At 70.8% G+C, this 55,234-nt stretch carries 56 protein-coding genes and 4 pseudogenes; 29 read left to right on the plus strand and 31 right to left on the minus strand.

Going from position 1 to position 55,234, the window contains the following annotated elements; all coding sequences use genetic code 11:
* Nucleotides 1-192 (minus strand): annotated as a pseudogene (locus JNW91_RS05320) (hypothetical protein); the annotation flags it as partial.
* Nucleotides 193-295: 103 nt separating this feature from the next.
* On the opposite strand from JNW91_RS05320, the gene JNW91_RS05325 reads away from it, so the two are divergent.
* The 3 genes from JNW91_RS05325 (at nt 296) to JNW91_RS31895 (ending at nt 4,343) form a co-directional block, all read left to right on the plus strand.
* The gene (locus tag JNW91_RS05325; RefSeq protein ID WP_203173813.1) at nt 296-1,117 is read left to right on the plus strand and encodes a copper resistance CopC family protein; all 822 of its coding nucleotides are present in this window, start codon (nt 296-298) and stop codon (nt 1,115-1,117) included.
* Between the two features lie 392 nt (nt 1,118-1,509).
* A complete protein-coding gene (locus JNW91_RS31890) occupies nt 1,510-2,904 on the plus strand; it encodes a PA14 domain-containing protein (RefSeq protein ID WP_238424403.1) in 1,395 nt (464 codons plus the stop codon).
* Entirely contained in the window at nt 2,856-4,343 is a 1,488-nt protein-coding gene (locus tag JNW91_RS31895) for a discoidin domain-containing protein (RefSeq protein ID WP_238424404.1), read from the plus strand. The genes JNW91_RS31890 and JNW91_RS31895 overlap by 49 nt, the downstream gene beginning before the upstream one ends.
* Before the next feature lie 126 nt (nt 4,344-4,469).
* Here the strand turns inward: JNW91_RS31895 and JNW91_RS05335 are convergent, their stop codons facing one another.
* Nucleotides 4,470-4,856, minus strand: a complete 387-nt coding sequence (locus JNW91_RS05335; protein ID WP_203173814.1) for a DUF2267 domain-containing protein — start codon at nt 4,854-4,856, stop codon at nt 4,470-4,472.
* A 110-nt stretch (nt 4,857-4,966) separates the two neighbouring features.
* On the opposite strand from JNW91_RS05335, the gene JNW91_RS05340 reads away from it, so the two are divergent.
* The 4 genes from JNW91_RS05340 (at nt 4,967) to JNW91_RS05355 (ending at nt 7,111) form a co-directional block, all read left to right on the plus strand.
* Nucleotides 4,967-5,353 (plus strand): nuclear transport factor 2 family protein, encoded by a 387-nt coding sequence (locus JNW91_RS05340; RefSeq protein ID WP_203173815.1) that lies wholly within the window; start codon nt 4,967-4,969, stop codon nt 5,351-5,353.
* Nucleotides 5,354-5,387: 34 nt separating this feature from the next.
* Nucleotides 5,388-6,191 (plus strand): SDR family NAD(P)-dependent oxidoreductase, encoded by an 804-nt coding sequence (locus JNW91_RS05345; protein ID WP_309244245.1) that lies wholly within the window; start codon nt 5,388-5,390, stop codon nt 6,189-6,191.
* A 168-nt stretch (nt 6,192-6,359) separates the two neighbouring features.
* Nucleotides 6,360-6,692 carry an STAS domain-containing protein gene (locus JNW91_RS05350; protein ID WP_203173816.1) on the plus strand — a complete coding sequence of 111 codons (333 nt, stop codon included), beginning with the start codon at nt 6,360-6,362 and terminating at the stop codon, nt 6,690-6,692.
* Nucleotides 6,692-7,111, plus strand: coding sequence for an ATP-binding protein (locus tag JNW91_RS05355; protein WP_203173817.1), 420 nt, complete (start codon nt 6,692-6,694; stop codon nt 7,109-7,111). Before JNW91_RS05350 ends, JNW91_RS05355 begins: the two co-directional genes overlap by 1 nt.
* 15 nt (nt 7,112-7,126) lie before the next feature.
* Here JNW91_RS05355 and JNW91_RS05360 read toward each other — a convergent pair whose 3' ends face one another.
* The gene (locus JNW91_RS05360; protein ID WP_309244246.1) at nt 7,127-7,432 is read right to left on the minus strand and encodes a SpoIIE family protein phosphatase; all 306 of its coding nucleotides are present in this window, start codon (nt 7,430-7,432) and stop codon (nt 7,127-7,129) included.
* A 134-nt stretch (nt 7,433-7,566) separates the two neighbouring features.
* Between JNW91_RS05360 and JNW91_RS05365 the strand changes: the two genes are divergently transcribed.
* The gene (locus JNW91_RS05365) at nt 7,567-7,944 is read left to right on the plus strand and encodes a nuclear transport factor 2 family protein (protein WP_203173818.1); all 378 of its coding nucleotides are present in this window, start codon (nt 7,567-7,569) and stop codon (nt 7,942-7,944) included.
* Nucleotides 7,945-7,959: 15 nt separating this feature from the next.
* On the opposite strand, the gene JNW91_RS05370 is transcribed toward JNW91_RS05365, so the two are convergent.
* The 4 genes from JNW91_RS05370 to JNW91_RS05385 all read right to left on the minus strand — a co-directional run bounded on the left by JNW91_RS05370 (nt 7,960) and on the right by JNW91_RS05385 (nt 12,231).
* The gene (locus tag JNW91_RS05370) at nt 7,960-8,490 is read right to left on the minus strand and encodes an SUKH-4 family immunity protein (RefSeq protein WP_203173819.1); all 531 of its coding nucleotides are present in this window, start codon (nt 8,488-8,490) and stop codon (nt 7,960-7,962) included.
* A 41-nt stretch (nt 8,491-8,531) separates the two neighbouring features.
* Entirely contained in the window at nt 8,532-9,014 is a 483-nt protein-coding gene (locus JNW91_RS05375) for an MOSC domain-containing protein (protein ID WP_203173820.1), read from the minus strand.
* A 123-nt stretch (nt 9,015-9,137) separates the two neighbouring features.
* A complete protein-coding gene (locus tag JNW91_RS33465; RefSeq protein ID WP_309244247.1) occupies nt 9,138-11,327 on the minus strand; it encodes a PQQ-dependent sugar dehydrogenase in 2,190 nt (729 codons plus the stop codon).
* Nucleotides 11,275-12,231: a LamG-like jellyroll fold domain-containing protein gene (locus JNW91_RS05385; protein ID WP_203173821.1), complete on the minus strand. Its 957-nt coding sequence runs from the start codon at nt 12,229-12,231 to the stop codon at nt 11,275-11,277. The genes JNW91_RS33465 and JNW91_RS05385 overlap by 53 nt, the downstream gene beginning before the upstream one ends.
* 131 nt (nt 12,232-12,362) lie before the next feature.
* Between JNW91_RS05385 and JNW91_RS05390 the strand changes: the two genes are divergently transcribed.
* On the plus strand, nt 12,363-13,397 hold the full coding sequence (locus JNW91_RS05390; RefSeq protein WP_203173822.1) for a LacI family DNA-binding transcriptional regulator: 1,035 nt from the start codon (nt 12,363-12,365) through the stop codon (nt 13,395-13,397).
* Nucleotides 13,398-13,485: 88 nt separating this feature from the next.
* The gene (locus JNW91_RS05395) at nt 13,486-14,361 is read left to right on the plus strand and encodes an alpha/beta fold hydrolase (protein WP_238424405.1); all 876 of its coding nucleotides are present in this window, start codon (nt 13,486-13,488) and stop codon (nt 14,359-14,361) included.
* Between the two features lie 124 nt (nt 14,362-14,485).
* Here JNW91_RS05395 and JNW91_RS05400 read toward each other — a convergent pair whose 3' ends face one another.
* Entirely contained in the window at nt 14,486-14,860 is a 375-nt protein-coding gene (locus tag JNW91_RS05400; RefSeq protein WP_203173823.1) for a cupin domain-containing protein, read from the minus strand.
* 274 nt (nt 14,861-15,134) lie between these two features.
* Between JNW91_RS05400 and JNW91_RS33470 the strand changes: the two genes are divergently transcribed.
* The gene (locus tag JNW91_RS33470) at nt 15,135-16,106 is read left to right on the plus strand and encodes a response regulator transcription factor (RefSeq protein WP_309244248.1); all 972 of its coding nucleotides are present in this window, start codon (nt 15,135-15,137) and stop codon (nt 16,104-16,106) included.
* A 171-nt stretch (nt 16,107-16,277) separates the two neighbouring features.
* On the plus strand, nt 16,278-16,736 hold the full coding sequence (locus JNW91_RS05410) for a DUF2690 domain-containing protein (RefSeq protein WP_238424406.1): 459 nt from the start codon (nt 16,278-16,280) through the stop codon (nt 16,734-16,736).
* A gap of 600 nt (nt 16,737-17,336) precedes the next feature.
* Here JNW91_RS05410 and JNW91_RS05415 read toward each other — a convergent pair.
* Complete coding sequence (locus tag JNW91_RS05415) at nt 17,337-18,512, minus strand: LLM class flavin-dependent oxidoreductase (protein ID WP_203173825.1); 1,176 nt, start codon at nt 18,510-18,512, stop codon at nt 17,337-17,339.
* A 336-nt stretch (nt 18,513-18,848) separates the two neighbouring features.
* Between JNW91_RS05415 and JNW91_RS05420 the strand changes: the two genes are divergently transcribed.
* Genes JNW91_RS05420 through JNW91_RS05435 form a run of 4 tightly spaced genes read left to right on the plus strand, consistent with a single transcriptional unit; the run spans nt 18,849 to nt 22,452 of the window.
* Nucleotides 18,849-19,580 carry an ABC transporter ATP-binding protein gene (locus JNW91_RS05420; protein WP_203173826.1) on the plus strand — a complete coding sequence of 244 codons (732 nt, stop codon included), beginning with the start codon at nt 18,849-18,851 and terminating at the stop codon, nt 19,578-19,580.
* Entirely contained in the window at nt 19,577-20,950 is a 1,374-nt protein-coding gene (locus tag JNW91_RS05425; protein ID WP_203173862.1) for a selenium-binding protein SBP56-related protein, read from the plus strand. Before JNW91_RS05420 ends, JNW91_RS05425 begins: the two co-directional genes overlap by 4 nt.
* Nucleotides 20,947-21,393, plus strand: a complete 447-nt coding sequence (locus JNW91_RS05430; protein WP_238424407.1) for a hypothetical protein — start codon at nt 20,947-20,949, stop codon at nt 21,391-21,393. Before JNW91_RS05425 ends, JNW91_RS05430 begins: the two co-directional genes overlap by 4 nt.
* A 42-nt stretch (nt 21,394-21,435) precedes the next feature.
* The gene (locus JNW91_RS05435) at nt 21,436-22,452 is read left to right on the plus strand and encodes a methyltransferase (protein ID WP_203173827.1); all 1,017 of its coding nucleotides are present in this window, start codon (nt 21,436-21,438) and stop codon (nt 22,450-22,452) included.
* Between the two features lie 89 nt (nt 22,453-22,541).
* Here JNW91_RS05435 and JNW91_RS05440 read toward each other — a convergent pair whose 3' ends face one another.
* Complete coding sequence (locus JNW91_RS05440; protein WP_203173828.1) at nt 22,542-23,393, minus strand: alpha/beta fold hydrolase; 852 nt, start codon at nt 23,391-23,393, stop codon at nt 22,542-22,544.
* A gap of 189 nt (nt 23,394-23,582) precedes the next feature.
* Between JNW91_RS05440 and JNW91_RS05445 the strand changes: the two genes are divergently transcribed.
* From JNW91_RS05445 to JNW91_RS05455, 3 genes are all read left to right on the plus strand, one after another.
* The gene (locus JNW91_RS05445; protein WP_203173829.1) at nt 23,583-23,903 is read left to right on the plus strand and encodes a hypothetical protein; all 321 of its coding nucleotides are present in this window, start codon (nt 23,583-23,585) and stop codon (nt 23,901-23,903) included.
* Nucleotides 23,897-24,190 carry a hypothetical protein gene (locus tag JNW91_RS05450; protein WP_203173830.1) on the plus strand — a complete coding sequence of 98 codons (294 nt, stop codon included), beginning with the start codon at nt 23,897-23,899 and terminating at the stop codon, nt 24,188-24,190. The genes JNW91_RS05445 and JNW91_RS05450 overlap by 7 nt, the downstream gene beginning before the upstream one ends.
* Before the next feature lie 73 nt (nt 24,191-24,263).
* Nucleotides 24,264-25,130: a metallophosphoesterase family protein gene (locus tag JNW91_RS05455; RefSeq protein ID WP_203173831.1), complete on the plus strand. Its 867-nt coding sequence runs from the start codon at nt 24,264-24,266 to the stop codon at nt 25,128-25,130.
* Here the strand turns inward: JNW91_RS05455 and JNW91_RS05460 are convergent.
* From JNW91_RS05460 to JNW91_RS33480, 4 genes and pseudogenes are all read right to left on the minus strand, one after another.
* Nucleotides 25,120-26,382 carry a helix-turn-helix domain-containing protein gene (locus JNW91_RS05460; RefSeq protein ID WP_203173832.1) on the minus strand — a complete coding sequence of 421 codons (1,263 nt, stop codon included), beginning with the start codon at nt 26,380-26,382 and terminating at the stop codon, nt 25,120-25,122. The genes JNW91_RS05455 and JNW91_RS05460 overlap by 11 nt on opposite strands.
* A gap of 314 nt (nt 26,383-26,696) precedes the next feature.
* Nucleotides 26,697-28,007, minus strand: a complete 1,311-nt coding sequence (locus JNW91_RS05470; protein ID WP_203173834.1) for a helix-turn-helix domain-containing protein — start codon at nt 28,005-28,007, stop codon at nt 26,697-26,699.
* A gap of 1,268 nt (nt 28,008-29,275) precedes the next feature.
* A complete protein-coding gene (locus JNW91_RS33475) occupies nt 29,276-29,995 on the minus strand; it encodes a galactose-binding domain-containing protein (protein WP_309244249.1) in 720 nt (239 codons plus the stop codon).
* Nucleotides 29,996-30,070: 75 nt separating this feature from the next.
* Nucleotides 30,071-30,469: pseudogene (locus tag JNW91_RS33480) on the minus strand (discoidin domain-containing protein); the annotation flags it as partial.
* Between the two features lie 912 nt (nt 30,470-31,381).
* Here JNW91_RS33480 and JNW91_RS33085 point away from each other — a divergent pair.
* Complete coding sequence (locus tag JNW91_RS33085) at nt 31,382-31,516, plus strand: hypothetical protein (RefSeq protein ID WP_255544994.1); 135 nt, start codon at nt 31,382-31,384, stop codon at nt 31,514-31,516.
* Between the two features lie 69 nt (nt 31,517-31,585).
* Nucleotides 31,586-31,735, plus strand: coding sequence for a hypothetical protein (locus tag JNW91_RS31915; protein WP_238424408.1), 150 nt, complete (start codon nt 31,586-31,588; stop codon nt 31,733-31,735).
* An 81-nt stretch (nt 31,736-31,816) separates the two neighbouring features.
* On the opposite strand, the gene JNW91_RS05480 is transcribed toward JNW91_RS31915, so the two are convergent.
* From JNW91_RS05480 to JNW91_RS05500, 6 genes are all read right to left on the minus strand, one after another.
* Nucleotides 31,817-33,007 (minus strand): YeiH family protein, encoded by a 1,191-nt coding sequence (locus JNW91_RS05480; protein ID WP_203173835.1) that lies wholly within the window; start codon nt 33,005-33,007, stop codon nt 31,817-31,819.
* A complete protein-coding gene (locus tag JNW91_RS05485) occupies nt 33,007-33,153 on the minus strand; it encodes a hypothetical protein (protein ID WP_203173836.1) in 147 nt (48 codons plus the stop codon). Before JNW91_RS05485 ends, JNW91_RS05480 begins: the two co-directional genes overlap by 1 nt.
* A 145-nt stretch (nt 33,154-33,298) precedes the next feature.
* Nucleotides 33,299-35,173, minus strand: a complete 1,875-nt coding sequence (locus JNW91_RS05490; RefSeq protein ID WP_203173837.1) for an adenylyl cyclase — start codon at nt 35,171-35,173, stop codon at nt 33,299-33,301.
* A 262-nt stretch (nt 35,174-35,435) separates the two neighbouring features.
* The gene (locus JNW91_RS31920; protein ID WP_238424409.1) at nt 35,436-35,930 is read right to left on the minus strand and encodes a hypothetical protein; all 495 of its coding nucleotides are present in this window, start codon (nt 35,928-35,930) and stop codon (nt 35,436-35,438) included.
* A 233-nt stretch (nt 35,931-36,163) separates the two neighbouring features.
* Nucleotides 36,164-36,337 carry a hypothetical protein gene (locus tag JNW91_RS33845; protein WP_407664261.1) on the minus strand — a complete coding sequence of 58 codons (174 nt, stop codon included), beginning with the start codon at nt 36,335-36,337 and terminating at the stop codon, nt 36,164-36,166.
* Nucleotides 36,319-36,717, minus strand: a complete 399-nt coding sequence (locus JNW91_RS05500; protein WP_407664262.1) for a hypothetical protein — start codon at nt 36,715-36,717, stop codon at nt 36,319-36,321. Before JNW91_RS05500 ends, JNW91_RS33845 begins: the two co-directional genes overlap by 19 nt.
* Nucleotides 36,718-36,915: 198 nt before the next feature.
* Between JNW91_RS05500 and JNW91_RS05505 the strand changes: the two genes are divergently transcribed.
* Entirely contained in the window at nt 36,916-37,806 is an 891-nt protein-coding gene (locus JNW91_RS05505) for a helix-turn-helix domain-containing protein (RefSeq protein WP_203173838.1), read from the plus strand.
* Nucleotides 37,799-38,029, plus strand: a complete 231-nt coding sequence (locus JNW91_RS05510; RefSeq protein WP_203173839.1) for a DUF397 domain-containing protein — start codon at nt 37,799-37,801, stop codon at nt 38,027-38,029. Before JNW91_RS05505 ends, JNW91_RS05510 begins: the two co-directional genes overlap by 8 nt.
* Before the next feature lie 94 nt (nt 38,030-38,123).
* On the opposite strand, the gene JNW91_RS05515 is transcribed toward JNW91_RS05510, so the two are convergent.
* The 5 genes from JNW91_RS05515 to JNW91_RS05535 form a co-directional block, all read right to left on the minus strand.
* Nucleotides 38,124-39,488: a cellulase family glycosylhydrolase gene (locus tag JNW91_RS05515; RefSeq protein WP_203173840.1), complete on the minus strand. Its 1,365-nt coding sequence runs from the start codon at nt 39,486-39,488 to the stop codon at nt 38,124-38,126.
* Nucleotides 39,489-39,579: 91 nt separating this feature from the next.
* On the minus strand, nt 39,580-40,446 hold the full coding sequence (locus JNW91_RS05520) for a hypothetical protein (protein WP_203173841.1): 867 nt from the start codon (nt 40,444-40,446) through the stop codon (nt 39,580-39,582).
* 135 nt (nt 40,447-40,581) lie between these two features.
* The gene (locus JNW91_RS05525; RefSeq protein ID WP_203173842.1) at nt 40,582-41,184 is read right to left on the minus strand and encodes a dihydrofolate reductase family protein; all 603 of its coding nucleotides are present in this window, start codon (nt 41,182-41,184) and stop codon (nt 40,582-40,584) included.
* Nucleotides 41,185-41,323: 139 nt separating this feature from the next.
* Nucleotides 41,324-41,671, minus strand: coding sequence for a DUF1801 domain-containing protein (locus JNW91_RS05530; protein WP_203173843.1), 348 nt, complete (start codon nt 41,669-41,671; stop codon nt 41,324-41,326).
* A 28-nt stretch (nt 41,672-41,699) separates the two neighbouring features.
* Complete coding sequence (locus tag JNW91_RS05535; RefSeq protein WP_203173844.1) at nt 41,700-42,971, minus strand: SGNH/GDSL hydrolase family protein; 1,272 nt, start codon at nt 42,969-42,971, stop codon at nt 41,700-41,702.
* Nucleotides 42,972-43,092: 121 nt separating this feature from the next.
* Between JNW91_RS05535 and JNW91_RS05540 the strand changes: the two genes are divergently transcribed.
* Complete coding sequence (locus JNW91_RS05540) at nt 43,093-46,506, plus strand: BTAD domain-containing putative transcriptional regulator (RefSeq protein WP_238424410.1); 3,414 nt, start codon at nt 43,093-43,095, stop codon at nt 46,504-46,506.
* A gap of 219 nt (nt 46,507-46,725) precedes the next feature.
* Here JNW91_RS05540 and JNW91_RS31925 read toward each other — a convergent pair.
* The 3 genes and pseudogenes from JNW91_RS31925 to JNW91_RS05555 all read right to left on the minus strand — a co-directional run.
* Nucleotides 46,726-46,923, minus strand: a pseudogene (locus JNW91_RS31925) (helix-turn-helix domain-containing protein); the annotation flags it as partial.
* A 4-nt stretch (nt 46,924-46,927) separates the two neighbouring features.
* On the minus strand, nt 46,928-47,488 hold the full coding sequence (locus JNW91_RS05550; RefSeq protein ID WP_203173846.1) for a carboxymuconolactone decarboxylase family protein: 561 nt from the start codon (nt 47,486-47,488) through the stop codon (nt 46,928-46,930).
* 29 nt (nt 47,489-47,517) lie between these two features.
* Entirely contained in the window at nt 47,518-47,877 is a 360-nt protein-coding gene (locus tag JNW91_RS05555; RefSeq protein WP_203173847.1) for a hypothetical protein, read from the minus strand.
* Between the two features lie 168 nt (nt 47,878-48,045).
* Between JNW91_RS05555 and JNW91_RS05560 the strand changes: the two genes are divergently transcribed.
* A complete protein-coding gene (locus JNW91_RS05560; RefSeq protein WP_203173848.1) occupies nt 48,046-49,023 on the plus strand; it encodes an aldo/keto reductase in 978 nt (325 codons plus the stop codon).
* Here the strand turns inward: JNW91_RS05560 and JNW91_RS05565 are convergent.
* Nucleotides 49,017-49,781 (minus strand): YqjF family protein, encoded by a 765-nt coding sequence (locus tag JNW91_RS05565; RefSeq protein ID WP_203173849.1) that lies wholly within the window; start codon nt 49,779-49,781, stop codon nt 49,017-49,019. The two genes, JNW91_RS05560 and JNW91_RS05565, sit on opposite strands and share 7 nt — an antisense overlap.
* A gap of 202 nt (nt 49,782-49,983) precedes the next feature.
* On the opposite strand from JNW91_RS05565, the gene JNW91_RS05570 reads away from it, so the two are divergent.
* The 3 genes from JNW91_RS05570 to JNW91_RS05580 all read left to right on the plus strand — a co-directional run bounded on the left by JNW91_RS05570 (nt 49,984) and on the right by JNW91_RS05580 (nt 52,484).
* Nucleotides 49,984-51,018 (plus strand): RNA polymerase sigma factor, encoded by a 1,035-nt coding sequence (locus JNW91_RS05570; protein WP_203173850.1) that lies wholly within the window; start codon nt 49,984-49,986, stop codon nt 51,016-51,018.
* Nucleotides 51,019-51,021: 3 nt separating this feature from the next.
* Nucleotides 51,022-51,906: an alpha/beta fold hydrolase gene (locus JNW91_RS05575; RefSeq protein WP_203173851.1), complete on the plus strand. Its 885-nt coding sequence runs from the start codon at nt 51,022-51,024 to the stop codon at nt 51,904-51,906.
* 116 nt (nt 51,907-52,022) lie between these two features.
* Nucleotides 52,023-52,484, plus strand: a complete 462-nt coding sequence (locus JNW91_RS05580) for a DUF5709 domain-containing protein (protein ID WP_203173852.1) — start codon at nt 52,023-52,025, stop codon at nt 52,482-52,484.
* A gap of 53 nt (nt 52,485-52,537) precedes the next feature.
* Here JNW91_RS05580 and JNW91_RS05585 read toward each other — a convergent pair whose 3' ends face one another.
* Nucleotides 52,538-54,118, minus strand: a complete 1,581-nt coding sequence (locus JNW91_RS05585; protein WP_203173853.1) for a DHA2 family efflux MFS transporter permease subunit — start codon at nt 54,116-54,118, stop codon at nt 52,538-52,540.
* 314 nt (nt 54,119-54,432) lie between these two features.
* On the opposite strand from JNW91_RS05585, the gene JNW91_RS31930 reads away from it, so the two are divergent.
* The gene (locus JNW91_RS31930; protein ID WP_238424411.1) at nt 54,433-54,762 is read left to right on the plus strand and encodes an MmyB family transcriptional regulator; all 330 of its coding nucleotides are present in this window, start codon (nt 54,433-54,435) and stop codon (nt 54,760-54,762) included.
* 53 nt (nt 54,763-54,815) lie between these two features.
* Here the strand turns inward: JNW91_RS31930 and JNW91_RS05595 are convergent.
* Nucleotides 54,816-55,217: pseudogene (locus tag JNW91_RS05595) on the minus strand (alpha/beta fold hydrolase); the annotation flags it as partial.
* Nucleotides 55,218-55,234: the final 17 nt, after the last annotated feature.

The raw sequence follows: 55,234 nt of genomic DNA on the forward strand, positions 1-55,234 counted from the left end.
GATCAGGACAGCGTGCGTCGGTGGCCGCGCTCGCGCGGCGCTGGCGCTCGGCGGCGCGGCGGAGGTCGTCGACGTCGAGGTGGTGGCCACGGACGGGTCGTCGCCCTGCCCGCACCCGGCGGCGAGCAGGGCGGTGAGGAGACCGCCGACGAGGGCGGCGGAGGTGCGGGAAACGGGGGTACGGACGAGCACGGGCGGACTCCGAACGACGCGAGGGGGACGGGGGTCGGACTGATCGTCGGGGAGGAGAACTCTACGTCTTGTTCGTCGGCGGGGAAATGACCATGATGAACGAATGCGATCGAGGCTCGTCACTGTCCGTAACACCCTGACCCGAGTCGCGGCGGTGGTGGCCGCCACGGCGGCGGTGTCGTTGTTGCTGCCCGCCGTTCCGGCGTCCGCGCACGGCCAGCTGGCGACCTCCACCCCGCTGACCGGCACGGTGGTGCGCGAGCCGTTGACGCAGGTCGGGTTGTACTTCACCGAGAAGCCGGCCGCCAACGCCCACTTCACCATCACCGGACCGAACGGGTCGCGAGTGGACAACGGCTGGTCGTTCGGCGAGCCGAAGCGGCTGGACAAGCCGGTCCAGGAGTACTTCATGGTCAACGGCGTGTTCGAGCCGCGGCTGTACCACACCGGCTTCCCGGCCATGGTGTCCGTGGCGCACTGGCCGGCGAAGGGCCGCTACACCGCCACCTACCTCTCCGTCGCCTCCGACGGCGAGGCGGTGCGGGGCAACGTCACGTTCGACTACCAGGGCCCCGGCACGGCGGCGCCGGCCGGTTGGACGGCGCCCACGAACGAGCCGGAGCCAGCACTGCTCGCTCTGGCCGAGGGCACCCACTCGGCGTCCGCCGCACCGGCCACGACCGGCGCGCCGGTGGCGGGGCCGGCTGCGCCCCCGCGAGACCGTGGGCTTCCGCCCTGGGTGCTACCCGCCGCCATCGTGGTGGTCGTCGGCGCGATCATCGTGCTGGCATCCCGTCGTAAGCCCGCGCCGGGCCGGCCGACCGACGCCGCGCGTCGACCCACCGGCGCCGCACGTCAGTCCGGCGGCACCACACGTCGACGGGGCGGCACGAGCCGCAAGCCCGCGCGTCGTGGCCGACGCTAGGGCCGTTCGCCGCAGGGCCGTTCGGTAGCCATGCGATCGGTCGACGGGATCAGGGCGCTGGAGGCGCGACGGGACCCGGACCATCGGGAGACGGTGGACGCCCGTCAGGCACTCACCCTGTCCGAGAGCTGAGAACCACCTGGGCGACAGTTCGGGCGATGCACGGACCAATGCCGCGAACTTTCGCACGGACATCGGGAACTTTTGATGTATCGACGCGAAGCCATGGACACGCTGATCGAAACACCTTAATGTCTCGACCCATCAACCCGGTGTTTCCGGATCGTCACTCGTCGGCGTCGAGGACGTTTCGGAGCCGGGCCGGCGGCCACCGCCTCACACCACTGCTCGCACGCCGGCCGTCGGACACTCCGATCCCTCCTGGAGGAACGATGGGCACACGGCTGCTACGCCGACTCCGCAGTCCCCTCCTGGGTGCGCTGGCACTCGTCCTCGCCGGCGGCCTCTGGGCCGCCCCGGCCAGCGCCGCCCCCGAGCAGGAACCGGGCGTCACCCTGCGCGTCTTCGACGTGCAGGTGCCGCTCTCCGAGATCTGCACGCTCAAGCCCGCGCAGACCCCGAACGTGGACAAACTGATGTCCACGATCAACTGGACGTCGACGGCCGACTTCGGCTTCGACAACTACTTCGTCTCGCAGGTGCTCGGCAACATCACCATCACCCAGGCCGGCAGCTACACGTTCCGGCTCAGCAGCGACGACGGGTCCAAGCTGTCGATCGACAACACCGTGGTGATCAACCATGACGGCCTGCACGGCGCCACCCCACCCAAGGAGGGCACCGTCACCCTCGCCGCCGGTCTGCACCCGCTGCGCATCGACCACTTCGAGCGTGACGGCGGGCAGCAGATCACCCTGGAGTGGAGGACGCCCGGATCGTCGTCCTTCGTGGTCGTACCGAACTCGGTGTTGAGCACCGACGCCGGCGTGGTCCGGGTTACCGCGCCGGGGCGCAAGGAGTGCGAGGGGGTCACCGACTCCCCCGGCGACGGCCTGCCGCTGACCGGGGTGCACCCCGGCTACACGCTGACGAACCTGCGGCCCAGCGGCTTCCAGCCGAAGGTCACCGGGATGGACTGGCTGCCCGACGGCCGACTCGTCATCTCGACCTGGGGCGGCAGCGACCAGTCCGGCACCTCCCAGGACGGCGAGGTGTGGATCCTCGGCAACACCGGCGGGTCGACGACCCCGGGGGCGGTGACCACGAAGAAGATCGCCGGTGGGCTGAAGGAGCCGATGGGGCTCAAGGTCGTCGACGGGGTGGTCTACGTCTCGGAGAAGCAGCGGCTGACCCGGCTGGTGAACACCACCGGCGACGAGGCCGCCGAACGCCTGGACACCGTCGCCACCTGGCCGTACGGCGGGAACTTCCACGAGTTCGCGTTCGGCCTGCTCTACCAGGACGGGTTCTTCTACCTGAACCTGTCGGTTTCGATCAACTCGGGTGGCGCGACCACCAACCCGCAGCCGGCCGTGAACCGGGGCACCACCCTCAAGGTCAACAAGGACACCGGGGCGGTCAGCTACGTCGCCGGCGGCCTGCGCACCCCGCACGGCATCGGCTGGGGCCCGGAGGGCGGCATCTTCGTCACCGACAACCAGGGTGGCTGGCTGCCCTCGTCGAAGCTGCTGCACATCAAGCAGGGCCGCTTCTTCAACCACTACACGAACCCGGCCGTCCGTTCGACGCCAACCCGGTCACCCCGCCGGTGCTCTGGATGCCGCAGAACGAGATCGCCAACTCGCCCAGTACCCCGACGTACCTGACCAGTGGCCGGTACGCGGGCCAGTTCGTCATCGGCGACGTGACCTACGGCGGTCTCCAGCGGGCGAACGTCGAGAAGGTCAACGGTGAGTACCAGGGGGCCCTGTTCCGGCTCACCCAGGGCCTGGAGGCGGGCGTCTCCGAGGTCAACGTCGGCCCGGACGGCGCCATCTACGTCGGCGGGCTCGGCGCGGGCGGCAACTGGGGCCAGACCGGCAAGCTGTCGTACGGCCTGCAGAAGCTCACCCCGAACAGCACCAACACCTTCGAGATGCTGGCCATGCGGGCCACCACCGCCGGGTTCGAGGTGGAGTACACGCAGCCGGTCTCCGCGGAGACCGCCGCGAACCTGGCCGCGCACTACAAGATCAAGCAATGGCGGTACCAGGCGACGTCCAACTACGGCGGCCCGAAGATCGACGAGGAGACCCTGACCGTCACCTCGGCAACCCTGTCGGCGGACGGGAAGAAGGTCACCCTCGCGGTCAACGGACGCAAGGCCGGCCACGTGGTGTACCTGCGTTCGCCACGTCCGTTCACCTCGACCACCGGGCAGTCGTTGTGGAGCACCGAGGCGTGGTACACGCTCAACGCCATCCCGGGCGTCACCCCGCCGCCGACCGGCGGGACCAACCTGGCACTCAACAAGCCGGCGACCGCGGACAGCTCCTGCTCGACGACCGAGAGCCCGGACAAGGCCGTCAACGGCAGCGTGTCCGGCGGCAACGGCGACAAGTGGTGCTCGAAGGGCACCGCGAGGTACCTCCAGGTGGACCTGGGCGCCGCCCACGCGGTGAACCGGGTCGTGGTCAAGCACGCCGGGGCGGGCGGTGAGAACACCGCCTGGAACACCAGGGACTTCACGATCGCGTCCAGCCCCGACGGCACGACCTGGACCACCCGGGCCACGGTGACCGGCAACACGGCGAGCACCACCACGCACGACGTCGTCGCGCCGGGCACCCGCTACGTCCGGATGGCGATCACCGCCCCGACCTCCACCACCGATCCGGCCGCCCGCGTCTACGAACTGGAGGTGTACGCCAGCGCCAGCGGCGTCGCGGGCAGCATCACCGGTGTCGGCGGCAAGTGCCTGGACGTGGACAACGCGGGCACCGCCGACGGCACGAAGATCCAGCTCTGGACGTGCAACGGCACCACCGCCCAGTCGTGGAGCCGGGTCGGTGACACCTACCGGGTTCTCGGCAAGTGCCTGGACATCGACAACGCGGGCACGGCCGACGGCACGAAGGTGCAGCTGTGGACGTGTAACGGCACCGCTGCGCAGGTGTGGCAGCCGCAGTCCGACGGGTCGATCCGCAACCCGCAGTCGGGCAAGGTGATGGAGGCCGCGGGCGCCGGCACGGCCGACGGCACCCAGATCCAGATCGGCACCAACTCCGGTGGCGCGCACCAGAAGTGGGTGGTCAACGCCAGCTAGAGCCGGTGGCGGGGTCTGGCCGGCAGATGGTCAGGCCCCGCCCCGGGCCATTCGACGCGACGAGCGCCGTCACCGCCAGCAGCGGGCGGACGCCGGTTCCCCGGCGCAACCGCCGACGGCGGTCGGTCAGGGGCCCTGCGGCAGCGGCTGGGCCAACGCCCGCAGGTCCGCCGGGAGTTGGGACAGCGCGTCCTCGAACTCCCGGTGCCCGACCACCCGGTGCATCGTCTGGAGTACGGCCCGAGTGCCCCGCTCGGCGGCGGGCCGGTCCGTGCCGGCGCGGTCGGCCACCCTACGCAGGAACTCGTCGAAGCCGAACGCCTCGGGCGGCTCGGCGGCCTTGACCAGCAGTGGGCTCAGCTCCCCGGCCAGGTGGGGCGCGAGCGCGGCGGCCTCCCCGCCGCTGAGCCGTTCGGTGAGGGTCCGCAGCACCGCCTCGATCAGCGGGCGCGCCTGCTGCGGCGACATGCCCGCCCGTGCGGCAACCTTGTCGACGAACGCCAGCTCGGCCATGCCCCCGCCTCTCGTTCCGGAGACGCGTGGCTACCCGTGCCCACCAGCGGCAAACCCGGCGCGTTCTGTTCGTTGCTCCGCGCCACCCCGACACGGTCTCGTACGGTGAGGTGGACCGGGAAACGGCGGCCGCCCGAGGGTGGCCCGCGGCGCAGGAGGAGCAGATGGCGGTCGACCTGCCCGAGGTGATCGACCGGTACTTCGGAGCCGTCGACGACGGCGATCTGGACGCCTTCGTCGCGTGCTTCGCCGACACGGCGAGCGTGGCCGACGAGGACCGGCTGTACGAAGGCCGGGCCTCGATCCGGGCCTGGCGGCAGAAGTCGATGGACGCGTACTCGTACACCGCCGAACCGCTGCGGGTCACCGTCCAGGCGGGCGACTCGTACCAGGTCCTCGCTCGGGTGAGCGGCACCTTTCCCGGCAGTCCGATCGAGCTGCGGTACCGGTTCACGCTGCGCGACGGCCTGATCGGCGCGCTGGACATCCGCCCGTAGCGGTTGGCTCAACCATCCGGCAGGAGGAGACGGCGTGTCACGAGTCTGGCTCATCACCGGCTGCTCGAAAGGTCTCGGTCGGGCCCTCGCCGAGGCCGTGCTGGCCGACGGCGACCGGCTGGTCGCCACCGCCCGCAACCCGACGCAACTCGCCGACCTCGCCGACCGGTACGGCGACCAGGTCCGGACGGTCGCCCTCGACGTCACCGACCCCGCCGCCGCCCGCACCGCGACCAGCGATGCGGTCGACGTCTTCGGCAGCCTGGACATCCTGGTCAACAACGCCGGGTACGCCGACGTCGCCGCGATCGAGGACATGTCGGAGGACGCCTTCCGGGCTCAGATCGAGGCCAACTTCTTCGGGGTGGTCAACCTGTCCCGCGCCGCGTTGCCGGCGATGCGCAGGCAGGGACGCGGGCACATCGTGCAGATTTCCAGCGTCGGCAGCCGGGTGGCCAGCATCGGGTTGGGCGCGTACCAGGCCGCCAAGTGGGCGGTCGGGGGTTTCTCCGCGGTGCTCGCCCGGGAGGTCGAGTCGTTCGGGATCCGGATCACCGTGGTCGAGCCGGGCGCCCTGCGGACCGAGTGGGCCGGCTCGTCGATGAGCGCGTTGCCGATCAGCGAGCCGTACCGGCCGGTCATCGAGCCGGCGTCGAGCGGCTGCGCCGGGCCAACGGCACCCAGCCGGGCGATCCCACCCGCGCCGCTGAGGCGATCATCCAGATCACCCGGGTCGACGATCCGCCCGCGCGGCTGCTGCTCGGCGCCGACGCCGTGGCGGCTGCCTCGGCGGCCGCCGACGCGCTCGCCGCGTCCGACGCCCGGTGGCGCGAGCTGAGCGAGTCCATCGGCTTCGACGCCTCCCCCTGACCCGGTAGCACAGGGCCGGACGGGTCAGGACGGGCCGCTGTTGATCACCGCCGAACGGACGACACGGTCCACCGGCCGGCGGGTGGCATGATGTGCCGACAACAGCCGCCGTCACCAGGAAGGGTGCTGCTGCCCGATGCCCCACTTCGAGGCCCGGACGTCCACCGCACCCGGGCGGATCGTGGTCACCCTGACCGGCGAGTGCGACCTGGCCGCCCGCGACGAGCTGACCGCCGTGCTGGCCTCGGCGCTGCGCGGCGCGCCGGTCGTGGTGGTCGATGTGGGCGGGTTGCGTTTCCTGGACTCCACCGGCCTGCACACCCTGGTGACCGCCCACCAGGCGGCGCGCGCGGACGGCCGGCGGCTCTACGCGGTCAACGCCGACGGGGCGGTCGCCGCCGTGCTGGACATCACCGGTGTCGGCCACCTGCTGAGCCCGCCCGCCGACGACCCGCGGCTGGCGGGCTGATGGCGGCCGACCGGCGGGAGACCGTGACCGAGCAGGCCACGTCCGCTCCTGTCACGGACACCATGGCGTACCAGGTGGCGACCGATCTTCGGGCGCTGCGCGCGTTCGTCTGCGCCGGCGCCCTGGCCCGAGGTCTGCCACCCGACCGCCTGGAGCTGCTGGCGCTTGCGGTGAGCGAGCTGGCGACCAACACGTTGCAGCACACGACCGGCGGCGGCCGGGTGCGACTCTGGACCGAGGCGGGCCACCTGGTCTGCGACGTCGTCGACCAGGGGCCGACGCGACCGTTCGGTCGGGGCATGCCGGCCGCGGAGGCGGTACGTGGGCGGGGGCTCGCCATCGTCGAGCAGGTCTGCGACGAGGTCGCGGTGTTCAGCGCGCCGGAGGGGACCGTCGTGCGGATCCGGCTGCACCTGTGACCCGCCTGTCGTGGGTCAGGGCAGCACACGCACGGCCAGGGTGCAGGTGTCGTCGTCCGGGTTGGGGTGGTGCAGCAGCTCACGCAGCCGACCGAGGGTCTGCTCCCCCGGCGCGGCGGTGAACGCGGACAGCGTCGCGGTCACCTGCTCCAGCAGCGCCTCGGCGGGCACCCGCCGCTCGACCAGCCCGTCGGTGTGGAACAGCACCAGGTCACCGGGACGCAGGCGTGGCGTGCACACCCGGTACGCCGAGTCGGCGCCGGCGCCCAGCAGCAGACCCGGCGGCAGACCGAGCGGGCTGGTCTCGCCGGCGCGGGACACCGGCCCATGCCCCGACGCGTCGACGCGACCCGCAGGGGGACCGATCGACGCCGGGCCAGCCACGTCGGCTGCCACAATGCGGACAGGCCGGTCGGACGATGGCGCCGGGTGGACCCGATCGGGAGGACGGCACCATGCCGGACAGCGAACGCGAAGCCGAACTGCTCGATGCCGAGCGCACCCTCCAGGCCGCCCAGCGGGCCGGTGACGTCGCCGCCCTCGACCAGTTGCTCGTCGACCAGTTGATCGCCATTGGTCCGGACGGTCAGACGCACACCAAGCAGGACGACCTGGACGCGCACCGGGACCGCACCTCGTCGATCGAGGAACTCGTCGAGGAGGAGCTGGACCTGCTCGTCGTCGGCTCCACCGGGGTGACGTTCTTCCTGGGCCGGGTGGCCGGCGTGTTCGACGGGGCGCCGATCGCGGCGCGCCTGCGCTACACCCGGACCTGGGTGCACGACGACTCGCACGGCTGGCGGGTCCTCGCCGCGCACATCAGCCCGGTCTGAGCGGCCCGACCCCGATCACGGCTCCTCGTCCTCGTCCTCGTCGAGCAGGCCCTGCTCGTCGAGGAACGCGAACCACCGGTCATCGGCCGGGGTCAGCTCGGCGTAGCCGGGGCCGAGCACGTAGTAGTCCACGAAGGAACCCAGGTCGGGGGCCAGTTCCTCGAACGCGTCCGACATGAACCATTCGGTGCCGGTCGGCGGGAAGTACCAGACGGCACCGGTGCCGCGGTCCATGAAGATCGGCTCGTCGCTGCGGGTGCCGACCACCAACCAGCCCGCCCGGTCCTCGGGGATGGACGAGAAGTCCGGCGCGAAGTCGAGGTGGTGTTGCATACCGGCGAGGGTCGACGTGGACGCCAGCTCGACCCGGCCGGCGCGCATCCCGTCGGCCACCAGCAGCAGGTCCCGCAGGTCGGCCGGGAGGCCCGCCGGCAGGGCGTCGATCGCGGCGCCCTCGCCGAAGTGGGCGTACTCCAGGCTCGCCGGCTCGTCCTCGACCAGGTCGGCCCGCAGTTCCCCGATGAGCTGACGCAGTTCGGGAGTCACTCCACCACCTCCGAATGATCCTGGGCTGTCCGGGGTCGACGTCACGTGGGCACCCGTTCGACGGTGATGTCGACCGGACCGACGCGCAGGGTGCCGTCGTTGAGCGGCGTGCAGCGGATGCCGCCCGTGGTGCGCAGCGCCTTCCACGTCCCCGGGCCGACCGTGACGTCCATCCAGGCGCACGGTCGGGCCGCCCGGTTGACCCGCAGGCTGACCGGGCCGTCTCCGCAATCCAGGACCAGCACCCTGCCGATCAGCTCGTCCACCGCGATTCCGCTGGTCAGGATGTTGCGTCGGACCTCCGTGAGGCCGACACCGGCCGGCAGGGACTCCTGGGCGATGACCGTCACGCTGGCGTCGCGGTGAGCCGGCTGGGCGAAGTACCGGTCGCCGACGATGCCGAGGCCGGACCGGATCTGGACCACGTCGACCAGCTCACCGGGAGGGGCCGGCGCCGGGCCTGCGGCGGGCCGGCCCAGGAATCGGTGCACGGGCGAGGCCAGCAACTCGACGATCTCCGGCATGGCAGGGATTCTACGAACCGGACGGCATCCTCGGGCCAGGTCGGCGGACCTGATCGTCCGGCCGGCCGGGGCGTGACGGTGGGAACGGCGGCACGGAGGTCGCCGTTCCCACCGTCACGGCGCTCAGGCCGGTGTGCCGGTGACGGTGAGGTTGCGCAGTCGGCCCACGTTGTCGAACGAGCCGAAGCCCACCCGCCCGGAACCGAAGGTGGTGTCCACCGCGGTCATCAGCGGATCCCGGTGCCCGTCGAGGTAGACCGCGATCTCGCCGGTGGCCGGCAGGTGCACCACCCGGACGCGGTGCCAGTCGGCGTCGGTGATCGCCGGGTTGGCGCCGCGGGACCGGCCGTTCCACTGGTGGTCGATACGCTCCCGATCGGCGTTGTTGACCTTGAAGATGCCGTTGTGCGGGTAGATCGTGTTGTCGGTCGAGAGGTGCGCGTAGTAGAACTCGGTGTCCGAGCGCCAGCCGAAGACGATGATGACGTCCCGGTTGGTGACCTCCACCGGTGTGTCGAGTCGTACCCGGGCGTCGATCTGCACGGACGACCAGGTGGGGCCCGCGGTCAGCACGGCGTACTCGAACGGCCGGCGTGGACCCGGTCGGCTCTCCCCGGCCTCGGCGAGGATGACCTGGTCGTGGGTGAACTGCCACTTGGTCGGCGTCACCGGCGCCCAGTTCGCGGCCCCGGCGGTACGGCGCAGGGTGGTGTCCCCGACGTCGCCGCTGGCGAACTCCCTCGTCCCGCTCACCTTCCAGATCTTGCCGTTGGCCTTGGCGACGACATAGAGCTCGCCGGCGGCGTCGGTGCCGAAGCGCAGGTCCACCCGGTTGGGGTCGCCGGGAGCGCCGGGGCCGGAGAGGTCCCGCATCCGCACCGGGCTGCCCGCGGTGTCGAAGAGCGCGAGTTGGTGGATCGGGGCCAGTCCCCGGCCCCGGCGCATCTCGTTCGCCTCGGTGTAGAGGACCCGGCCGTCGACCAGGTCGCCGAAGACGTACTTGCCGCGCAGCGCGGGCAGCGCCCGTCCCCGGTAGACGAACCCGCCGGCCACCGCGACGCCGACGTCCGCGGTGCAGTTCCAGTCCGCGGCGGGGTCGTGGTCGTATGCGGCGACCGGGTACGTGTAGCCGTACTTCTCGTCGTCGGCGGGCAGCGGAAACAGCCGGTCGCAGGGGTTCGTGGCCGTTCTGTCGAACACGAACGACCCCTCGCGCTCGCTCCAGCCGAAGTTGTCGCCCGCGCGGACCTCGTAGATGGCCTCGACGGCGTGTTCACCGATGTGCCCGAGGTACATCCGGCCGGTGGCCCGGTCCCAGCTGAACCGGTGCGGGTCGCGGAAGCCCACGGCGTAGATCTCGCCGAGTGCTCCGGCGCGACCGACGAACGGGTTGGTGGGGGGAATGCCGTACCGTCCGTTGGCCGAGGTGGTGCCCCGGGGGTCGATCCGCAGCAGCTTGCCGTGCGGCAGGCCGAGGTTCTGCGGGTCGTGTTGCGCGCGCCCAGGCCACCGTCGCCGACCGCGAGGTACAGCAGGCCGTAGTCGCGGTCGTGGCGTTTCGCGGTCGGGTTGAAGTTGATTTCCTGGATGCCGTGCACCTGGCCGCCGAAGCCGATGCGCAACACCTCCCGACGCGTACCGGCGAACGTGTCGGCGGACGGATCGGTGGCCGTCCACTCGGTGATGACCCCGTGGTAGACGGTGCCGGGCTGGGCGTAGTCCGGTGCGGTGGTCGTCGCCGACGCCAACTCGGTGTGGATGGTGTAGAAGCGACCGTTGGTGCCGAACTCCGGGTGGAAGGCGACGTACCCGAAGCCCTGGCCGAGACCACGGCCGGAGAAGAACTGCGGCGCGAACGTCGCCGCCACGTCCAGGTAGACGTGTGGCACGCCGTCCTCGACCAGGTAGAGGCTGCCGTTGAGGTCGGGCACCGCCCGTCGGCCGGAGCCGTCGGGCAGCTCCATGATGGTGTTGATCCGGGCGGTACGCATGAGCCGCTGATCGGTCGGCGCCGGTGTGGGGTACGACTGCGGGAAGCTGGCGTACTCGCTGAGGACCAGCCCGAGTCGGGACTGGATCGGCATCTCGGGGATCGGGTCGTACACCGCGTCGGCGGCTCGCGCGGGTGTGGCGACCAGGGTGGACAGGACCAGCACGAGGGTGGTGAGGCCGGCTCTCAGGGCGGGCCGGCGGACTGCGCCGGCGCGGTGCAGGGTGCGCACGCGTGTCTCCTTCTCGGTGGGACGGTGCCGAGGGGTGGTCAGCGGGCCAGGTGGCGGTACTGCCTCCGCACGTCGTTCGCGGAGACCACACTGTCGAGGAACATCAGGCCGTCCATGCGGCAGTCGCACGGGTTGCGCTCCAGGGTGTCCTGGGGGAAGCTCCCGCCGATCTTGATGCCCCGGGGGTCCGAGGCGGTGGTCACGTGCGGGCCAGGCCCCGACACGAGCCACGGGTCGTCGGTACGGGTGTAGAAGCCGTCCACCGGTTCGCCGTTGCGGTAGAGGGCGAGAGCGCCGGTGCCGAAGTCGAAGGTGGCGGCCAGGTGCACCCACTCCCCCGCCGGCAGCAGCTCCCGCCAGTCCCGGTTCGCGGCGAAGGTCTGGGAGTCTCCGCCGTCGAGGCGTCGGCCGAGCGCGACGAGGCGCAGCTCCCCGTCGACGTCGATCAGCTCCAGCAGGGCGCGGACTCCGTGGCCGTCGGAGTCGCCGGTCAGCACTCCGGCCAGCCCGATCGCGTTGTACCGGTCGTTCGGGTCGGCGGTGGTGGAGTTGGGCAGCGGACTGTCCATGTTCAGCTTGAACCAGCCCATCACGGTGGTGCCGCCGGTGGCGCTGAAGGCGCGCAACGTCCGTACTCCGCTGGCCGACCAGGTGCCGGCCTTCCAGTCGTCGTTGCCGGTGACCGCGGGATCGACCTGCCGGGTCTGCACCGCGTTGCGGCTGCCCCGGTAGGCGCGGTCGGGCACCCGCATGGCGGCGCCGCCGTTGATCAACTCGATCTCGGTGCCGGAGCGGCCCTGGTCGCGTTCCAGCGCGGGGTCGCCGGGCACCGGATGGTCGAAGTCGTACGCGGCGACCAGGTGCGCGCGCAGGGCGGGGTGGACGTCGTGCGAGATGCTTTGATCCGCCTGCGCCGGCGGGGCGCCGGCGCCGGTCAGCGCGCCGATCGCCAGCAGGGAGACGGTGGCGACGGCGGCTCGTCTGGCCCTGGACATCGTATTCACCTCGTTTCGCGGCACGGCGGTGCCGGCTACGTAAGCGCTTACGTAAGCGCTTACGTACCCTAGGCTTCGATGAACGTCACTGGCAATAGATCGTGTGACATGGATGTTTTCGGGAGTTGCGGATGCCCAGGGCCAGCAAGCGGCCGCGCCTCGTGGACGTGGCCGAACACGCCGCCGTGTCGCTGGCGACCGCCTCCCGCGCCCTCGCCGGCCGGGACGGCGTCAGCGCCGAGGTGGCCGACCGGATCCGACAGGTCGCCCGCGAACTCGGCTACGTCGCCAACCCGTACGCCCGCACCCTGGCCGGGGGCGCCAGCTCCACGGTCGGGTTGATCGTCCACCAGGTCGACGACCCGTACTTCTCCGAGATCGCCGCCGGCGTCATCCAACTCGCGGCCGAACAGGGGCTGCTGGTGCAGATCTGCCAGTCCGGCCGGAACCCCGGCTACGAGCTGCAACAGCTGCGCCACCTCATGGCCCAGCGGGTCGGCATCATCCTGATCAGCGGCTCGGGATACGACGACCCACGGGTGGAGGCCGAGGCCCGGGCCGAGCTGGCGGCGTTCCAGGAACACGGCGGCCGGGTCGCCGCCATCGGGCGGCACGCGCTCGGCGTCGACGCCGTCCTACCGGACAACGAGTCCGGCGGCTTCGCCCTCGCCCAACACCTGATGGACCTCGGCCACCGACGGATCGCGGTCGCCGCCGGCAGCGCCGGTCTCACCACGGTCGCGGACCGGCTCGCCGGTGTGTCGTCGGCCGTACGGCTGCGCGGGCCGCACGCCGCCGACCTGGCCGTCGTGCACAGCGACTTCACCCGGGGTGGCGGGCGCGCGGCCACCGAGCAGATCCTCAACGAGCACCCGGACACCACCGCGATCGTCGCGCTCAACGACGCCATGGCGATCGGCGTGCTGTCGACGCTGCGGTCCCGCCGCGTGCCGGTACCCGCGCGGATGTCGGTCGTCGGCTTCGACGACGTCTCCGTGGCGGCCGACCTCGCCCCCAGCCTCACCACCATCCGGCTGCCGATGACCGAGATGGGCCGAACGGCGCTCACCCTCGCCCTCAAACCCCGCTCGACGCGCCCCCGACGCCGCCCCACCGGGCATCTGTTGGTCGTCCGCGACTCGACCGGGCCCGCGCCGACGACCTGACCGGCAGCGGCAATGCCACACCGCGACGGCTCGACTTCTGGCACGGTCGAGGGGGTCCACCCCACCCCGTGACTGGTCAGGAGAGGCCATGGCCGAGATCGCTGTACGGCACCGCACGGTCGAGGTCGACGGCATCACGATCTTCTACCGGGAGGCCGGCGCCGCCGACGCGCCGGTGGTGCTGCTGCCGCACGGCTATCCGTCCTCGTCGTTCCAGTTCCGCCACCTGCTGCCCGCGCTGTCCGACCGCTGGCGTGCCATCGCACCCGACTACCCCGGCTTCGGCTACAGCGACCTGCCCGACCCCGACCGGTACGCGTTCACCTTCGACGCCCACGCCGACCTGCTCCAGCGCTTCGTCGAGACGCTGGGACTGACCCGCTACGTGATCTACCTCCAGGACTACGGCAGCCAGTTCGGGCTGCGCCTGGCGATGGCCGCACCGCAGCGGGTCGCCGGTCTCGTCATCCAGAACGGCGACATCTACCCCGACCAGCACGGACCCAAATACGAGCCACTGAAGCGGTTCTGGCGCGAGCCGACCGACGAGGGCCGGGCACAGCTGGCCACGGCGATCAGCGAGGAGGGCTTCCGGCGCGAGTTCCTGGGCGAACTGCCGGACCGGCTGACCGACCGGGTGAGCCCCGACCTGTGGCGGCTCAGCGGCGCGCTGGTCGCCGATCCACGGCGGCGCGACGCCTGGCTGCGGCTGCTCGCCGACCAGGGCAGCACCGTCGCCTGGTTCCCCCGCCAGCAGGAGTACCTGCGGACCCACCGGCCGCCCACCCTGATCGTGTGGGGGCCGCACGACGGGTACATGCCCGAGGGCGCGGCCCGCGCCTACCTGCGGGACCTGCCCGACGCCGACCTGCACCTGCTCGACGGCGGGCACTGGCTGCTCGAGACGCACCTCGACGAGGTCGTCCGGCTGGTCCGCGGCTTCCTCGGCCGCCTGGAGCCCTGAACGGTCGCTCGGCGCTCAGACCGCCAGGGCCGCCCGGACCTCCGGTTCCGCGGTGACAGATCGCCTCGACCCGGCATGCCGACGCGACCGGCCCACAGCGCCGACCCACGCCGCCCGACGCGGCTCACTCCACCTTGGTGAGGAGCGGCTTACCCTTCTCGACGACGTACGTGGCCAGTTCGACGGCGACGCCGTTGCCGACATTGCGTGCCTGGTGGTGGACGCCGTACGGCACGGTGAGCGCGTCACCGGCGTTGCACACCACCGGTGGCTGGCCCTCGATCGTGTACTCCAGGGATCCCTGGAGAACGCAGATGATCTCTTCACCGGGATGGAAGTGCTTGAACGGCGGTGAGTCCGGCGTGAATTCCACGCGGCTCTGGATGACCTCGCGGCCGGGGATGCTGAGATCGTGTCGCTGGAGGTCGACACGCCACAGTCCGGGCGCTCCCTCGACCGCTGTCGGACTGATGCCCTCGGGTCGACCCCCACCACTCATCACGGCCTCCTGTGAGCCGTCGTACGAACGGCGGTCGCTCCGGTTGGCACATCCTCTCGAGGATAGGAGCCCGCCGACCCGTCAGGTGCCAGGATGCGCGAAGAATGGCCTCATCGAGAGTGGCGCACGGCCCGCCAGGCGGATGTCCGTAGTAGCCGACGTCTGCCCGGCCCGGATCCGCGTCGGCTTCGACCACGGCACGGGCACCCGGCGTCCTGCCTCGCCGGCCACCGGCGCGGGCTGGTCGCGTTGCGTGGGCACCCATACTCGATGCGTGACCGATGGAAGCACCGCTTTCTCACTCGTCGTGGCCCGAGCACTGGAGACCGCCGACTTCTCGATCCGACATCTCGCGCCAGGGGATCACCGGAAGCTCTACAACCTCGTCCGGGTCACGATGTCCACCATCGCGCCGGTCGACAGCTTCTACATCGCCTTCCTCCGCGACGAGCACATGCTGGTCATCCCCTACGTCTACGACGGGCACGAGCACGAGCACGCGGGCTTCCAGGCCTACGGCCCGGACGGCCTCACCGCGTGGATCAAGAAGAACGCGCGAGCGTACCGGTACGCGTCCGACCAGGGTCGCCTGCTTCACAAGGGCCACACCTTCGGTGACCACGATCGCCTTTCCAGCGACGCCGTCGTCGTCCCCCTGCTCGAGTCCGTCGACGGCGGGCAGCGGGTCGCCGGGCTCGCGTCGATACTGACCTACCAGCCCGACGCGTACGGCGACGAGGTCGTCCGGGCGTTCGAGTGGCTCGCCCGTCGGACGATGCGAGCCCTCGCTCGCGAGCGGGAGGACGCGCACGAGATGGCCGGGTTCGCCGATCGAGGCGAGCGAACCTCGCTCACCCACGGGTCCGTCCCCGGTGTCGTCGAGATGGTGAGCCATGCGTTGGGCTCCATGAAGGAGAAGATCACGTCGGTGGTCGATGGCCCGAGCGACGACGTCGAGTCCACCGATCGGGTCCTCCGCGATCTGTTGGAGCAGTGTGAGCGCCTCCAGACCGACATCGCCGAACTCCTGCTGATGCCCACCACCGAGGGTGGCGATCTGCTGATCACGCTCACGCCCCGAGAGCGCGAGATCGCCGGGCTCATCGCCGACGGCCTGACCAACGAACAGATCGCCACCCGCCTGGTCATCTCCGAGAAGACGACCAAGACACACGTCACTCGCATCCTCAAGAAGTTCGGCGTCCGACAACGATCAGCCGTCGCCGCCAAACTCCGGCCGTTCTGAACGAGCGGGGTACGACTTTGTCGCACCGGCCGCACGGGCACAGATACGCACCGGGTCAATAGCGCCGTTCCCGCCCTTTCTCCGAAGCTGAACAGGCCCCCATTCGCTGCACTGACCCCGGGGGTAGGACTGAGAGGAATCGGCGTGATGACAGTGCTCAGGAAGACCAGGATGCCGCATCGGCTCGTCGCCGCGCTCGCAACGACCGTGGCGCTGGTGGTGTCCGTCGCGACACCCGCCCAGGCCGACGGCACCAGCGGTGGGAGCAACTACTACGACGGCAAGGATCCGGTGGCCACCGGCTGCAACGTCAACGCCGGACAGATCGCCGCGCGGCCGATCGCCGACCGCGACACCGGTCAGCAGGTCGCCACCATCCAGATCTTCTACTCCTGGTCCTGCCAGTCCAACTGGATCCGGGTGACCGGAAACCCGTACGGCGGCAACACCACCAAGTACATCTCCTCGTCCTTGGGTGGCTGGAACAGTGAGTGGGATGCCGGATACGGGTCGAGTTATTCGATGATGGTGTACGCGCCAGGGACGACGCAGATCAACGGCGAGGTGACCCTGTGGGAACCGGGGATCAACGAGTACAACTGGAAGGCGATCGGCACCTTCTCTCTGTGATCCCGCGCTGACGTCGCCCATCCCCGGCCCGCGCGACGGGCGGCCGGCGGTGTCCGGTCGATCGCGGACCGCACCGCCGGCCGGCACTCCAGAAGGGACCGTGCGGTCCGCATCGGGCCGCCGGTGCCCATTTCGCCTCCGGAACGCACGGGGGATGATCGCCGGATGACGGCGACGAGGGGTACCCGCGCACTGCTCGGTGGTGTGTTCCTGGCGGTGGCCACGGTCGGGGCGTGGCTGCTCTGGCTGGGCCGGGACACCGAGTACACGGCTGATGCGCAGACCGGCGCGACCAGCGGGCCGTACGAGCCGTGGCAGGTGGTCGGCTGCGTGGTGACGCTCGTACTGCTGGCGGCGCTCGCCGGTACACGCCTCAGTCCGTGGGTGGTGGCGCCGGCGATGACGGTGGCCTTCACGGCGGCCTGGTCGTGGCGGGCCGCGTCGACCGACGACAGCGGGTTGTGGGCGGTCGGGGCGGTTCTGGTGCTGGTCGGGATGGCGGCCGGCAGCACGGTGGTAAGTCTCGCTGCGGCCCGGGTCGGCCGGCGGATGGCCGGCGACCCGGCTAGGCGCGGCGTCCACCGCCGCGGGTCGGCCCAGTCAGCGGGCCGCGGCGGGCTCCGGCGCCGGCGACCCGGCGAAGGGGATGTCGACGTGGTCGGCCCTTCCTGGCTGGCCGTCGGGGTGCCGCCACAGTCCGCGGTCGCGCAGGATCGGCAGCACACCTTCGCCGAACCAGTACGCCTCCTCCAGGTGGGGATAGCCGGAGAGGATGAACTCGTCGATGCCGAGCGCGTGGTACTCGGCGATCCGGTCGGCGATCTCACTGTGGCTGCCGACGAGGGCGGTGCCGGCCCCGCCCCGGACCAGCCCGACGCCGGCCCACAGGTTCGGCGCGACCTCCAGTCGGTCGACGGAGCCGCCGTGCAGGTCGAGCATCCGGCGTTGCCCCTCGGACTCGCTGCGGCGCAGCCCGTCCTGTACCGCCCGGATGTCGGCCTCGGCGATGCCGTCGAGCAGGCGGCGAGCCTGTGTCCACGCCTGTTCGGCGGTGTCCCGGGCGATGACGTGCAGCCGGATGCCGAAACGCAGCTCCCGCCCGGCGTCGGTGGCCAGCGCGCGGACCCGGTCCAGCTTGTCGGCGACATGGGCCGGCGGCTCGCCCCAGGTGAGGTAGACGTCGCTGTGCCGCACCGCCACCGGCAGGGCGGCGGCGGACGAGCCACCGAAGTAGACCGGCGGCACGGGGTCGGGCAGCCGGTGCAGCCGCGCCTGCTCGACGCGCAGGTGGGTTCCGGTGTGGTCGACCGTCTCACCCCGCCACAGCGCGCGTACCACGTGGAGGAACTCGTCGGAGCGCGCGTACCGGGCGTCCTTGTCCAGGAAGTCGCCGTAGGCGCGCTGCTCCTGCGACTCGCCGCCGGTGACCACGTTGAGCAGCAGGCGGCCCCGGGACAGCCGCTGGAAGGTCGAGGCCATCTGGGCGGCGAGGGTGGGCGCCAGCAGCCCCGGTCGGAAGGCGACCAGGAACCTGAGGCGTTCGGTCACCTCGGTGAGCATCGCCGTGCTCAGCCAGGCGTCCTCGCACCAGGCACCGGTCGGGGTGAGCGCGCCGACGAAGCCGAGCTGCTCGGCGGTGCGGGCGATCTGCCCCAGGTAGGCCACGCTGGCCGGGCGGGCGCCGCCGGCGGCACCGGTCGGTACGCCGTGTCCGCCGCCGACGACGTCCCGGCTGTCGCCGTTGGTGGGCAGGAACCAGTGGAAAGTGAGGGTCATGGTGGCTCTTTCCTCCAGTGCGCGGCGGGAGCGGGGTGCGGTCGGCGCACGCGGCGAGGCGGGCACCTCCTGAGGGGTGGGACGATCCCGCCGACAGCCTACCCATAAAACCTATCGGGTTAGTAGGCTACCGCCCACGCACTCACGCCGGTCGGAGCGGCCCGGCACGCCTGTCCAACCCAAGGAGCCGTCATGCGTACCCCCTCGATCAGCCCTCCCCCGTACCGCCGTCGTCTGGCCACGGCCGTGCTGGCGGGTGCTCGGCCTGCTCGTCTACGCGCTGCTCGGGCTGATATCCGACCTTGCCTTGCGCGTCCTGGAGAGGAGGATGTTGACATGGCGTCGCGGACTGCGGGCCACCTGAACGGCACGACGCCGGTGCTGACCGCCCACGCGGTGCGCCGGGCGTTCGGGCCGACGGTCGTGCTGGCCGGTGTCGACCTGACCATCGCACGCGGCGAGGTCGTCGCCCTGCTGGGCGGCAGCGGTTCCGGCAAGAGCACCCTCCTGCGGATCCTCGCCGGGCTGGACGGCGAGGCCAACGGGACCAGCGTCGTGCACGGCACCGCCGCCGTGGTCTTCCAGGAACACCGGCTGCTGCCCTGGAAACGGGTGGCGGACAACGTCGGGCTGGGACTGTCCGGCGCGGACGCCGCCGGGCGGATCCGGCGGGCGCTCGCCGAGGTCGGGCTCGCCGAGCGGCACCGCGCCTGGCCGGCCGAGTTGTCCGGCGGGCAGGCGCAACGCGTGGCCGTCGCGCGGGCGCTGGTCCGCGAACCGGACCTGCTGCTGCTCGACGAACCGTTCGGCGCCCTCGACGCGCTGACCAGACTGCGGATGCAGATCCTGCTGCGCCGGCTGCGCGCCGAGCACGGCTTCGCCGCCCTGCTGGTCACCCACGACGTGGAGGAGGCGCTGCTGCTCGCCGACCGGATCCTGCTCCTCGACGAGGGCCGCATCGCCGCGGACCTGCCCGTCGACCTGGCTCCCACCCGTACGCCGGACGATCCGGCCTTCGGCGCGCTGCGCCGCCACCTGCTCGACCGACTCGGCGTTCCCACCACCTGACGAGCGGAGACGCGACGACCCGCTGGACCCCCGACCCCACGTTCTACCCCTCCCCCCGCGAGGCGGTGACCGCACCGGCGGAGAAGCTCGCCTACGTGGCGGCCTTCGACCGTACGGCCAGCCGTCCGGACGCCATCGTGGTGCTGGACACCGACCCCGACTCCCCCGACTACGGCCGGGTCGTCGGCTGGACCGACCTGCCCTACGTCGGCGACGAGTTGCACCACTTCGGCTGGAACGCGTGCAGCAGCGCGCTCTGCCCGACCGCCCCGCACCCGCACGTCGAGCGTCGCTACCTGATCGTGCCCGGCCTGCGGTCGTCGCGGATCCATGTCATCGACACGCAGCCCGACCCACGCCAGCCGCAGATCGTCAAGGTCATCGGCCCGGAGGAGCTGGCGAAGCGGGCCGGCTACTCCCGGCCGCACACCGTGCACTGTGGCCCGGACGGCATCTACCTCTCCGCTCTCGGTGGCGCGGACGGCGCGGAGGGGCCGGGAGGCATCGCCGTCCTCGACCACACCACGTTCGAGGTACGCGGGGCGTGGGAGGCCGATCGGGGACCGCAGTTCCTGGCGTACGACCTGTGGTGGCATCTCACCCAGGACGTGCTGGTCACCAGCGAGTGGGGCACCCCGTCGATGATCGAGGACGGCATCATCGGTGAGCTGCTGCTGGGCCGACGCTACGGCCACGCCATCCACTTCTGGGACCTCGCGAAACGCCACCACCTGCAACGGGTGGACCTGGGCGACGCGTACCAGATGCCGCTGGAGCTACGCCCGGCGCACGACCCGTCGAAGTCCTACGGGTTCGTCGGAGTCGTGATCAGCGTCGAGGACCTGTCCGCCTCGGTCTGGTTGTGGCACCGGGACGGCGACGCCTGGGCGGTCACCAAGGTGATCGACATCCCGGCCGAACCGGCCGACCCGGCGGATCTGCCCGACCTGCTCAAACCGTTCGGAGCGGTGCCGCCGCTGGTGACCGACATCGACCTGTCGGTCGACGACCGATTCCTCTACGTCTCCTGCTGGGGCACCGGCGAGCTGCGCCAGTACGACATCAGCGACCCCCTGCACCCGGTGCAGACGGGCTCGGTGCGCCTCGGCGGGGTCGTCCGTCGTACGGCGCACCCGTCCGCCCCGGACGAGGCGTTGGCCGGTGGCCCGCAGATGGTCGAGGTGAGCCGGGACGGCCGACGGGTCTACGTCAGCAACTCGCTCTACGGCGCGTGGGACGACCAGTTCTACCCGGACGGGGTGGGCGCCTGGCTGGCCAAGCTCGACGTGGACGTCGAGGCCGGTGGGCTCACCCCCGATGAGAGGTTCTTCCGCATCTCGCGTCGGTCGGGATCGTTGCCGCGCTGGTGACGGCGACCCGGTCGGTGACGGCCAGCACCGCCCTGGCGGTGGTCGGCGGCGTGCTGCTGGTCGCCTTCGGGCTGTGGCGGCTGCTCTCGGAACGGCACTTCCGCTGGGCCGGGATGCGGCTGTCCTCGGCGCAGCTCACCGGCTGGTCGTTCCTCATGTCCTCGGCGCACGGCGCGGGGCTGATGCTGCTGCCGCTGCTGGTGGCCGAGCCGGTGCCCGGGGGCCACTCCGGTCACCTTGCCGCCGCGCCGATGGGTGCGCTGCCCGGGCTCGCCGCGGCCGGGGTGCACACCCTCGCGATGCTCGGCACCGCCCTGGTCGTGGCGATGCTGGTCTACCAGGTGCTCGGCGTCGGGGTGCTGCGTCGGGCGTGGTTCAACGTCGACCGGCTCTGGGCCGGGGTGCTGGTGACCGCCGGACTGGTCACGCTGCTGCGCGCGTGACCGCCCATCGTGGACGGAGAAGAATTGTGATCTGATGCCCACATGATCACTCCGACTCCCCTCATGCGCCTGGTGGCCGGCGTGTGGGGGTTCAAGACCCTCGCTGTGGGCGTCGAACTCGGCCTGTTCACGCGGCTCGCCGGTGGTCGGACGATGACCGTCGAGCAGGCCGCCGCCGAGCTCGGTCTGGCCGACCGCCCGGCGGACCTGCTGCTGGCCGCCAGCGCCTCGCTCGGCCTGCTGGAGAAGGCCGGCGACGGCTACCGCAACTCCGAGTTGGCCGAGCAGTTCCTTGTCGAAGGCAGCCCGTACTACTTCGGCGCTCAGGTCCGCTACTCCGACCTGCGCACCTATCTGCCCTGGCATCGCATCGGTGAGGCGCTACGCACCGACCGGCCGCTGACCTGGGATCCGCAGGCGCAGCAGTCGATGTTCGACACCACGGATCCGGAGATGCTGGCGCAGTTCTGGGACGCCATGTACTCCACGTCCAGCTTCACCGCCGCCGCGTTGGCGGAGGTGTACGACTTCTCGGCGCACCGTCGGCTCCTCGACGTCGGCGGCGGGGCCGGCGCCTTCCCGATCGAGTTCTGCCACCGCCTGCCCGACCTGCGGGCGACCGTGCTGGACCTGCCGCACGTCTGTGTACGGGCGCGGGAGCGCATCGCGGAGGCCGAGCTGAGCGGTCGGATCGACGCGGTGGCCGGCGACTTCCTGGCCGACCCGGCGCTGCCGGACGGGCACGACGTGATCCTGCTCAGCATGATCCTGCACGACTGGGACGAGCCGACGAACCGGGCGCTGCTGGCCCGGTGCCACGCGGCGCTGCCGCCCGGCGGGGCGATCGTCATCTGCGAACTGCTGCTCAACGATGAGCGCACCGGCCCGCCGGAGGCGGCCCTGATGGGCATGAACATGCTGGTCGAGACGGAGGGCGGCCGGAACTACTCGGGCGCCGAGTACGCCGCCTGGCTCACCGACGCCGGTTTCGTGGACGTGCGGACGGTGCCGTTCGACGCGCCCGGCGCCAACGGCGCGGTGCTGGCCCGCCGGCCCTGACCTCGGACGACACCCGGCCCCGGTGCGAACCGCGGGCCGGGTGTCGCGGCGCCGGGCGGCGCTGGCGTCCGATCGGCTACCGGGACGGTTCAGGCGCGAGCGTTGGCCGGCTGCTTCATGAAGTCCATGATCGCCTTGTTGACGTCGTCGGCGTTGGTCCACGGGAGACCGTGCGGCGCGCCCTTGAGCGTGATGAGCTGGCCCGTCGGCATCATCGGCGCGAGCCGCTGGCCGGTCACCGGATAGGGCAGCACGTTGTCCTTGTCGCCCTGCACGATCAGCAGCGGCACGTCGACCTTCGGCAGGTCGGGCCGGAAGTCCTCCTGCCAGGCGTCCACGCTGTCATGGGTGCCCTTGGCCGAGGCCATTGCGCCGATTTGCCAGTGCGCCCGGTACGCCTCTTCGCTGACCAGCTTGCCCTTGTTCTCGCTGTAGTTGAAGAACGCGTCGCAGAACTGGGTGAGGTAGGCGAAGCGATCCTTGATGATGGCCTGCTGGAAACCCTTGAAGAGGCTCGTGTCGACGCCCTCCGGGTTGTCCTTGGCCTTGGCCAGCATCGGCTGCAGCGGGCTGAGCACCACGGCCCGGCTGACTCGCTGGGAGCCGTAGTTGCCCAGGTAGCGGATCACCTCGCCGGTGCCCATCGAGTGACCGATCAGGGTCACCTCGTTCAAATTCAGTTCGGTCATCAGCACGTCGAGGTCCGCGGCGAACGTGTTGTAGTCGTACCCGAACGTCGGCTGGGCGGAGTTGCCGAAGCCGCGCCGATCGTAGGTGATCGTCCGGTATCCGGCGTTGAGCAGCTGTGTGGTCACCTTTTCCCAGGTCGCGCCGTTGAACGGGAAACCGTGGATCAGCACCACCGGTTTACCGGATCCGTGGTCCTCGTAGTACAGGTCGATGGGCGCGGAGTTTTCGGTACCCACGGTGATGAAAGGCATGTTCGTCTCCTGCTCCGGTTCGGGCTGTCGGACGCCGTCGCTTTCCCGGGGGGACGGTGGATATGCCGGCCGCCGACAGCGCCCGCCCGGGTCGACGGTCGACGGCACAAGCGGTCCATCCCATCGACATTTATCGACGCTCTCGCTAGGGTTGCCGGTAGGAAAGTTTCGCGCGTACGGGAGGTGGGCATGCCTCGACGAATCCGCACGGGGGTCGCCGCGTTGGCGGTCGGAGCGGCCACGGCCGCGCTGGGCGCCACGCCGGCCCACGCCGACCCGGTGGTGCCACGGCACGCCATCGTGGTCTGCCAGAGCGCAAGCTTCTACGCCAACTACGACTCCGCCGGTGGCCCCACCGGCCTCAAGCGCACCCTCGCCTACGGCAACAGGATCGGCCACACACCGGGCGCGCACCCGGTCTACAACGGGTGGGCCGCGTCGTTCGACTTCGGCCCCAACGACTGGGGCTACCTGCGCGCCGAGTGCATCGGCGGGTACGACTCATGGTGAGCCGACGCCGCACCCGGGCGACGGCCGCCCTGCTGGCCGGGATCGTCGCCGCGACACTCGCCATGCCTTCCCCGGCCCAGGCCGCCAACGGCACGATCGGCCAACGGGAGACGGTGTGCGCGAGCGACCTGTTCGTCCGCACCCAGCCCAACGGCGCCTGGATGGGCACCCTCTACCAGGGCCAGACATTCCTCGTCGAAGGTCCCCGCAGCGGCGGCTACGTCTATGGCTTCGCCTACGGGCACATCAACCGCCGCGGCTGGGTGCAGGACGGCTGGTTCTGTTGACCGTGCCCGCTGGCGCCACGAAACGGCGGGACAGGGCTGTACCGATCGGGCCGCGACGGCCTAACCTCGGGTCGTGAGCCTTCCGCCCCGGCTGCGGGCCGTCAGTGACCTGCACGTCAGCTACCCGGAGAACCGCTCGTTCGTCCAGGAGCTGCGCCCGGACCACGACGACGACTGGCTGCTGGTGGCCGGCGACGTGGGCGAGCGGTACGCCGACATCGAGTGGGCGCTCGCACTGCTGAGCAGCCGGTTCGCGAAGGTCGTCTGGGCGCCGGGCAACCACGAGCTGTGGACGCCCCCGGGCGACCCGGTGCCTCTGCGCGGTGAGGCCCGCTACCGCGAACTGGTAGGGCTGTGCCGGCGGCTGGGGGTCGTCACCCCGGAGGATCCGTATCCGGTGTGGGACGGCGTGGGCGGTCCGGCCACGATCGCTCCGCTCTTCGTGCTGTACGACTACACGTTCCGGGTGCCGCAGGCGCGCACCAAGCAGGAGTCACTGGACCTGGCGTACGAGGCCGGGGTGGTGTGCACCGACGAGGCGCTGCTGCACCCCGACCCGTACCCGAGCCGTGAGGCGTGGTGCGCCGCCCGGGTCACGGAGACCGAGCGCCGGTTGGCCGAGCGGGACCCGGCGCTGCCGACGGTGCTGGTCAACCACTACCCGCTGGTACGGGAACCCACCGACATCCTGCGGTACCCGCTCTTCGCCCAGTGGTGCGGCACCGTGCGCACCAGCGACTGGCATCTACGGTTCGGGGCGGCCACCGTGGTCTACGGGCACCTGCACATCCCCCGCACCACGTTCCACGACGGGGTGCGCTTCGAGGAGGTCTCCCTCGGCTACCCGCGGGAGTGGCGGCGGCGCGGGCCAGTACCCGACCCGGTGCGCACCATCCATCCGGCGGACGACGCGCGCCGGCGCTCGTCCGTCAGCGGGTGAGGCCGACCAACGTGGCCAGACGCGCCACGCCGGCCGGTGCCGGCTGCGCGCGCGCAACATCGGCGATCACGGTACGCGCCAACGGCCGGCACCGGACCTCGGCCGGCGCGATGCTGTCCGCGTCGACCAGGGCGCGTGCCGCCCCGCGCAGGTCACCCACCTGGAGGTACGCCCGCGCGACGTCGATCAGGTGCGCGCCCCGATACTCGGCCGGCAACCGCTGCCAGCCCTCCCGCCGCACCGTAGTCGAGTGCCGTCGTAGCGCCTCGGCGGCGTCACCCCGTTGCGCCGCCACCAACGCCCGCGCCACCTCGACGGCGACCGGCCCGAAGCTGGTGTGGTGCTGGTCGTCGTACCCCCGAAGGTTGGCGGCGACTCCCGCGGCCCGGTCGGTCAGCTCATCGGCGCGGCGGCTCTCGCCGCAGCCGGCAGCGGCCAATGCCGCCTGGAGCAGCAGCGTCCCACCCACCGCCCACTCCCGAAGATCGCCCTGACCCCGATGACCACCTCCTCCCCCGTGATCGCCCTCACCCCGGTGATCAAGAGGTTTGGGGGCGGTTTGATCTCCAAAAGTCCCGCTAACCTCTTGATCATCGGGGTGGGACGAGAGTGGAAGGACGCGGTCGGCGGCGGGGAGCAGCGCGGCCAGGGCCAGGTGGTCCTGACCTTGCGCACGCAGTGCTTGGCCTACCGAGATGGCTGCTGTCGCCGCGAGCACCGGGTCCCCACCCGCTACGGCCATCGCCCGATCGGCACTCAGCCACCCGAGGTCGGCCTCGTCGAGCTTGACCAGCAGCGATGAGGTGATCCGGTACGCCTGCACCAGCAACTCCGCCGACCACGCGCCCTGGGCGGCGTTGAGCAGGCCCGGCAAGAGGCGCACCAACTGCCCGTAGTGCGCGTGCTGGTAGGTCAACCAGGCATGCCCAACCTGCCGTCTCAACTCGTCCGTCGGCGGTGGAGCCTGCGGGATGTCGTAGCGGGCGAGAGCGGCCCGGATGCCGTCGACCCCGTCTGTCGTGCCGGCAGGTGTGCTGCGCTGCTGGCCGAGCAGCACCTCGGGGTCGACCCGGAGGACGTGGGCCAGCTCCTGGATCACCGAGTACCGGTCCAGAGTGCGGGCGCCCCGCTCGATCTTGTCCACCCAGGACTTCGACCTGCGCAGCCGGTCGGCGAGCATCTGCTGGGTCATCGACCGCCGCACCCGCCAGTTCGCCACGCGGCGGCCGATAGGAATGTCATCGCTGGTCACGCCGCCACCGCCGGTCCGGGACCGCGCGAGTCGTGTCCTCCACGGGTACGCGCTCCGCCTCGGCCTGGGCGAGCAGGCGCTGTTTGGCAGCCTCCCGCTCGGCCACCTCTGACTGTTCACCTTTGCTCGCCGGCTCGTCGCCTCGCCCGGTTCGTCTGCCGCTCATCCCCCACCTCACGGATCGGGGCGCGACGTGCACGTGAAGGAGTTGGCAGTCGCACCCGGCACGCTAAGACCTGCTGGCAGGTCCTTGAGCGATACCTAGGTGACAGCCTGTGACGATCATTGGCCACGATCCAGACGGATCGCGTCCGCTACTGTCCTCCGAGGTGTCCGCCTGCGGCGGCGGACAGGTCGGCGGACAGCTCCAGGAACTCGTCCGCAGCGCGCGTCCTGTCCTTAACGGCGACGATCATGCGACCCAGCTCAGCGATACGGTCAACGGCGCGCTGCGACCGCGCCGAGCGCGCCAGAGCCACGGACCGACCCGCCGCGACCACAGCGTGCTCAAGCTCTCCGGCCTGCAGCAGCGCTTCCGTGAGCCAGCTGAGATACAACGAGGTCTCGCGTGGAGAGTCGTCGCCGTAGCGAGCAATCGCACCCTCTAGGATGGGCACCGCCCTAAGCGGACGGCGCAGCTCAGTCCACACGCGCCCAGCCATGACCTGAACCTCATCGTGGGTCAACCAGTACGCCCATGAAGGGGCGTCGTCCAGGTCGCAGCGCTGATAGACCTCCCCGACATCCCTTAGTGCTCGTTCGGCAAGATTCGCCTCACCCATTCGTGCGTGCGCCCAGGCAAGCCGCTCCAGCAGTAGGGCGTGTCCGGTGGCTTCGGTCGCGTGCCGGCCACCGACGTACGCCGATCGAGCCAAGGTGACTGCCTCGCGTCGGTCGCCAAGATTCGCCTCAAGATAGGATAGGCTGCTGAGGCAGTTGGCCGCACTGGCAGTGTCGCCACCAGCATGTGCAGCCCGCATCCCATTCAGATAATGCTGACGCGCTTCAGCGACCCGGCCAGAGTCCTCGGCGACGAAGCCCGCCAACTGACAGAGGTCAGCGATGACGACGAGCAGTCTCCGATTTACTGCTTCCCGATAGCTGCCCTCGCGAAGCAGGTCGGCGGTGGCGGCTAACTCGGCGGAGACCATTTTGTAGGTCTCTACACCGCCCACGTGGTCGTCCAGCCGTCGAAGCTGACGGACTCGATCTTCGATGCGAGCCACCGCCTCGTTCCCGACCCGCCGGCCCGCGCTCAGTTCATATCGCTGTGGTGGCTCGGTGATCAGCCATTGATGGGCCAACGCGGAAGCGTTCTCAGAGCTGGGCGTCCGCGTGACCAGCAGGTCGGCGAGCTGTTCCGCATCGCACCGCATCCCATCGGTGACCGCCCACTCCTTCTCAGCGCCAGGGACTACGGCAAGCGCAACCAGCATCCCGCCCGCTCCTAAAGCAGTATCCAAACGCTGCGCAGTGTTCAAGGTCGGCGTCTTCCGACCGCAAGCGAGGTCGTGGAGGTAGCTCTTGCTGTAGAAAGTCCTTCCAGCCAGCGCACGATAGCTTACTCCGCGACTCTTGATCAGTGTCCTGAGTTGTTCGGCGAAAGGCGAGGCGAATTCGGACATCACTGCTCCCGACGGGGCCGCGGTAGGCAACCGCCATTGCCGGCAATTGCCACTTCGGACAGTACATCGGCCGAGCCCCGCAGCGCAGCTCCTGGCCGTGGAGGCAGGTGCGGCCAACGGGTGTGGCAGACCGAGGCCGGGCAGGTGCAGCCGACAGTCAGCGGCCAGTCGCCTGAGGTGCGCCGGACGATCCAAGATTCCTCGGACGAACCGGAACGAGGGTTGGGCTCAGAGGACTCGGCCCGAGTCCGACGTGGACACCGAAATGGGGAGGCCCGATCGAGCAACCTAGTGCATGATCAGTGCATGGCCGCTGATCCCTACGATGGGTATGTTCAAGCACTGCTTGACCTGACCCTATCTACCGAGCATGACCTAGCGGCATCGGACGATGACGACGAATTCTTCCGGCTGATAGAGGATTCCGTCGCGGAGTTCGAAGATGACCTGCTAGGTCTTGCAGACCGCACATGGGAAAGCAGAGCAGGGCTAGAACGGAATCTCGGCGAGAAATTTTTTCTCGCCTTCAGGGCTCTAGACTCGATACTCGCAATCACTTACGCAGCGACTCGACTTCTGACTACAGGACGGTTTCAACATTCGAAGCGCCCTCCTCACCCGGTCCAATACGCAGCTTCGGCTCTACTTTCGAGATCAGTTGGCATCGGCCATGAGGTTTGCGCGATGCTGCGGGCTGGATTTCCTGGGGGTGAGTACGCACGCTGGCGGACGCTCTACGAGCTAGACGTAGTAGCAGCGGTCTTGAGGAAGGGGCCGCGCGGGACAGCGGCGAGATACATCAATCATCGGCATCCTCCACTCCGGAGCAAGGTCCGACGATATTCAGATCCTGTGCGCTTTGACGGTTAAGACCATAGGCGAAATTGCCGACTCGATTATCCACATGTGGAAGAGTTACGATCCATCTGCAAGCCTAAACGTGCTCGTCGGATTATTCGGTGAACTCAGTCTGACCCTGCAGCTCGACGCCTTGAGCAGTGCGCGCACCACTGGGACATCAAAAGCATCATGATGCGCCCAGCGAGTCCGATCAACGGTGTTCGAATTGCTGCCTTATGCCTTGCTGGGCCCCTTGGCCATCCCGTCGGCCTTCGTCCGCACATCCGTGGAGTGGATGATGCCTGCCCGGTCAAGGTGGAGCACCCCGCTGTCTGAACGACCTTGACCGGGCAAGGCCCGTGCGCTGCGCCCACTCACGGGGTGAGGGGCGACCGCCGGACGACGTCCGGCGGCCGCCCGAGCCTCGATCAGCTGGCGTAGACCTCCAGGGTCGACAGTTGCCCGGCCGGCCACCCCGTGTTGCCGGTGACGGTGATCCGCACGTAACGGGCCTGAGCCGCGCTGAACGTGAGCAACACCTGGTTGCCGGTAGCCGGGTCGAAGGTCCGTCCGGCCGCCGCGACGAGGGTGCCGAAGCTGCCCCCGTCGGTGCTCCCCTGCACGGCGATGGTCTGCGTCCGACTACCCCAGGCCGACGACGGCGGCAGCTTCAGCACCACCCGCCCGACCGTGCGGGTCGCGCCCAGGTCGACCTGGACCCACTGCGGGAACGCGCTGTTGGCGCTCTCCCAGTAGCTGTTCGGGTCACCGTCGACCACGTTGCCCGACGCGTAGCTCTGAACGTGGCTGCTCTCCGTGGTGGGTCGTCCCCGGGCGAGGTCCGCGTTGGCCGGCGCGTCGGTGGTGACGGTGACCGTGTTGGACGCGGCGGAGGTGTTGCCCGCGGCGTCGCGCGCGGTGACCGTGAAGGTGTACGAGGTGGACGCACTGAGCCCACTCACGGTTGCCGTGGTGCCGGTGACGGTGGCGACCACCGCGCCGCCCTGGCGCACCTGGTAGCCGGTCACCCCGGTGTCGTCGGTGGAGGCCGTCCACGCCAGCGACACGCTGGTCGCCGTCCGGCCGGTCACCGTGAGGCCGCCCGGCGCGGTCGGCGGGTTGTCCGGTGTGGTGCTCCCGGCGTACACCTCGACCTGGGCGAGCTGCGCGGCTGGCCAGCCGGTGTTGCCGGCGATGCTGAGCCGGATGTGGCGGGCCGTGGTGGTCGGTAGCGTGCGGGTGACGGCGTTACCCGTCGCCGGGTCGAAGGCGAACCCGGCGGCCGGGGCGATAGTGCTGAAGGAACCGCCGTCGACGCTGCCCTGCACGGTGATGGTTTGGGTACGCGCGCCCCAGCCGGCGGGCAGCCGCACCACGAGTTTGTTGACCTGATGGCTGGCGCCGAGGTCGACCTGCCACCAGTGCGGGAAGGATCCACCACCGCTCTCCCAGTAACTACTGGCGTTCGAGTCCACCGCGTTCGACGCCGGGAACCCGCCGCCCTGGCTGCTCGCCGAGGTGGGCCGGCCGGCGGCCAGGTTTCCGCCGGTGGGCGGGGGTGGGGTGCCGACCATCGGCGGCGTGGGACGCACCGCGGTGAGCGCGAGCTGACCCTTGAGCATCCGGCCGCCGTCGGCGGTGATGCGCAGGTAGTAGTCGGCGGAGCAGGCGACGCCGTCCTCGTCCAGGGCGCGGATGTTCGCGCGGCCGGGGTGGTGGCCTGGGTCTCGGACGTCTTGGCGATCTGGTTGCCCTCGTTGTACTCGTCGAACATGGACACGTAGAGGCCCTGGGAGCCGAGCCGGACCATGTTGTAGATGTGCCGCCAGTAGAAGTCGCCGTGCTTGCGGTGCCCCCCGGCAAGGTCGCCGGGCATCACACAGGGCAGGTAGTCGATGCCGCGTGCCGCGCAGTCGGCCATGTCGCCGACGTTGACGTTGTTGTAGTACGAGTCCAACTCCTCCACGGTCCGGGCCCGGTAGACCATCCACGGCGAGATCGCGTGGAACGCGTGGTAGACGTCGAGGAAGCCGGGGCGGGAGTCCTCGATCCCCTGCCGCCACCAGGTGGGCACGCCGCCGATGACGTAGCAGCCCTGCGCCTTGAACCAGTTGACGACCTCCAGGCACGGCCCCGGGGTGAAGGGTCGGCTGGGTTCGCTGAAACCGAAGCCCCAGATGCACACGACCGGCTTGCCGTTCTGCCGGGCGTACGCGGACGACGCGGTGTGCGCCGCCATCTTCGTCGTCCAGTCGGTCTTGATCTCCGATTGAAAGCTCAGCCAGTCGGTGACGTCGTACATGATGTAGAACTTGCGGCCGTAGCGTTCGGCGGCGGAGCGGACCTTCTGGGTCATGGCGTCGCGCGTCGGGCCCTCGCCGCCCATCGGGTTGAACCGTTGCAGCGCCGCGGTGTCGCAGCCGTACTCCTGCATCCACCGGAAGTGGGTGTCCACCGTCTGCTGGTCGTAGGACGAGAAGAGGGTCGCCGGCGAGCCGTTGCCGAGGTTGGGGTAGGCGGTGGGGTAGCTGTGCGTGTACTCCCGCATGTCCGGCCAGGACACGATGGTGGTGTTGGCGGGCGAGGGCGGCTGGAACCGGTCGCGGCTCCAGTGCCACCAGCCACCGATCGGCGCCGAGTCGCCGGGAGCGCTGAACCAGCCCTGGTAGCCGACCGTCACCTTGCCGACCACGTCCCCGGGGGGACTGGCCGCGTGCGCGGGGCTGGCGAGAAGATCGGTGGTGGAGGCGGCGGCGAGGGCGGACCCCGCCAGCACCGACGTGACGAACCTGCGGCGGGAGACCGCCATGACGACCACTCCTTCGGGACGGAAGGCATTGACGGTCATCGTGGCAGCAGTGGTCGCCATCCCGCAAGAGTTCGACTGATCGATGAAATTAATGGCCAGTGGAGCGGAAGTAGTCGAGCGCCCCGCCCCTCGAACGTCGAGGGGCGGGGCTGACGCCCGTTCAGGCCGAGAAGTTGCGGAAGAGCAGCGACGCCAGGCCGAGCGCCAGCGCCAGGTTGAACACGGTGGCGCTGGCGAACACCGCCACGGGCCGCCAGCCGGCCTCCCGCAGGGACGCCACCCGGACCTCCAGGCCGATGCTGACGAAGGCCAGGATGAGGAACCATACGCGCAGGTCGTTGACGATGGCGACGGTGGCCTTGCCGTCCGCACCCGCCGCGTCCAGGTACCACGTGGCGATGACCGAGGCGGCGATGAAGCCCAGGACGAACTTGGGGAAACGCCGCCACAACTCGCCGAGGCCCGGTCGGGCGGCCCCGGGCCGCCGCTCCACCCGCAGCGTGAAGTACGCGGTGAGCGCCACGGCGACCACGCCCATCAGGGCGTTCTGGGTGACCTTGACGATGCTGGCGATTTGGAGCGCCTCCTCGCCGGCGAGCGCCCCGGCCGCGGTGACCGCGGCGGTCGTGTCGATGTTGCCGCCGATCCAGGCGCCGGCCACCGCGTCGGAGAGCCCGAACACGTCGGCCAGCCAGGGCAGGATGAAGATGGACGGCAGCGCGAAGACGATGACCAGACTCGCCGTGTAGGCCAACTGCTCCCGGCGCGCCCGGACCGCGCCGGCGGCGGCGATCGCCGCGCTGACCCCGCAGATCGATACCGCCGAGGCGAGCAACGCCCGCAGCTTGTCGTCGAGCCCGAACCGGCCGGCCAACCACCAGGTGAACAGGAAGACCCCGCTGATCAGCAAGATCGCCTGGGCGATCGCCGGGCCGGCCGCGCTGGCGATGACGGCCAGGTTGATCGACGCACCGAGCAGCACCAGACCGGTCTTGATGAAGAACTCGGTGCGGAACGCCGCGGCGATCCGGTCGCGCCACCCGAGCAGCGTGACCGCGAAATTGCCGAGCAGGCCGAGCAGGATCGCGTAGACCGGGTACTCGATCGCCGCCCCGATGTCCTCGACGGCGGTGCCGTCGGCCCAAACCGGGACGTTCTGCTCCAGATAGCGGGTGAGCGCAGCGAGGCCGACCACGATCACCAGACCGAGCGTCGTCCAGGCCCAGAACACGCCGCCGCGCGCCGTGCTGGTGGGACCGGCCGGGTCGACGGTCGCGGGCGGCCGGCTGTCCGGCTTCGGCTCGACGGCGTCGACCGGCGCGTCGACGGCACGGGTCACGTCGGCGGCCATCAGGGCACCAGCCCGGCGGGGATGGCACCGAGCAGGACCAGAGCGAGCAGGCCCAGACCGAGGATGGTCGCCGCCCAGTCCTCACTGAAGGCAAGCCTCGACTCCCCGGCTGTTGGTGGGGTGGACGGTGACGGATCAGTGGTCATGACGTACCTCCACAGGGACCGATCGGTATTGCCCGAGTTTTCTATCGGGAAGATAGGAAATCAAGACCGTATTCTCCGCCCCACAACAACGGGGTCGGAGCCATCTCGGCTCCGACCCCTCGTCCGGTACGTTCGTCGTTCGTCGCTACGGAGTCGGGTACTCCGCGAGGTAGACCGGCGTGCCGACCCTGGTCATGTCGGCCGCGTCACCGACGCCGTTGACCACGTGGTCGATCGTGCCGGCGCTGAGGTTGACGGTCATGATGTGGTGCAGCTTCACGCCCGGCCTGTTCGGGACCTCGAAGCCGTTCTCGGTGTGGATCGACGGGTTGTTCTGGTTGAAGACGTAGACGCCACCGCCGTACAGGGTGTGGTGGCGCACCTGGTCGCCGACCTTGTACCCGGCCCAGCCCTCGCCCGGCCCGTTCATCCAGTCGGCCTGCGTCGGCGGGTCGTACGGCAGCTCGTTCTGGTACAGGATCGTGGTGCCGTACTCGCCGTTCCAGAGCGTGTTGTAGCGCTGGAAGTGCTCGACGAACAGGCCGGTGGCGGTCACGTGGTCGCCGTTGACGACAGCGCCGTAGCGGCCGGTGTTGGTACGCCAGCGGTCGGTGTCGCCGTTGACGCCCTCGGTGAAGCCCTCGACGCCGTGGTCCCCGCGCCACACCCAGGTGTGGTCGATGAGCACGTTGTCGCTGTTGACCTCCAGGGCGGTGTTCGTCCGGCCGATGTGCGGGCCGCCGACCCGGAAGTACACGTCGGACAACGTGGTCGGGTTGGCCGGGCTGCTGGCGTTGCGCCCGTGCTGCCGACCCACCCGCAGCAGCACCGGCGACTCGACCCGCCCCGCGTCGATCGTGACACCGGCGACGATCACCCCGGGGACGCCCGCGACGTCCAGCGGGATGGCGCCGTTGACCGCGGTGAGCGTCGCGTGCCCGATGCCCAGCACGACGGTGTCGGGGCGCCGCACCTCGATGCTGCGGGCGATGTCGTACGTGCCGGGGGTGAGCAGCAGGTGCTTGCCCCGCGCCAACTGGCTGTTGATGACGTGCACCGGGTCGGACGGCTTGGCGATGAAGAAGTCGCGGATCGGGATGCTCCGCCCCGGCGTCACGCCGTCCGCCCAGGAGATGCCCCGGCTGTCGCGCCGCGCGGCGGGCACCCGCACGTTGTACCCACCCTTGTCGTCGACGAAGAGGTACGGCTTCTCCCGGCTCAACGGAGTGGTGTCGAGGGTGGTGTACGGCGGGTCGGGGAACGTGGCGTCGTCCGGCGCTCCCTCGACTCCGGCGAAGACCTGGTTCCACACCGCGTTGGACCAGCCGGCGACCTCGCTGTTGCGGGTCAACCACTGCTGCTGCGAGCCGTTGGTGGTGGCCGGCAGCCGCGAGTCGGCGATGAATCCGCCGCTTGCGTACTGCGGGCCGGCGGTGCAGTAGTCCATCAGCGACAGTCCACCGCCGGTGACGTTCAGTCGGCGCATCGACACCGCCTGGGACACCGCCCAGAAGTTCGCCGTCGACCGGCAGCCGTCCTGACCGGCGGCGTTGATGGTGAGCGAGAGGTTGGACAGGGTGCGCCAGAAGTTCACCAGCGCCAGGCAGTTGCCGGTGCCGCCGTCGGCCAGGCAACGGTTGTAGACCTCGATCTTGCCGTTGACCGTGACGTCGGTGGGTGCGGCACCCAGGCCGGAGACCTCGGTGTAGTAGCCGACCTTGGCCTGCAACGGCTGCTCGGTCGTGCCGTACGTGCCCGGCTTGAACAGGTAGGCGTGCCGCTCGGTGCCCATCTCGTTGTCGACCTGCCGGGCGTGCGCGGCGTCGAGGGTCTGCTGGATCTCGCCGACCGGCATGGACGGGTCGAAGATGGTCACGTTCGGGCCGAAGTCGGGAGCGCCGTACGTGGGGCGGCCGGCGGTGGCGGCGGTGCTGGTCGTCGTAATCGTGGTGGTCACCAGCAGGGCAAGGAGGAGGGTACGACGGGACCTGCGGCGTACCCGGGTGGACGGGGTTGTCATGTGGTTCGTCCTCTCCGCTGGCCGGATCGTGCTTCCGGGGCAGCTGGGGCGGTGAGAGCGCTCTCTGACCTCCACGGCCGAAGATGGGGCGAGGCCGAAGGGGTCGACATGTTTCTACCCGCTAAATCAGCCGCACGCCATGACCGCGCAGAACGAACCACCCCACCCATCGGGTCGATCATGGAGTTGTGGTGGTGTACAAAACCGCCTTCGGTTGCCATAACGCCCACCGCAAGTCCATGATCGACCGGGTGACTCGCCGCTAGGGCTCTTCGCTCAGGAACTCGTCGATCATCCGGGCCAGCCAGCCGGGGGGGGGCTGGCCGAGATGCGCGGCGAGCACGAACGTGCCGCCGCCCTGCACCGGGAAGGGCTGCGCTGGGCCGAGGAGCTGGGCCTGTGGCCGCAGGTCGGCACCGAGCTGTCCTGGCTGGCGTGGCTGGCGGTGCAGATCCGCGACTACCCGCAGGCCCGGGAGCTGGCCGAACGCGCGTACCGCCTGGCGGAGGAGCAGGACTCCCCCAACGCGCTGGTCTCCGCGGAGACGACCCTCGGGCTGGCCGCCCGCCGCGACGGCAAGCTCGACCTGGCCGTCACCCACCTCACCCCCTCGCCGAGCGGGGCCCTGGAGCACCTCCGTGTTGTTCCAGGTCGGGTTGGTGAGGGTGGTCGAGGCGACGTACTTCTTGACGTTGTTGAAGTACGCCGCGCCGGTGTTCGGGTCGCTCTCGTCCTGCTGCGGCCAGGCGACGGACATGCCGTCGTAGGTGCGCCCGGCCCATCAGCATCGCGTCCGCCTCGTCGGTCTGCTCGCCGGCGAGGCTGATGGCCTCCTCGTCGAAGTACAGCGCGGTCCACATCGGGTTCTCGATGACGCCGTCCAGGGTGATGTAGGTCGAGTTGATGAGCTTGCGCATCGGAATCTCCTGGGTGTCGGTCGCGTTCTCCGGTGACACCCAGAACTCTGCCGGCCCCCGCTTACGATTCGCTTCAGGTGTCCTTGCCCGGGCCCGGAAGCGGGTCGGTCAGCGGGATCGGCAGCGCCTGCGTGGCCACCGTGCCGCCGGCGGTCGAATGCTCCGGCGCCGGACGCTCGCCGGTGCGGCTGTGCAGCCGCCCGCGCCCGGCCGGGCCGGCGCGCCGGGTCACCTCGACGGCCACCATCCGCACCGGCGGTGGCGGCACGGTGAAACGGCCGGCGCCCCACCGCACCCAGATCGGGACACGACCGGCTTCCGCCTCCGCGTTGAGCTTCTGCACCGTCCGGGCCGGTCGGTGTGGTCGACCTCCACGACCACCGGTGGGCCGTCCGGCCGGGCGCACGCCACGTCGAGGACCGAGTGCCGCTGTTGAAGTGGCGGCGGCAACGGCAGGACGCTGGGCGCGCGCCGGTAGACCCGCCAGCCCTGCGCCTCGGCCCACCGCACCACCGAGTCGATCACCCGCGCGGTGACCTCGTCGGTGTCCAGGTCGACGAACGTCAGGTCGGCCAGCCAACGGTCCAGGTCGGCGGCCAGCCGCTCGCCCTGCGCCGTGACGTCCACCGGCGCAGGATAACGCCTTGGCCGGACCGCTCAGCGGTACGGACGACGCGAGCAGGGGCCGCTGTACTCGGCGCGGAGCGCGGTGCAACGTCCTGAACCCCGATTTCGCCCCTGTGCATTGACATTCTTTGCTGGACCACGTACGTGTTGCAGAACGATGTGACGCAGCGTCGCGGCACGGAATCAGGGAGTACACGAATGGCGGAGGGCGTTGGATCGACCGTGCCGCGCCGACAACTCGGCCCGCTGCTGCGGCAGTACCGCAACGAAGCCGGGGTGACACTCGACGCCGCCGCCGAGGCACTGGAGTACAGCCGGCAGAAGATCTGGCGCATCGAGTGCGGCACCGGCTCCGTCCGGGTGCTCGACGTCAGGGCGATGTGCGAGCTGTACGGCGTGTCGCCGGAGATGACCGCGACGATGCGCGGCCTGGCCGTCGAGACGAGATCCAAGGGCTGGTGGCACGCCTACGGCGACGCGGTGCCGAGCTGGTTCGAGCTGTACGTCGGCCTGGAGTCCGCCGCCTCGCATCTGCGGCAGTACGAGGAGACCCTGGTACCCGGCCTGTTGCAGAACCGCCTGTACGCCCTCGGCCTCGCGCGTCTTGACCAACCGTCGATCACTGAGGACGAGCGGGAGCGCCTGGTGGAGGTACGCCTGCAACGGCAGGCTCTGTTGACTCGACGCCTGCCGCGGCCACCGCGCCTGGAGACGGTGCTCTCGGAGGCGGTGCTGCGCCGCGTGGTCGCTGGTCGGAACGTGATGATCGGGCAACTCACGCGGCTGCTGGAGGTCGCAACGATGCCCAACGTCAGTGTGCGTGTGCTGCCGCTCATCGCGGGCCCGCACGCCGGGGCGGTGGCGGGCTCGTTCGTGATTCTTGACTTCCCACCTACCAACAGCGGTCACGGCGCGCCGGAACCGTCGGTGGCCTACAGCGAATCGCTCACCGGCGCGCTGTACCTCGACAAGCCCGAGGAACTGGCGGCGTTCAACGGGGTGTGGCGGAGCCTGGAGCGGCTCGCTCTGGATGAGGCACAATCGACGGACATGATCAAGCGGGTCATCGGGGAGGTACAGCATGACTGACCTGACCGGCGCGGTCTGGCGCACCAGCACCCGCAGCGGTGGCAACGGCGGCAACTGCGTCGAGGTCGCCACCAACCTTCCCGGCGTGGTGCCGGTACGCGACTCGAAGGACCAGCAGGGTCCGGTGCTGCGCTTCTCCCCGGCCGCCTGGACGGCGTTCGTCGCGTCGGTCGACACCCAGCGGTTGGCTGACCACGTCGTGTGCGAGGGCTGCCATGCATGATCGACACGGCGTCAGCGATGTCGGGGTATCGCGCTGACGCGGATACCCCGACATCGCCGAACTGGAGTTGATCAAGGCCGAGGTGCGGCCGGGGTCACCTCATGTTGGCGACCACGAACGGCGCGTGGCCGTGCAGGTAGTTGGTCCACCCACCGGTCACCGGCGCGCCCGGGCTGAGCAGATTGGTGGTGTCGGTGCCGACGTCGAGCTTCCAGGCGGTCCAGGAGATGCCGTTCGCCTTCATCCAGTCGATCCACGACTGGGCCTCCGGCAGGCAGGCCCGGCCGTCGAGGCCACCGTCGGCGTTGCTGGCGCCCCACTCGGTGACGAACAGCGCCAGGCCGGCGCGGATCGCCGCGTCACCCTTGGCGCGCAGTGACGCGCCGTGCGTGCACGAGTAGAAGTGCAGCGTGTACATCAGATTGGTGCCGGCAACCGGGCTGGCCGCCGCGACGTCCACGTCCTGCGACCACGTCGGCGTGCCGAGCACGACGATGTTGTCCGGGTCGGCGGCGCGGATCGCGGAGACCACCGCCTGGTGGTACGGCTTGATGACGCTGGTCCAGCTGAACTGCAACGGCTCGTTCCAGGGCTCCCAGATGACGTTGGGCAGGTGGCCGTAGCGGCGGGCCAGATCGCCGAAGAACGCCACCGCCTGCGACTGGTTGTTCTGCGCCTCATGGGCGTGCCAGTCGACGATCACGTACACGCCGGCGGTGACCGCGTTGTTGATGATGGTCTCCACCTGCGTACGCGCCCTGGCCGGGTCACTCAGGTACGCGCCGGCCGGCTCCACGCCCATCGCCGCGCGGATCACCTGGAGGTTCCAGTTGTCCCGCATCCAGGTCAGCGCGGAGAGGTTCTCGGCGTACGGGGCGGTCTCCCAGTTGAGCCACATGCTGCTGATGCCGCGCAGCTGCACCCGCGCGCCGCTCCTGTCGCACATCGTCGTGCCGCAGACCCGCAACTGCCCGTACCGCTCGACCGGCGTGCCGGCGGTCGGCGGCGGAGTGGTGGGCGGCGGAGTGGTGGGCGGCGGCGTCGTGGGGGGTGGAGTGGTGGGCGGCGTGCCGCCGGTGCACGAGGCGCCGTTCACGGTGCAGTTCACCGGCGTGCCGGAGCCGTTGACGAGGAAGCCGAACGAGGTCGACGCACCGGCGGCGAGTGTCCCGTTCCAGGACAGGTTGGTGAAGGTGTAGTGACTGCCGGAGGTCGCCTGCTGCGCGTTCCACGACTGGCTGATGCTCGTGGAGGCTGGCAGGTCGAACTCGACCCGCCAGCTGGTGATCTGCGCGGAGGTGTTGTTGGTGACGCTGATCTGGCCCTGATAGCCGTTGCCCCAGTTGTTCGTCACGGAGAAAACGGCGGTCGCCGCGCTGGCCGGCGTGGCGACCATCGCCACCCCGCCGGCGAGCAGGCCGGCGACGGCCAGAGTCGTGACAAGTCTCAGTGTGCGCATGCTGAACCCGCTTCGGATCGAGGGAGATGCCTGAGGCGGGGCGGCGCCTGCGCGCACAATATCGACCAGTAACGATATATTGCAAGCTGGGTCAGCGTCGCCGCCAGCCCCAGCGGCGCGAACCGGCCGACCCACCCTTCTCCCGGGCCAGCATCTCGGCCGCGAGCCGTAGCTTCTGGGCGGGCTGCTCGCCGGCCGGGCCCAGCGTCTCCACGAATCGGTTGCCCATCGACAGCACCATGGCCGCCCGGTCGAAGTCACGGATCAGTGCCAGGCACTGCGCGTACACCCCGTAGGTGTTGGCCATCTCCCAGAAACTCAGCGGGCGCGTCAGGTCGAGCAGCCCCTGCCGCAGCTCACACGCCCGCGACGCCGCCAGCGTCGCCTCCCGGAGGCTGTCGCCCGACGACGGCCGGGTGAGGTGCCGATGCAGCAGCGCGGTCGCCTGGTTGTGGTACGCCGTGCCCATCGCCTCCCGGGTGCGGGGCCCGGCCGACGGCGGATCGCCGGCGGCGGTCAGACCCACCGTGACCGCCCGTTCCAGCAACTCCCTGCGGGTGGCGGGTTGACCGGCGGTGAACGCGGTCTCGGCGAGATCCACCAACGCGGTGATCAGCTCCGCGAGCGCGTCGTCCCGGGGCGGTGCCGCCACGTTCCCGCCCTCGGCCGCGACCGCGTCGTACACCCGCTCGAAGATGGTGACCGCCTCACTGCCGGGAGCCATCGCCTCCGCGGACCGGCCACGCGCGGACAGCAGCATGCCGCGCCGCCACAACGCCCGCGCCAACTGCTGCTGGTCGCGTCGGCCGGCCTGACCGGGATCGCGCACCGCCCGCCGGTAGGCGTCGATCACCCGTACCCACAGGTGGTCGGCCTCCGCCCAGGCTCCCTGCCGCTGCGAAAGCTCCCGTGCCTGCTCGAACAGCCTGTCCCGCTCGCCCGGTCCCAATTCCCGCACCGCCCTCCACGCCAGCCATCTGCGACACCACCGCCGCGGACAGTGAATGTCATCGATTCTAGGCTGGTTGCTGGCACATTCCGGCATTCGCCGGGCGAAACGGGGACCGGCTCGACCGGGCCGGCCCCGAGGCGCTCAGGCCGCCGGGCGTACCCGGTAGGCCAGGTGGGTGACGCCGTTGCCCTCGACGACGGTGATCGGGCCGTCCAGCTGGAGTGGCGCGATCTTCAGGTCGGCGAAGAGCGGGATGCCGGCACCGAGCACAACGGGCACGAGGTCGACGTGGACCTCGTCGAGCAGGCCGGCCTCGACGACCTGGGCCGCGATGGTGCCGCCGTTGACACCGACCTCCTTGTCACCGGCGAGCGCCTTCGCCCGGTCGATGGCGCTCTCGATGCCGTCGGTGACGAAGACGAAGGAGTCGCCCTCCGGCTTCCAGCCATCCGGCACGCTGTGCGTGACCACCACGACGGGCACGTCCATCGGATGCCGGCCACCCCACCCGTTGGTCATGTCGAAGAGCCGCCGGCCGACGACGAGGGCGCCGGTCCGCTCGTTGAGATCCCGCAGGTGCCGGGCACTCGCGGCGGACGTCCGGAAGGTCATCTCGGGGTTGGCCGTCGGCGTCTCGACGTCGCCGTTGGCGTACCACTGGAAGAGGTGCTCGAAGCCACCGTGGGACGCGTTCGCGATGTAGCCGTCCAACGACATCGTCGCCCCGGTCGTCACCTTCGTCATCGATCCGCTCCTTGTTCATGCCGTGTCGGCTGGTCGGCGGGACCGGTGTGCCCGGCCCTCAACCCGTGGTCGAAGCCGACGCGACTATCCTCGACAGCTCCGCCGATCTTTTCTTGCCGAGGGTCCCGACCGCCGTCGATCAGCCCTGGTCGAGCAGCACCGCCTGGTGGATGTAGTCGCGCAGGGCCGCGCCGGGCAGGGAGTCCGCCGGCTTGAGCTTGACGTGTCGCGTCGTCTTTCCCACCCCGGCCAGCAGACCGTGGTGGTCGGTGAACTCGGCTCCGCGGGCGAACGCGAAGGTGACGTGGGTCTTGCTCAAACTGAGGATCGCCAGCAGCTTGGCGCCCTGCCAGGCGAGCGAACCTCGGCTGATCACTTCGCGGGCGCCGGGAGCGGACTCCCTCATCAGCTCACGCAGCGCGGCGACGACGCCGCTCTGCTCGGCGGGCAGCCGGCGCACGTACCCGTCGACGTCATGGTTGGTCATGGCTCGGTTCCTCCAATGGGTGCGCGGTTCAGCGGATCTGCGCGGCGACGGCGGCAGCGGCGGCGGTCGCGCCGGTGTCGTTGAGGTGCAGGTGGTCGCCCTCGTCGTAAGCGGGTCGCAGGGCGTCCGGGTCGGCCGGATCAGCGAGGACCCGGTCGAGGTCGACGACGGCGTCGTACTCGCCACCGGTGCGGATCCAGCGGTTCACCTCGTCGCGGACCCGCTCATTCGCCGGGGTGTCGTAGTTGTCCGCGTGCTTCATGGGCGGCATCGTGACGCCGATGATGGTGACCCCCTGCGCCCGGGCGGCCCGGATCAACGCCCGGTGACCGTCGATGAGCTGGCCCGCGGTCACCACCGGCGAGGCGCCGCAGCCGAAGTCGGGCCAGCCACCGCCGCCGATGTCGTTGATGCCCATCAGGACGACCGCCACGCGGACGCCCGCCAGCCCGAGCGCGTCGCGCCGGAACCGGGTGACGCCCCGCTCGCCGTAGCACGGCGAGTCGGCGAGCAGCTTGTTGCCGCCGATCCCGGCGTTGGCGACGGCAAGCGGGCGACCGGTGGCGACCAGGCGTTCGGCCAGCTGGTCCGGGTAGCGGTTGTTCGCGCCGGGTGTGGAACCGTAGCCGTCGGTCTGTGAGTCGCCGAACGTCACCACCGTGCCCCCGGTGCGCGGCGAGCCGGCAACGTCGACGCCGGCCAGGTGGTACCAGGACTGGCTGGTTTCGCCGGCGAACGCGGCAGCGCGGTGGTCGAAGCGGTGATCGCCCTCGGCGCGGTACGTGTTGGTGAGTCCGTCCTGGTGGAAGGTCGCCGGGGCGGCGGGACCGGCGAAGTACAGCGTGACGGTCACCGCCTCCAGCGCCCGTACCGGCAGGAGCACCGGGTCGGAGGTGGTCTCGGCGCCGACGGGCACGGTGGTCGACCGCCGCAGGTCGAAGGTGACCGGACGCAGGGTGCCGGGCCGCACCTCCGCCCCGGAGGTGGGTCGGCCGATGGTGGCGCCGGTCAGCCGCAGCGGTTGACCGCCGTACCGGTTGGACAGTCGGATCCGGATCAGGGAGCCGGCGGCGCTGACCCGGACCACCTGGCGGACCGACTGGTCCGCGAAGCCGGGGACGGACCAGTTCGGGCCGTCCCATTCATTGCCCGGCACCGGGTGGTGGTGTGCCGCCGACCAGGCCGTCGACCAGCTGCCGGGGCCAGCGTGCCCAGTGGTCGCGGCGCTCGCCGGGACGGCCGGCGCCAGCAGGCACAGTGCGGTGAGTACGGGGAGGATGCGACCTGTCGACAGCGACATGGGAGTGTCCCTTCGGGAACGGTTGGTGGGTGAGACGATGTGGTTCACCCTGCTCCGACCGCCTTACCGTTTCTTTACGGTGTTCTCTCCTACGGCAGGTGGGAGCCGTATCCTGGCCGCCATGCGGTTCGGGGTGCTGGGCCCGTTGACGGTGTGGACCACACGCGGTGCGGTCGTCGCCGTCCCGGGGTTGAAGGTCCGGGCCCTGCTCGCCGCGTTGCTGCTGCACGAGGGGCAACCGGTGCCGGCGGATCGGCTCATCGACTACCTGTGGGGCGACGCGCCGCCGGCCAACGCCGCCGGCGCTTTGTCCGCCAAGGTGTCCCAGCTGCGCCGGGTGCTGGCCGACGCCGAGCCGGGCGCTCGGGAACTGGTGCGCTCGCCCCCGCCCGGCTACCGGATCCTCGTCGATCCCGACGATGTCGACGCCGCCCGCTTCCACCGGCTGGTGGCGGAGGCTCGCGGCGAGCAGGACAGACGATCCCGCGTCGCGCTCTTCTCGGCGGCTCTTGCGCTGTGGCGGGGGCCCGCATTCGCCGACTTCCGCGACGAGCCGTTCACCGCCGTCGCCATCGCCGGACTGGAGGAGCAACGGCTCCTCGCCACCGAGGACTCTCTCAGCGACCGACTGGCGCTGGGCGAACACGCGGAGGTCGTCGGTGATCTCGGCGATCTGCTGGCCCGGCAGCCGCTCCGCGAACGAGCGCGTGGTCTGCACATGCTCGCCCTGTACCGCGCGGGACGACAGTCCGAGGCGTTGAGCAGCTACGACGAGCTGCGCGTCCGGCTGCGCGACGAGTTGGGGCTCGACCCCGGACCGGAGCTGGCCGCTCTGCACCGGCGCATCCTCGCCCACGATCCGACGCTGGCCGTGCCGCCGGTAGCCGCGATCCCGGCCAGCCGGGCCGCCGAGCCGACCGCCCCCGCGCGGACGAACCTGCCGACCCCGTTGACCGAGCTGATCGGGCGCGAGACCGAGGCCGCCGAGCTGGCGGAGGAGGTGGCGCACAGCCGGCTGGTCACCCTCACCGGCATCGGCGGGGTCGGCAAGACCCGGCTCGCCCTGGAGGTCGCCCGGACGTCCGCGTTCCCGCACGGGGCGGCGCTGGTGGAGCTGGCGAGCATCGAGCGGTCCGACGCGCCCGACCTGGTGGACGCGTTGGCCGGTCTGGTGCTGGCGGTGCTCGACGTACGCGACGCCGCCGAGACGGGCACGGCGAGCACGCCGATCGACCGACTCACCCGGGTGCTGGGCGACCGCCACCTCCTGCTCGTGCTCGACAACTGCGAGCACCTGGTGGAACCGGTCGCCGAGATGACCGCGACGCTGCTGAAGGCGGCACCCGGGTTGCACGTGCTGGCGACCAGCCGCGAGCCGCTCGGGCTGGCCGGTGAGGTCGTCTGGGCCGTCGCGCCACTGCCGCTACCCGATCCGACCAGCGGGACCGACGTGGCCGCGCTGGAGCGCTCCAGCGCGGTGCGGCTCTTCGTCGCCCGGTGCACCGCGGCGGACCGCGGCTTCGTGCTCACCGCCGAGAACTCCGTGTCCGTCGCCGCCCTGTGCCGCCGGCTCGACGGGATCCCGCTGGCGCTGGAGCTGGCCGCCACCCAGGTCCGCGGGCTGGGCGTGCACGGTCTGGTCGCCGGGCTCGGCGACAGGTTCCGGTTGCTGGGTGCCCGGCACCGGGGCGTACCGCCTCGGCAGCGGACGCTGCTGGCGATGCTCGACTGGAGCTGGCAGCTGCTCACCGAGCCGGAGCGGGTGGTGTTGCGACGGCTGGCCGCGTACGCCGACGGGGGTGGCATCGACGCGGTGCGGGCCGTCTGCGCGCCCGACGGCGTGCCCGCCGTGAGCGTCGCGGATCTGTTGGCCCGCCTCGTCGACCGGTCGTTGGTCGTCGTCGCGGCCCGCGACGACACCCCGCACTTCCGGCTGCTGGAATCCGTCGCCGCCTTCGGCGTGGACCAGATGAGCGCGGCCGGCGAACTCGACCAGATCCGCCGGCGGGCCCACCGCTATCACGCCGATCTGGCCGAGCAGGCGCATCACCACCTGCATGGCCCGGACCAGGGCCGCTGGTTGCGGCGGCTCGACGCCGAGTCCGCCAATCTGCGCGGCGCGCTGGATGCCGCGGTGCGTCAGCGTGACGGGGACCTCGCGCTGCGCCTGGCCAACGCGCTGAGCTGGTACTGGTTCCTGCGGGGCCGGTTCGTCGAGGCGCGTCGGCGACTCGGGGCGGCGCTGGACTGCCCGGCAGATGGCGCCGCCGCCCCCCGCGCCCGGGCGGTGGCCTGGCATCTCGGGTTCGCTCTCCTGTCCGGCGACGTCGCGGACTGGCCGGCGCGCCACCGCGCGGCCGTCGAGGGGTACGCGGACGTCGACGACCCGCACGGCCGCCTTCGCGCGCTGTGGTTCCTCGCCTACGCGGAGGTGGACCTCGGTGACGTGGCGGCGACCGGCGACCTGCTCGACCGGGTCCTGGCCGAGGCGCGTCCGCGGGGCGACGAGTGGGTCGTGGCCGCCGCGCTGGGCCTGCGGGCCAAGCACGCGCACGCCCGGGGAGACGGGCCGGCGGTGGCGCGCGACGGGGCCGAGAGTGCGGCGCTGTTCCAGCGGCTCGGCGACCGGTGGGGGCTGATGCAGGCCACGGAGTGGCTCGGCGCCCAGGCGGGCATGGCCGGTGACTACGAGCGGGCGGACCGGCTGTTTCAGGACGGGCTCCGCGTCGCGGAGGACCTGGGTCTGCGGTTCGAGATGTCCGGCCAGCTCTGCTGGCTGGGCTGGGTGGCACTGCAACGGGGTGACTACCCGCAGGCGCGGCAGCTCTGCGCTCGCGGGCTGCGGCTGGCCACCGAGCAGGGCTCTCCGCTCGGCATCGTCTTCGCGGAGCTGTGCCTCGCCGCCGCCGCGCGCCGGGAGGGCCTCCTCGACATGGCAGAGGCTCACCTGCGCAACCTGCTGGACGCGGCCGCACGGCAGCAGGACGGCCCCGGGCAGCCTCTCTACCTGACCGGAGTCCTCGGCGAGCTGGGGTACGTCGCCGTGGGACTCGGTGCCGACCAGGATCCGTGGCAGGTGCGTGGTCGGCGTGGCCGCCGCCGCCGGCGACCGCCCCGCGGGACGCGGCCCGGTTGCTCGGCGCGGCAGCCGCGAGCCGGGAGGCGACGGGGCTCCCGCTGGCCCCGGCCGACCGACCCGACGTCGAACGGGCGACCGCTGTGGCCGTGGCGGGGTTGGGTGTCGAGGACTTCGCCGTGGCCTACGAGCAGGGACGGCGGCTGTCGCCCGAGGAGATCCGTCGCGTCGTTCGGCGTTCGGGCCTGGCGGTCCTGCCCCGCTAGCCAGGGCGAAGGCCACTCGGCGCAGCGGGCCTTGGTGCCTCCGTCAGGGACGCAACGCGTTGAGCACCAGGTCGGCGTACCGACGCCACACCGCAGGGTCACGCTCGTCGAGCACGATGAGCTGCCGGACCGCCCCGCAGAGGAGCACCCGGATGTCCAGCTCCCCGGCGTCCGGGCGGATCTTGCCGGATGACCGGGCCGCCGCCACCAGCTGCCCGATCAGGCCCAGGATGCGCGCGGCGGGCACCAGCCTGCCCTCGAAGAACGCGTCGGCGAGAACCCGGTCGCGTGCGAGGCGTCCGAACAGGTCGGGCACGAAGGAACACCACTCCCGGTACGCGTCGGCGCCGTCGAGCGCCGCGCGGGTGCGCTGCTCCAGCTCCTGGAACTGCTGCTGGACGACGGCGACGATCAGGTCCTCCTTGCTGGGGTAGCTGCGGTACACCGTCGCGCGACCCACCCCGGCCCGGTCCGCGACCTGCGGCACCGTCACCTGGAGACCCTGCTCGGCGAAGAGCTCCCGGGCGGCCGCGATGACCCGCTCCTGGTTGCGACGGGCGTCGAGACGCCGATGAGGAGCATCCGGGTCGCTCGGGGTCGGCGGGGTCATGGTCTCAGTCTGCCCGCTCGGTATCGGCGGTCAGCAGCGGCTCGTCGCCGTACACGGTGGTGACGTCGACGTTGAGCACCGTGGCCACCCGGCCGAACGACCAGTAGTAGCCGATCACCTGGAGCACCTCGACGATCTCGCGCTCGCTGAGGATCTGCCGCACCTGGCCGAAGAGATCATCAGGAACGCGCGGTGACCGCACCACCTCGGCGGCGAACCGGATGAGCGTCCGGTCGTACGCGGAGAGGTCCGGGCTGTCGGTGTCCCGGCTGCTGATGATCTCGCGGATGGCTCGGTCGACGCCGGCCGCCTCGGACATCGGACGGTGTTGGGCGGCCACGAACTCGCAGTCGGTGTACTCGGCCACGGTCAGGATGACCAGTTCCCGCGAGCGGGCGGGCAGCTCCAGCGAGGCGAACTGTGCCCTCGCGAGCTGGATGAACAGTTGCACCGTGCCGATCGAGTGGGTCAGCATCTTGACCATCGGGTCGGGCGGCAGGGCGGACAGGACATCGCGGACGTCGTCCGGAATCGCGTTCGGGTCGGGGTCGGCAAGGCGGGGCATGGCTCTCCTGTGCTGGTCGTCGAGATGGTTCAGGCGCTCAGGTCGAAACCCGTCTCGCTGAGGTGGCGGAAGCGGCCGTCCTCGGCGTACGACCCGAAGATCGCGATCTCCCGCCTGGCGGTCGACCCGTCGGCGAGGGTGATCTCGTAGATGTGTCGTTCGGCGTAGTGGCGACCGTCGCGCAGCTCGTCGAGGACGCGCACGGTGCCGCCGAGGATCTGACCGCGTACCCGGGTCACCATCTCGACGAATGCGGCCCGATCGAGGGTCTCGCCGTCGCTGCGGTGGGTGTAGTCGGGGGCGTAGAACTCGTCCAGCGCCTCGGCCAGGTCGCGGGTGGGCTCGAAGACCACCGCGCGCAGGGCGTCGCTGATCCGTACCGGAATCATGGGGCTCCTCGTGTCGCCGTCGCGGCATATCCGGACTCGGAGGTCCGCTTAGCCACCACCGTACCGGACTCCCGAGTCCACTTCCGGTGAGAGTCGTCACCTACCGGCCAACGGCTGCGCCCGACACGGCGGATGCGGGTCGACCGGTCCGGTCGTAGCGTGGGGCGCATGCGAACCACCACGCTGGGCAGCGCAGGTCCCGAGATCGGCGTCATCGGCCTCGGATGCATGGGCATGACCCACGGATACGACATCAGCGGCCCCCGCGACGACGACACCTCCATCTCGGTCATCCACCAGGCCCTCGACCTGGGCGCCACCCTGATCGACACATCGGACGTGTACGGGCCGTACACCAACGAGGAACTGGTCGGGCGGGCGCTGGCCGGCGGCCACCGGGAGCGGGCCGTCCTGGCGACGAAGGCCGGCCTGGTGGTCACCGAGCACACCGGCGGCCCCGGCAACTCTCCGAAGATCGGCAACAACGGTCGCCCGGAGCACATCCGCGCCGCGATCGACGCCAGCCTGCGCCGACTCGGCACCGACCACGTCGACCTCTACCAGTTGCACCGGGTCGACCCGGACGTGCCCATTGAGGAGTCCTGGGGCGCGATGGCGGAGGTCGTAACGGCGGGCAAGGCGCGCCAGATCGGCCTGTCCGAGGTGAGCGTGGCCCAGATCGTGCGGGCCCAGGCGGTACACCCGGTGGCGTCGGTGCAGTCCGAGCTGTCGCTGTGGACCCGCGACCCGCTGACCGAGGTGCTGCCGTACTGCGCCGAGCAGGGCATCGCCTTCCTGCCGTTCTCGCCGCTGGGTCGGGGGTTCCTCGCCGGCCGGTTCACCTCGTTCGACGACCTGCCCGCCGACGACTTCCGCCGTGGCCTGCCGCGTTTCCAGCAGGACGCGTTGCGGGCCAACCTCGCGATCGTCGCCCGGGTCCGCGAGATCGCCGACCGGGTCGGGGTCAGCCCGGCGCAGGTCGCCCTCGCGTGGGTCGTCGCCCAGGGCCGTTACGTCATTCCGATCCCCGGCACCAAAACCCCGAAGTACCTCGTGGACAACTGCGCGGCCGGCGACGTGCGGCTCAGCGCCGAGAACCTGGCCGAACTGGACGCGCTGCCCGCGCCCGAGGGCGCCCGCTACTGAGGCTCCGGCGGCCCGGCGCCGTTGCGCCGGGCCGCCACCGGCGCGCCGAACTTCACCCCGACCCCGGGCGAGTACAGCACGCTGACCGGTGGCCCGGCCGGTGTCGGCAGCCCGGCGGCGGCGACCAACTCGTCGTCCAGGTGCAGCAACTCGGCCCGGTGCAGCGGCCAACGCGGATGCCAGTTCGGCAGGTGCAGCGTGCGCCCGTACGCCCGGGTGTGCAGCCCCCAACGGGCGGTGACGAAGTGCTCGAGGGGCGTCGGTTCGTCGATCCGCTCCCTCACCCGCACCGCCATCCGGCTCGTCGTACCCGCCGGGCCGGGCCAGCGCCGCCGGCACCGGTAGGTGCGGAGGTCACCGTCGCGGTCCAACCGCATCGCCGACCAGAGGTACGGCAGACGCAGCGTCGCCCGTGCCACCAGCACCGGCACCAGGCGGGACGCGTCGAGTGAGCGGAACACGACCGCCCGCCGGCCGGTCTCGTCGACCGAGTAGAGCCGGACGTTGGTCTCCCAGAAGGTGCCGAAGTACGGGACCCCCGGGCCGCGACCGAAGCCCAACCCGACCATCCGGAAGCCGATCAGCCCTACGTAACTGACACCGTTCAGGGTGTCCGGACGGGTGCCGGTGGGCAGCAGCGGCGCGACGTGTCGCGGATCGACGGCCCAGTGCAGGAAGGTGAGGTCCTCCCAGCGCTGGCGTAGGACCGCCCAGGGGAACGCCTGTCGGGGCGCGTGGTCGACCGGTTCGGGGTGCACGCTCCCATCCTGGCCCAGGCGGTCGCCCGGTGTGGTCTCAGGCGTACGGGCCGACCCTTGACGGTGCCGATGGTCAGCGCGCTGCCGGGCAGCACCAGGCGTCGGTAGCGGCTCTACGGTGACGTGGATCGCGCGACCGGAGCGGCGTTGATGCCCCGTACGCTTGATGGAGCTGAAGCAGTGAAAACGGGAGGATCGGGGCGTGACGCGGGGTGACGTGGAGCTGGTCGCGCTCGCGCGGGCGGGAGACGTCGCGGCGCTCGGGGTGCTGCTGGCCCGGCACGAGGCCGGGATGCGGGCCGTCGCGCTGAGCATCCTCGGTTACGGGCCGGACGCCGAGGACGCGGTGCAGGACGCGATGGTCGTCGCCCTGCGTCGCATCGGCGAGGTCCGCGACCCGGCCGCCGTCGGACCCTGGCTGCGGGCGATCGTCCGCAACAACAGCCGGATGGCGTTGCGCGGCCCGAGGGCCGTCCCGGTCGCCGAGCCCGAGTGGTTCGCCCAGCCCGCCGGCACACCCACACCGGAGGAGGCACTGGACCGGACTGCGACGCGCGACTGGGTGTGGCACTCCATCGGGCAGCTGTCCGAGCCGGACCGGCTCGTCACCCTGCTGCGGTACTTCAGCGACGCGTCCTCGTACGAGCAGATCGCGACCGTGTGTGGCCTGCCGGTCGGCACCGTCCGCAGCCGCCTCAGCCACGCCCGTCGCGCGCTCGCCAACGGCCTTCGCACGGCGGCGACCGCGGCGCACGCGGACGTCACCGCCTCGAACGACTCGCGGTGGCGTGCGGGCCGCGACATGATCGCCACGGCGATGAGCGGCGACTTCGAGCGGGTGGTGCGCGAGAGCTGGTGGCCGGACGCCGAGATGATCGTGCCAGGTGGTCCGCGCGGTGGTCTGGACCTCGCGATCAACGGCATGAACAGCGATCTGACCGCAGGGGTACGCCAGCGGCTGCGCAACGTGGTGGCCAGCGGCGACGTGCTGATCTGGGAGACCGACCTGATCAGTCCGCCCGACGACCCGGAGCACTGCCCCGCCCGCAGCGCTGTGGTTGCAGCAGCTGCACGAGGGCCGGGTGCGCCAACTCACCCTCTTCCACCCCGTCCGGGCACTGGTCTGAGAAAACGTCCCCGACCGAGCGAACTTTTCCGTCGACCCACGCATCTGGTCTCCGTCATGCACCAGTTGCCGTGTCGGCGGACGCCGCACGGGTCTCGGATCGGGAGATAGTTCATGGGTTCCACCAGCCACGACGCCAGCGCCCTCGCACCCGGTGCCCACACGTTCACCGTCGACGGCGTTCGGCAGGTCTACCACGTCGCCGGCACCGGCCCGGTCTGCGTGGCGCACTCCGGCGGCCCGGGCATCGAGTGGGCCTACCTGCGGACGCCCAGCCTCGAGGCGCACTTCACCATGGCCTACGTCGAGCCGGTGGGCACGGGCGCGTCGGGGCAGCTCGACAGTCCCGACGACTACCGTCTCGACACGTATGTCCGATTCCTGCACGCCGTCGTCGCGCACCTCGGCGAACCCCGGGTGTACCTGCTCGGGCACTCGCACGGCGGTTTCGTCGTCCAGCGGTACGCCCTCGACCACGCGGACCGGGTCGCCGGCCTCGCCCTGTACGACACCTCACCCGTCACCGGCGCCGAGTTCTGGGCCGCGGCGATGGCCGGTCTCGCCGCGTACCCTCAGCGGCACCCGGACCGGCCGGAGGCGGCGGCGGTCCCGGCCGCGTTCGCACAGATCGGCGGCGCGACGGACGACGAGTCACTGGGGTCGGCTCTGCGCGCCGCCCTTCCGGTGTACTTCGCGGACTTCTGGGGTCGACAGGACGAGTTCGCCCCGTTTCAGGCGGCCGTCCGGATCTGGTCGACGCCGGCCGGCGCGCAGGACCCCACGCCCTTCGACGTGCGGGAGAACCTCGCCGAGATCACCGTGCCCGTCGTGGTGATCGTCGGGGCGTACGACTTCATCTGCGGCCCCCGCTACGCCGAGGAGCTGCACGCGGGCCTCAAGGACTCGCGCCTGGTGGTACTCGAGCACAGCGGGCACTTCGCGCACGTCGAGCAGCCGGCGGAGTTCACCGAGGCCGTGGTGGAGTTGCTGAAGCGCTGACCTCGCGCCGCGCCGCGAGGGTCCGGCTCGTCACAGCGGGCAGGCCGCGGGGTGCGGCGACGTTGCACGGTCATAGGCTTGGCACTTCGCTGCGCCGTGACGAAGGAGAGACCGCCGTGAGCCAGACCGAGCGGATGGATTCCGTCGACGAGTGGAACGTGGCCGAGGACGACGGGGTCCTGGACGCCTCCGACACCCTGGACGACGACCGGGTCGGCGACCCGCTCGACACCGGCATCGTCGCCGAGGACCACTGGACGGCGGCGAACCGGTTCGGCACCACGCCCGCCGAGGAGCGGGCCGGGGAGTCCCTGGACCAGTACCTCGCCCAGGAGGAGCCGGACATCGACCCGTACGCCGAGGGCGGCGAGGACGAGGACGAGCTGACCCGCCGGGGCTACGAGACCGAGGGGCGCGCCGGCCGTCTCGTCGCCTACGACGAGGGCGTCCGCGAGGACGACGAGGCCGAGTCGGTGGCCTGGGACGCCGGGATCGACGCGGGCGCCGCCAGCGCCGAGGAAGCCGCGATCCACCTGGTGGACGACCCGAACGGGCCCGGCGACGGTCCCTTGCGCTGACGCCACGCCCGCCGCGCTCAGCACCTCACGGGGTGCCGAGCGCGGCGGGACGCTCAGTGGATGACGACGGGCGTCTTGAGCTGCTCGGCCTGCTGGTCGTCGAGCTGCGCCGGCGCACGCCGACGCGACAGCAGGGCGGCCGGGATGAACGTGAGCACGACCAGCGCGAACGCCACCCAGAACGTGTGGGCGAACGCCTTGGCGGCGAAGTCGAGCCCGCGCTCGATGAGCGACGGGTCGACCGGCGTCTGCTGGAGCAGCTCCGGTCGCTGCCGGGAGGCGATGGCCAGCCCGGCCTCGGTGACCGGCTTGCCGCTCGGGTCCACCGCACCGGGGATCAGCCGGGAGCCGTTCAGCTCGTTGGTGAGGATCACCGACATCACGGCGGCACCGACCGACCCGCCGATCTGCTGGAGGATGTTGACCAGCGTCGAGCCGCGGGCCACCTCCTGGGCCTGCAACGTCCGCAGCGCCGAGGTCATGATCGGCATCATCGTGCCGCCCATGCCCAGGCCCATCACGAACAGCGACCCACCGAGCAGCCAGTACGAGGTCTGGGGGTCGACCTGCGTGAAGCTGAAGAACCCGGCCACGATGAGCGCCAACGCGAACGGCACGGTGCGCCCGATCGGCACCCGGTCGGCCAACGTGCCGGCGATCGGCATGGTGATCATCGCGCCGAGGCCCTGCGGGGCCATCAGCAGACCGGCGGTCAACGTCGACTCACCGCGCACCTGCAGGAAGTAGCTCGGGAACAGCAGGCCGGCGCCCATGAACGCGATGATGAACACGAACAGCGTCACCGAGGCGATGGTGAGGTCGCGGTTGCTGAACAGCCGCAGATCCAGCAGCGGGTGCCGGGGCTTGAACGAGTAGAGCACGAACGCCACCACCAGCGCGCCGCCCACCAGCATCGGGGCCCACACCTTGGCCTCGGCGAAGGTGCCCGCCTCCGGCAGTGACGAGACGCCGTACAGGAACAGGGCGAGACCCGGCGACAGCATGAGCATGCCGACGAAGTCGAACGACTCGGACGGCTCGGGAGCGTCCTTCGGCAACGCGACCTGCGCGTAGATCAGCGCGACGACACCGATCGGCAGGTTGATCAGGAAAATCCAGTGCCAGCTCGCGGTGTCGATCAGCCAGCCGCCGAGGATCGGGCCACCGATCGGCCCGAGCAGCATCGGGATACCGAGGACGGCCATCAGGCGACCGATCCGGTGCGGCCCGGCCGCGCGGGTCATGATGGTCATGCCCAGGGGCATGAGCATGCCGCCGCCGAGGCCCTGCAGAACGCGGTAGCCGATCAGCTCACCGATGGTGTCGGCGGTGGCGCAGAGACCAGACCCGATCGTGAACAGCGCCAACGCCACCATGTAGAGGCGTTTCGTGCCGAACCGGTCGGCCGCCCACCCGCTGAGCGGGATCACGGTGGCCAGGGCGAGGGTGTAGCCGGTCATCGTCCACGCGACGCGGGCGTAGGACGCGTCGAACTCGTTCTGGAATGTGGGCAGCGCCACGCTGACCACTGTCACGTCGAGGATCGACATGATCGCGCCAAGGACGACGACGCCGGCCACCTTGAGCACCGCGGCGTCGAGTTTGTCCGATGTCGCGACGGATTGCTGTGTCACAAACTCTCCTGAAGTCGAATGAGCCGGCCAATGGTGGGCGGTGGCGGCGATGCCGCGCCGACCAGGCGCGGGGCGCGGCGTACCAGGACGACGACGCGGCGCAGGAAGAGTAGCCGGAGGATGTGACGGTCCGCCGCCGCATCAGCGGTCGCCGGCACGCCGCACCCGATCGGCCCTGCGATTGGAGCCGGACGTCGGCCTGTCGATGGCCGCCAGGGGCATGTGCTCCATCGGACCGGACCCCAGCCAGGGATCGCGAGACCCTGGATGAACCGCACCTGGTTGGGGTTCCGCACCGGTGCGACGGTCGGTCCATGACACCTTCCACCTACACCGTGAGCGGCCACTGGATCGGTGGCGCGACCGTCGCCGCCTCCGCCGGCACCCTTCCCGCCCAGCTGTGGCGGGAGCACCCGGTGCCGGCCGGGTACTGCCCCGCGAAGCGCTTCGTCCACCCGGAGGTGGGGCCGCTGGAGCTGCACTGTCAGACCCTGGTGGATCCCGACCAGTCCCAGACGCTGCTGGTCTTCACCGCCGTGCCCGGGGTCGGAGAGCGACGAGAAGCTGCGCCTGCTCACCGTCATCGGCGCTCAGCTCGTCTGACCCCGGTCAGCTCCGCAGGAACGCCAGCAGGTCCTTGTTGACCTGGTCCTGCATCGTCGCCGTGATGCCGTGCGGGGCGCCCGGGTAGTAGATCTCCCTGGTTGTCCGCGCTCTGCACCATGATCGGCGGTACGGCGGACATGAGCACGGCCTTGGCGACCCGCCCCGTGCCGTGCCGGCCGATGTAGCGGGCCACCTCTCCCCCGCCGGTGGAATGTCCGACCAGGGTGACGTCCCGCAGGTCCGGTGCCTCGATGACCGCGGCCAGGTCGTCGGCGTACCCGTTCATGTCGTTGCCGCCCCTGGCCTGGCTCGACCGGCCGTGCCCGCGGCGGTCGTGCGCGACCACCCGGAACCCGTTCTGGACGAGGAAGAGCATCTGCCCGTCCCACGCGTCGGCGCTCAGGGGCCAGCCGTGGGAGAAGGTGACGACCGGCCCCTCGCCCCAGTCCTTGTAGTAGATGTCGGTGCCGTCGGGCGTGGTGATGTAGCTCATGCCGATGCCTTCGCTGT

It is taken from the genome of Micromonospora parastrephiae, from assembly GCF_016802865.1.
Taxonomy (GTDB): domain Bacteria; phylum Actinomycetota; class Actinomycetes; order Mycobacteriales; family Micromonosporaceae; genus Micromonospora; species Micromonospora parastrephiae.

Coding starts and splice junctions, on each gene's coding strand:
- JNW91_RS05395 (WP_238424405.1), top strand. CDS start 13,486: ATGGCCGAGATCGCTGTACGGCACCGCACGGTCGAGGTCGACGGCATC.
- JNW91_RS05510 (WP_203173839.1), top strand. CDS start 37,799: ATGACTGACCTGACCGGCGCGGTCTGGCGCACCAGCACCCGCAGCGGT.
- JNW91_RS05540 (WP_238424410.1), top strand. CDS start 43,093: ATGCGGTTCGGGGTGCTGGGCCCGTTGACGGTGTGGACCACACGCGGT.
- JNW91_RS05480 (WP_203173835.1), bottom strand. CDS start 33,007: ATGGCCGCCGACGTGACCCGTGCCGTCGACGCGCCGGTCGACGCCGTC.
- JNW91_RS31930 (WP_238424411.1), top strand. CDS start 54,433: ATGACACCTTCCACCTACACCGTGAGCGGCCACTGGATCGGTGGCGCG.
- JNW91_RS05400 (WP_203173823.1), bottom strand. CDS start 14,860: ATGAGTGGTGGGGGTCGACCCGAGGGCATCAGTCCGACAGCGGTCGAG.
- JNW91_RS05515 (WP_203173840.1), bottom strand. CDS start 39,488: ATGCGCACACTGAGACTTGTCACGACTCTGGCCGTCGCCGGCCTGCTC.
- JNW91_RS05335 (WP_203173814.1), bottom strand. CDS start 4,856: ATGGCCGAGCTGGCGTTCGTCGACAAGGTTGCCGCACGGGCGGGCATG.
- JNW91_RS05530 (WP_203173843.1), bottom strand. CDS start 41,671: ATGACCAACCATGACGTCGACGGGTACGTGCGCCGGCTGCCCGCCGAG.
- JNW91_RS05550 (WP_203173846.1), bottom strand. CDS start 47,488: ATGCCCCGCCTTGCCGACCCCGACCCGAACGCGATTCCGGACGACGTC.
- JNW91_RS05350 (WP_203173816.1), top strand. CDS start 6,360: ATGCCCCACTTCGAGGCCCGGACGTCCACCGCACCCGGGCGGATCGTG.
- JNW91_RS05470 (WP_203173834.1), bottom strand. CDS start 28,007: ATGTCCGAATTCGCCTCGCCTTTCGCCGAACAACTCAGGACACTGATC.
- JNW91_RS05490 (WP_203173837.1), bottom strand. CDS start 35,173: ATGACAACCCCGTCCACCCGGGTACGCCGCAGGTCCCGTCGTACCCTC.
- JNW91_RS33845 (WP_407664261.1), bottom strand. CDS start 36,337: ATGGTGGCCGTCGAGGTGACCCGGCGCGCCGGCCCGGCCGGGCGCGGG.
- JNW91_RS05390 (WP_203173822.1), top strand. CDS start 12,363: ATGCCCAGGGCCAGCAAGCGGCCGCGCCTCGTGGACGTGGCCGAACAC.
- JNW91_RS05505 (WP_203173838.1), top strand. CDS start 36,916: ATGGCGGAGGGCGTTGGATCGACCGTGCCGCGCCGACAACTCGGCCCG.
- JNW91_RS31895 (WP_238424404.1), top strand. CDS start 2,856: ATGCCGCAGAACGAGATCGCCAACTCGCCCAGTACCCCGACGTACCTG.
- JNW91_RS05445 (WP_203173829.1), top strand. CDS start 23,583: ATGCCTCGACGAATCCGCACGGGGGTCGCCGCGTTGGCGGTCGGAGCG.
- JNW91_RS05385 (WP_203173821.1), bottom strand. CDS start 12,231: ATGTCCAGGGCCAGACGAGCCGCCGTCGCCACCGTCTCCCTGCTGGCG.
- JNW91_RS05410 (WP_238424406.1), top strand. CDS start 16,278: ATGCCGCATCGGCTCGTCGCCGCGCTCGCAACGACCGTGGCGCTGGTG.
- JNW91_RS05525 (WP_203173842.1), bottom strand. CDS start 41,184: ATGACGAAGGTGACGACCGGGGCGACGATGTCGTTGGACGGCTACATC.
- JNW91_RS05365 (WP_203173818.1), top strand. CDS start 7,567: ATGCCGGACAGCGAACGCGAAGCCGAACTGCTCGATGCCGAGCGCACC.
- JNW91_RS05575 (WP_203173851.1), top strand. CDS start 51,022: ATGGGTTCCACCAGCCACGACGCCAGCGCCCTCGCACCCGGTGCCCAC.
- JNW91_RS05560 (WP_203173848.1), top strand. CDS start 48,046: ATGCGAACCACCACGCTGGGCAGCGCAGGTCCCGAGATCGGCGTCATC.
- JNW91_RS05375 (WP_203173820.1), bottom strand. CDS start 9,014: ATGCCGGAGATCGTCGAGTTGCTGGCCTCGCCCGTGCACCGATTCCTG.
- JNW91_RS05485 (WP_203173836.1), bottom strand. CDS start 33,153: ATGACCACTGATCCGTCACCGTCCACCCCACCAACAGCCGGGGAGTCG.
- JNW91_RS31920 (WP_238424409.1), bottom strand. CDS start 35,930: ATGTCCGTCGCCTGGCCGCAGCAGGACGAGAGCGACCCGAACACCGGC.
- JNW91_RS05325 (WP_203173813.1), top strand. CDS start 296: ATGCGATCGAGGCTCGTCACTGTCCGTAACACCCTGACCCGAGTCGCG.
- JNW91_RS05435 (WP_203173827.1), top strand. CDS start 21,436: ATGATCACTCCGACTCCCCTCATGCGCCTGGTGGCCGGCGTGTGGGGG.
- JNW91_RS05420 (WP_203173826.1), top strand. CDS start 18,849: ATGGCGTCGCGGACTGCGGGCCACCTGAACGGCACGACGCCGGTGCTG.
- JNW91_RS05535 (WP_203173844.1), bottom strand. CDS start 42,971: ATGTCGCTGTCGACAGGTCGCATCCTCCCCGTACTCACCGCACTGTGC.
- JNW91_RS05355 (WP_203173817.1), top strand. CDS start 6,692: ATGGCGGCCGACCGGCGGGAGACCGTGACCGAGCAGGCCACGTCCGCT.
- JNW91_RS05415 (WP_203173825.1), bottom strand. CDS start 18,512: ATGACCCTCACTTTCCACTGGTTCCTGCCCACCAACGGCGACAGCCGG.
- JNW91_RS05450 (WP_203173830.1), top strand. CDS start 23,897: ATGGTGAGCCGACGCCGCACCCGGGCGACGGCCGCCCTGCTGGCCGGG.
- JNW91_RS05440 (WP_203173828.1), bottom strand. CDS start 23,393: ATGCCTTTCATCACCGTGGGTACCGAAAACTCCGCGCCCATCGACCTG.
- JNW91_RS05555 (WP_203173847.1), bottom strand. CDS start 47,877: ATGATTCCGGTACGGATCAGCGACGCCCTGCGCGCGGTGGTCTTCGAG.
- JNW91_RS31890 (WP_238424403.1), top strand. CDS start 1,510: ATGGGCACACGGCTGCTACGCCGACTCCGCAGTCCCCTCCTGGGTGCG.